Below are 49,816 nucleotides of genomic sequence, written 5' to 3' on the forward strand. Positions count from 1 at the left end.
CGGCCTGTCGAGCCGGTCAGCGCGCGCAGCCGGTCCGCGCAGCCGGATATCTCCTGGAAGGCCCGCTCCGGCGGCAGGCCGTTGATGTCGAGGTGGTTGAGGGTGTGGTTGCCCAGCTCGTGGCCGCCGTCCAGGACCCGCTTGGCCATCTGCGGCTGTTCGTCCAGCCAGGTGCCGACGGCCAGCACGGTCAGCCGGGCGCCGTGCTGCTCGGCGGTCTCCAGCAGGGCGGTGGCCAGGTCGGGATCGCCCTGGCCGTGGAAGGTCAGCGCGACCTGTGGACGGGTGCGCGGACCGTTGACCACCTGGACCGGGGTGCCCGGGGCCAGCGGGGGCTGGCTCGGCTGGCCGGCCGGCGACGGCTGCGTCGGCTGCGTCGGCTGGGAGGACGGTGACGCGGAGGGGCCGCCCGGTGCGAACGGGTGGGCTGTCGCGCCCTCGGTGGCGTGACCGGCGGGGCTCGCGCCGAAGAGCGGGTCGGCGGGGTGGCCGGCTGCCGCGGGTGCCGGGGCGGCCGGGGTGAAGGGGCGTGCGGGCACCGACGGGTCAGCGGGTATGGACTGCTGTGCCGGTGCGGCCTTCGGGCCGCAGTCGGACAACAGTCCGCCGGCCGCGGCGAGGGCGGCCAGCTGGGCGGTGGAGCGCAGAACGCTGCGCCGGTCGAGTGTCATCGCGGTCAGCTTAGGAAGGGTGGCTGGACTCGGCGATTCGGCGCGGGCCGACCGGTGGAGGTGGGGTGGGTGCCGGGCTGCGTCGGGGTTGGGCCGGCGCAGCCCGGCGAGGGCCCGGACCGCCCGTCGGGGGATCGGGCCGCTCGGACCGGCTCTGGGAGCTGCTTCATATCAGCTGCTAATCATGATATGACGTTAGCCTGGGTGAGCGACAGCCCTTTCGGGCACGATCTCGGCCGTCCGGCGTTGCTCTTCCCTCACAATCGGAAGATTCCGTACGAGAAGCCGTCGGCCCGGACCGTCCCGTCGCGCAACTCCACGCCGTGCACCGCCAGTGGCTCCGCCGCACTCCCCAACAGCCTCTTGTCGAGCCGGAGTTGCGCTCCGTCCCGGCGCGGGTTGAGCACCACCAGGTGGTCGCCGCCGCGCAGGTAGGCCAACGGGTAGCCGCTGTGCAGGACTTCGACGCCCGCGCCGGTGCCGAGGGCGGGTGTGCGGCGGCGCAGCTCGATCAGCCGCTGGACGTGCCAGAGCAGCGAGCCGGTCGCCGCGCGCTGCTCGGCCACCGTCGGGCGACCGGGATCGGGGTCGAGCGGCAGGTAGAGGCGGTCGGCGGGAGCGCCGGAGAAGCCGGCGTTGGCGCTGGAGTCCCACTGCATCGGGGTGCGCGAGCCCTGCCGCTGTTCGGTGCCGAGCTGACTGCCCTCCTTCTCCGGCAGTCCCGGCAGGAACCGCATGCCGATCTCGTCGCCGTAGTAGATCACCGGCAGGGTGGGCCAGCTGAGCAGCAGGGCGAACGCCGGGGCGACCTGGTCGCGGGTGCGCGGGCCGCAGGTCAGCCGGGAGAAGTCGTGGTTGGCGGTGGGCAGCGCGACCAGTCCGCGGCCCTGGATCGCCGCGTCGGCCTGCTGCCAGGCGGCCACGAACTCGTCCGCCGAGCCGCGCCCCTCGGGGTCGAAGTAGCAGGGTTCACCGTGCGCCCAACTACCTTGACTGCCAGTCCCGTTGTCCCAGAGCGAGCGCATCCCGCGGCCGGTGAAGTGCAGGAAGAAGTCGGCGTGCAGCCCGGCCGGGACGGAGAGCGCCGGATCGCCCCACTCGGCGAGCAGCACCCGGTCGGGGTGGTGGGTGTCCAGCCAGGACCGCATCTCCCGCCAGAGCGCGGCGGTCTCCCGGCGGCCCGGGTCGTCCTTGACCAGCGAGTGCGCCATGTCGACCCGGAAGCCGGCCACCCCGAGGTCGAACCAGTGCGCCATGACGGCCCGCAGCGCGGCCCGGTTGGCCCGCGGTCCTGGTGCGTCCACCGGTTGCCGCCAGGGCTCGGCGGGGTCGGGCCGGGCGTAGCCGTAGTTCAGCGCGGGCTGGATCGGATAGAAGTTGGCGCGGTAGAAGCCGCCACGCCGGCCCTGGTTGGGGATCCACTCGCCGACCGGGGCGGTGATCCTGTCCGACCAGATGTAGCGCTGGTCGGTCGGGTCGTGGGCGGCCTGCTGGAACCACGGGTGGCGGTGTGAGGTGTGCCCCGGCACCAGGTCGAGCAGCACCCGGATGCCGCGCGTCCGGGCGGCCTCGACCAGCGCGGCCAGGTCGTCCCGGGTGCCGTAGCGCGGGGCGATGGTCAGGTAGTCGTCCACGTCGTAGCCCGCGTCGCCGAACTCGGAGCTGAAGCACGGGCTGAGCCAGACCGCGGTGACCCCGAGCCAGGCCAGGTGGTCCAGCCGCGCGGTCAGGCCGGGCAGGTCACCGATGCCGTCGCCGTCGGAGTCCGCGTAGCTCTGCGGGTAGACCTGGTAGAGCACGGCGTCGGCGAGCCAGGCGGGCGCGGCGGACGGGTGGGTCATCGGCGGCCTCCTCCGGGAAACCGGGACACCGGGATGCCGGCGGGCCTCCCCGGCGGCCCGGGTGGTGTCCTGAGTGACCGCCAGCTTGCCACCCGACTGGTCCGACGGAGTGGAGAACCGGAGGATCCGCTCGGATTCCGTCAGATCCGCGCGTACGTGGCGATGTCGGCGGTGAACGCGTCGACCATGGCCGGGGTGACGGTCGGTCGGCACCGCTCGATCGCGACCAGGTAGTCCTCGGTGGTCGCGCCGGCCGCCTCGACCGGGCCGGGGGTCGGCCGGGCCAGGTCACGCTCGAAGGCGGTCTGGGCGGCGCCGCGGGCCGCGTACTCGATGTCCGCCGGGGTGAACAGCTCGCTCGCCACGACCAGTGCGTCGATGTCCACGCCCGCCCGGCCGGCCGCGTGCCGTCGCCACATCGCCGCGCGGGCCGCCGGGTCCGGGGTGCCGATCGGGATCAGGTAGTCGAACCGGCCCGGGCGCAGGAAGGCCGGGTCCAGCGAGCGGACCGAGTTGGTGGCGCAGACCAGCAGCCGCTCGTCCCGCTCGCGGAAACCGGGGATGATCTTCAGCAGCTCGTTGGTGATCCCGTGCGCCACGCCCTGCGGCTGCTCGCCGCGGGCCGGGGCGATCTCCTCGACCTCGTCGATGAAGACCAGCACCCGTTCCAGTTCGGCGATCCGGGCGAAGGCCTCGCGCAGCGCCGCCGCCAGGTTGCCCTGGTCGGCCAGCCGGGACGGCAGCAGCTCGACGAACGGCCAGCCGAGCCGGGAGGCGACGGCCCGGGCGAAGGTGGTCTTGCCGGTGCCGGGCGGGCCGAACAGGGCGATCGAGCGCGGCGGTCGCACGCCGTGCCGGGCGGCCAGCGCGGGCTCGGCCAGCGGGAGCACGATCCGACGCTCGATCAGCTCCTTCTCCGAGGTCATCCCGGCCACCTGCTGCCACAGGTCGCCCGGCAGCAGCCGACCGCCCAGCTCGTCCAGCACGTCCCGGGACGGGCCGCCGGCCGGTTCGGCCTTCTCGAAGTAGGCCGCCGCCGGGCGCCGGGTGTAGCCGGCGTTGCGCAGGCCCTCGCCGAGCAGTTCCTCCACCGGCAGCACGTAGGCGATCCGGCGCACCCGCAGGGTGACCAGCCGTCGCTCCAGCTCGCGCAGCAGCGCGCTGGCCAGACCGAGGCCGCGCCAGGCCGGCGCGATGGCGATCCGCATCACCCAGGCCCGCTCGCCGGCGACGCAGGCCAGCGCCGCGCCGACCGCCGCGCCCTCGTGGACCGCGACCACGGCCGGCTGTCGGGAGGTGAGCGCGTCGATGCACTCGGCCAGCGAGAAGACCGACTCCTGTCCCAGCTCGGCCGTGCTGTCGATCAGGTGGACGACGGTGGCGAGGTCGTCCTCGCGGTAGTCGTGGATCAGCCAGTTCATGGGGGACCGCCTCTCGCAGCGTGGGGCCCCGACGGTAGGCCCCGGCACACGGAACAGGCGCGTGCCGCGGCGGACAAGCCGTGGCATGCGCCTGTACGGACCGGCTCTGGTGCTCAGGGCGAGCGCAGGCCGGTGAGGTGGGCGAAGACCACCACGTTGGAGGTGTAGTCCTTCTTGCCCTTGTCGTACGAGCCGCCGCAGGTGATCAGGCGGAGCTGGGGGTCGGGAGTGTCCTTGTAGACGCGGTCGTTGGGGAAGTTGTCCTTCTTGAAGATCTCGGTGCCGTCCACCGTGAAGGTGGCGGTGACGCCGTCGCTCCGGACGATGTCGAGGGTGTTGCCCTTGGCCAGCGCGCTCAGACCCCAGAAGACGGCGGGGGAGGTCTTGGTGTCGACGTGGCCGAGCACGATGGCCGCGCCGGGGTCACCGGGGATCGCTCCGCCCTGGTACCAGCCGACCAGGTTGGTGTCGTTCGACGGGGGTGGGGCGAGTCCGCCGGCGGCGTCCAGGTCCAGCCCGGTGAACGGCGCGTTGACGCTGATCTGCGGGATGACCAGGCGGGTCGGACGGGTGCCCGGCGCGGCGAGTGCGGGGCCGGGCTGCTCCGGCTCGGCCGGGTCGGCGGCAGCCGGGTCAGGGGCGGCCGGGTCAGGGGCGGCCGGGGCGGGCAGGGGAGGCTCGGGAACGGCGGGTTCGGCCGTGCCGGGGACGCCGGAGGCGCTGGGCTCGGCCGACTGCGAGCTCTGGTCGGCCACCGCGGGCGGCCGGGGCAGCAGCGGCGCGGCGGTGCCGAGCGACTGGTGGATCATGAAGACGCCGAGCACGCTGGCCAGTATGGCGACGACCAGCGAGCACCGGCGCAGGCGGCTCATCGGCTCGTAGCGGGGCGAGGCCCCGTCGGGCCCCGCAGGCTGCTTGGGCAAGGCAGGCGCCTTTCTGTGCGGGGGATCCCGGGAGTACCGGGGTGTGAAATGGAAGCGCGCCCCGCGCGCCGAACCCCGAGGGGCACGGCGCGCGAGACGTCAGAGTTCCGCCGGACCAACGGACGGATCAGATGGCCGCGCCGTTCGACTTGCGGCGGCGGAGCGCCAGGACACCGACACCGACACCGCCGGCGAGCAGGGCACTGCCGGTGGCCAGGCTGTGGTCGCCACCGACGGCCGCGAAGCCACCACCGGTGTGGACGCCACCGTGCGGACGACGGTGGTCGCAGCGGTCGCCGCCACGGTCGCCACCGCGGTCGCCACCGCGCTCACCGCGGTCGCCCCCACGGCCGCCACGGTCGCCGCCGTGGTCGCAGCGGTCACGGTCGCCGCCGTGGTCCTCACGGCCGTGGTCGTGGCCGCCGTGCTCCTCGCGGCCCTCGCCACCCCGGCCCTCGCTGCCCCGGCCCTCGTTGCCCTTGCCCTCGTTGCCCTTGCTCTTGCCGTTGTCGTTGTCACGACCGTTGTCGTCGTCACGACCGTTGTCGTTGTCACGACCGCTGTTGTGGTCGCCGGCCTTCATATCGTCCTGGCTGTTGCTTACCTTCTGGTCGCTCTTGGCACCCGGGTCGTCGGCGAAGGCGGCCGGGGCGGCCATTCCCAGAGCGGCAGCGATCATCGTTGCGGCGGCGAGCTGACGTACACGACGCATGAGTCGAATCCTTTCGCAGCACTCCCGGGTCGGCGACGGTCGTCGGCCTGAGGGAAGTCCCGGGTGGCGCTTTGACCACCGTTAATCACGCTCGGTCGCTCCGCCACTGCGGAGCGTGCAAACGTGTGACGCTCCGTCGGAGAACGGATCGTCTGGGTCACCCGGGTGGGGGTGGGGCGAGTGGTCCCTGGCGTCTGACGCGGCGACGGCGCACGCTGGAGAGGTACCTCAGGAGGTGAACGCGATGATGCACACGCTGATCGGATGGCACATCGAGCTGGAGTTCGACGAGGTCGACAACAAGACCCGGGCCGCGGCGATGGTCCGACTGCAGGACGGGACCGAACTGCGCGCCCACGGCTACACCAGTCGTCACCCGTCCGACATGTCGCAGCCAAGGGTCGGGGAGGAGATCGCGGCGGCCAGGGCGCTGCAGGATCTCGCCAAGCAGTTGTTCGAGAAGGCGCACGGCGAGATCGACGAGGCCTCCGGACACCGCAGCTATCCGCTCATGTAGCAAGGGAGTTGGGATCGCCGCCGCGACCCGCAGGGGTCGCGGCGGCGCCGTGTTCCCCGGTGATCCGCAACGTCCTTGGGGCATTTGATAGTTGATTCCGATGGTGGCCAACTCGCCGGCCTCGGCGGGTGGGTGGCAACGGATGTTCCGAAGGGGGGTCTGACGGGTCGGTATTGACATGTCCGGGTAATGTGCAGCTCGTGATACTCCGTCGCTCACGCCTGGTGGCCGTCCTCGCCACCCTCCTGCTCGGGCTCGCAGCCTCACTGGTCGCGCCCGCCTCGGCCCACGCGAGCGCCGTCCGCGATGGCGCCAGTCAGCCCGTCTACTCCTATGCCAACGCCGTCCGGGAGACCGTCTGGGTCGACACCGGACTCGACACCGACGGCGCCGGTCACCACGATCGGGTGGCCGCCGACATCATTCGGCCCAGCGAACCCGCCAAGGCCGGCCAGAAGGTCCCGGTCATCATGGACGCCAGCCCGTACTACTCGTGCTGCGGGCGCGGCAACGAGAACCAGGTGAAGACCTACGACAGCCAGGGTCACCCGGTCCAGTTCCCGCTCTTCTACGACAACTACTTCGTGCCGCGCGGCTACGCCGTGGTGCTGGTCGACCTGGCCGGGACCAACCGCTCGAACGGCTGCGTGGACGTCGGTGGCCAGTCTGACGTCGACTCGGCCAAGGCGGTCATCGACTGGCTGAACGGCCGGGCCACCGGGTACAGCGCGCTCACCGGCGGCAGCACGGTCAAGGCGGGCTGGGCCAACGGCACGGTCGGCATGATCGGCAAGTCCTGGGACGGCACCATCGCCAACGGGGTCGCCGCGACCGGGGTGGCCGGGCTGAAGACCATCGTGCCGATCTCGGCGATCAGCTCCTGGTACGACTACTACCGCTCGCAGGGCGCGCCGCTCTACAGCGGCACCCCCGCCGACCTGGCCGGCGAGGTGGAGAGCCAGAGCGCCAGCGGCAAGTGCGGCGCCGAGCAGCGGCAGCTCGCCGCCGGCGCGCCGTACGACGGCGACTGGACCTCACTCTGGCAGCAGCGCGACTACGTGGCCGCGGCGAAGAAGGTGAAGGCCAGCGTCTTCGTGGTGCACGGCATGCAGGACCTGAACGTTCGAACCATCAACTTCGGCCAGTGGTGGAACGCGCTGGCGGCCGACGGGGTGCAGCGGAAGATCTGGCTCTCCGAGACCGGACACGTCGACCCGTTCGACTACCGGCGCGCCGACTGGGTGAACACCCTGCACAGCTGGTTTGACCACTACCTGCTGGGCGTGGACAACGGGATCCAGAACGCTCCGATGGCGGACATCGAGCGGGCGCCCGACCAGTGGAGCACCGACGCGAGCTGGCCCGCGCCGGGCACGGTCACCAGCACCCTCGCGCTCGGCCCGGGCGTGCTCGGCGCGCCGGCCGGCAGCGGCACGGTCTCCTTCACCGACGACCCCGGCAAGGGCGAGAACACCTGGGCCGCCGAGGTGGACCAGAACACGCCGGAGAAGACCGCCTTCACCACCGGGCCGCTCACCCGGGACCTGCGGATGTCCGGCACCGGCTCGGTCACCCTGACCGTCACGCCCTCCACCACCAGCGCGCACCTCAGCGCGGTGCTGGTGGACCTCGGGCCGGCCACGATCCGGAACTACCAGGGCGCCGGCGAGGGCATCAGCACGCTGACCACCCGCTCCTGCTGGGGTGAGAGCACCGCCGGCGACAGCGCCTGCTTCCTGGACACCGCGGCCGACACCACCCAGGTGGACGAGACGGTGTTCAGCCGTGGCTGGGCCGACCTGGGGCACTACGCCTCGCTGGACCACGGGGTGACGCTCACGCCCGGTCAGCCGTACACCATCACGCTGCAGCTGGCGAGTACCGACCACGTGGTGCCGGCCGGCCACCGGCTGGCGCTGATCGTGGCCGGGACCGACAACGGGCTGATCGACCCGCCGGACACCACCCCGACCGTCACTGTGGACCTGGCGAACTCGGCGCTGCACCTGCCGCTGGTCGGCGGAGCCGGCCGGCTGCCGGCGCCGGGGCGGCGGACCGGGCTGCCGGTCAGCGGGTTGACCGGCCGTCCGAACGGCTCGGTGAGCGACTTCCGCTGACCTGCCGGGGTGCGGGGCCGCCCAGGGAGAGCCCCGCACCCCGGTCACCAGGTGGGCGCGACCAGCTCCCCGGTGTCCGCCCGATGGACGGCGATCGCCTCCATCGGGCAGAGCTCGGCCGCCTCGGTGACCTCCTCGGCGGCGGTGGTGAGCTCGCGGCGGGGGTGCGCCCGGCCGTCCTCGCCGAGCGTCAGGTCGGCGGGCGCGGTGGCCGCGCACAGCCCGGTCCCCACGCAGCGCCCCCGGTCCACCCGGACCACCAGGGCCGGCTCCCGGCCCGCGCTCACCAGGCGGCCGGCAGGGTCAGCGGGCTGCGGGTGAGCAGTCCGCGCCGCCACTCGATCCGCTCGGGCGGCCCGGTCAGCCGCAGCCCGGGCAGCCGGCGGGCGAGCCGGTGCAGCGCCAGTTCCAGCTCCATCCGGGCCAGCCAGGCGCCCAGGCAGTGGTGCGGTCCGGCACCGAAGGTCAGGCTCGGGGCGGGCAGCGGCGCGAACAGATCGCCCTCGAGCCCGGTCGGGTAGACCTTCGGGTCCAGGTTGGCGGCGCCGGCGTCGGCGGCCACCACGCTGCCGGCGGGGATGGTCACCCCGCCGATCTCGACGTCCTCGTTGGCGCGCCGGAGCAGGCCGGGCGTGGTCAGCTGGTCGCCCAGTGGGATGGTCCGCAGCAGCTGCTCGGCCGCCGCCGAGGCCTCCGCCTCGCCGGCCGCCAGCCGCTGCCAGTCCGACCGGGCCTCGGTCAGCAGGTAGACCAGGGCGTTGCCGAGCGAGGTCATGGTGGTCTCGTGGCCGGCCACCACCAGACCGCAGACCAGCAGCACCAGCTGCTGCTCGGTCACCTCGCCGGTCTCGTCGGCGGCCTGGACCAAGCTGCTGACCAGGTCGTCCCCCGGCTCGGCGCGCCGCTCGGCGATCAGCGCGGTGGAGAAGGCCCCGAACTCGGCCAGCGCCTCCTGGACCGCCTCGGCGCTGTGCGCGGTGGCGGAGAGCGCGTGGTCGCTCCAGTGGCCGAGTCGCTTGAGGTCCAGCCCGTCCAGGCCCATCAGCCGGCTGATCACCGCGATCGGCAGCGGACGGGTGAAGGCGGCCACCAGGTCGGCGGGCTGCCCGGAGTCGGTGAGGTCGTTCAGCAGGTCCTCGACCACCGAGGCCACCCAGGGGCGCCAGCGGGCGATGGCGCGCGGTGTGAAGGCCCGCTGCACGGTGCGGCGCAGCCGCTGGTGCTCGGGGCCGTCCAGGTTGAGCATGCCCTCGGGGTCGTCGACCAGGTTCGGATAGGGGGTCAGGGCGGGCGCGTCGGGCGCGTAGAGCCCCGCGCGGCCGAGCCGCGGGTCGGTGAGCACCTGCCGGACGTCCGCGTGCCGCCGGGCGACCCAGACCGGCGTGCCGGTGCGCAGGGTGGCGAGGACGGGCGGGCCCGGCGGGGTCCGCCGCAGACAGTGCAGCGGCATCAACGGGGTATCGGCGGGCGCTTCGCTGTGGTCGAGGGACATCGATCCTCCTGGCGGTGAGCCGGTCCCCCCGACGGTAATCGTCTCGGCCGGGCTCAACCAGGGTGGTCTTTCAGCCACTTGATGTTCTCCGGTGTCCTCCTGTTGCGGGCGTGTGGCAGATCATCCGGCGGTCTTGACCGCTCCGCTTCGGCCCCGCAGAGTCTTCGTCATGTCCCTGTCCGGTTGTGGTCGACCGGACCGCCGTGGTCAACCGGGCCGTCCCCAAGAGGTGTTCATGAGCATGCGCAGGGTGGTGGCCGCGGCCGCCGGGTTCGTCGCACTGGTCGGGCTCGCCACGGCCTGCGGCCACGGCGGTGGCGCCGGTGCGTCCGACACCGCCTTCGACGCCGCCACCTGCCAGGGCGGGACGCTGACCGTGCTGGCGCAGAACGGGCAGGGCAAGTTCGACCCCGCCGAGCTCTACACCTCCGGCGGCGGCAAGGTGCCGACCCTGGTCTTCCGCACCCTGACCACCCGCGACCACACCACCGGCGGGCCGGAGAGCGCCCGGGTGGTGCCGGACCTCGCCACCGACACCGGCGAGCCCAGCCAGGACGCGACGGTCTGGACCTACCACCTGCGGCCGGGGCTGAAGTACGAGGACGGCACCCCGATCACCACGCAGGACATCAAGTACGGGATCGAGCGCTCCTTCTCGCCGCAACTGCCGGGCGGGCCACCGTACCTGCGGGACTGGCTGGTCGGCGGCGAGCAGTACCAGGGGCCCTACAACGGTGGTGGCGACCTGGCCTCGATCGAGACACCCGACAGCGCCACGATCGTCTTCAGACTCACCAAGCCCGAGGGCGACTTCCCGTACCTGGCCACCGCCACCCAGTTCGCCCCGGTGCCGCGCGACAAGGACACCGGGACCGACTACCAGAAGCACCCGATCTCCTCGGGCCCGTACGAGGTGGTCAGCAACGACAGTGGCAAGAACATCGTGCTGCAGCGCAACCCGTACTGGAGCCGGAGCATCGACGACCAGCGGCTGGCCTGCCCCGACAGGATCGTCTACACCTCGGGGCTCGACCCGGCGGTGATCAACCAACGGCTGGTGGCCAGTAGTGGCGACGACGCCCGCGCGGTCAGCGGCGACACCAACATCGACGCCACCGTGCTGGCCCGGCTGAACGGCGACCCCTCGCTCCGCAGGCGGGTCGCGGTGGGTGACTTCGGCGCCACCCAGTACCTGGCCTTCAACCCCAGGGTGCAGCCCTTCGACAACCCGCTGGTGCGGCAGGCGATCTCGTACGCCGTCGACCGCCAGGCGGTGATCAACGCGGTCGGCGGCAGCGCGCTGGCCAAGCCCGCCACCACCTTCCTGCCCGACCAGCCGGCCTTCGGCTACACCCCCTACGACTACTTCCCGGCCGGCCCGAGCGGAGACCCGGCCGAGGCCAAGCAGGTGCTGGCACAGGCGGGTTACCCGAACGGGCTGACCATCACGCTCACCCACTCCACCACACCGGGGGACACCGGACCGGCGGTCGCCACCGCGGTGCAGCAGGCCCTGCAGAAGGCCGGCATCACCGTCAGGCTCGACCCGCTGGACGACGACGACTACCAGACCAAGACCCAACTGCCGTCCAGCGAGCCGGGGTTCTTCATCGGAGGGTGGGGTGCCGACTGGCCCTCCGGCGGGCCCTTCCTGGCCCCGATCTTCGACGGCCGACAGATCCTCGAAGCCGGCGGCAACTTCAACTCCGCCCAGCTCGACGACCCGCAGGTGAACGCCGAGATCGACGCCGCCAACCGGCTCACCGACCCGGCCCAGGCGGCCCGGGCCTGGGGGGCACTGGACGCCCAACTCGGCAAGCAGGCCTGGACCGTGCCGCTCTACCACCCGATCTACCAGATGCTGGTCGGCAAGGACGTCGAGAACGCCTACGTCAGTGAGTGGAACGGGATGTACGACCTGTCCCGGATCTCGGTCAAGTAGGGGAGCCGGCAGGTGGGTGGGAACCATCCGGTGTGGCGGCGGCTGCGAGCCGACCGGGCGGCCATGACGGCGCTGGGCGTGGTCGCCCTGCTGGTCCTGACGGCGGCCGCCGCGCCACTGATCACCGGGCTGGAGGGGCAGAACCCGACGGCCTTCCACAACGACCTGATCGACTCGGCGACCGGCGGGGTGCCGGTCGGCCCGTTCGGCGGGGTGAGTGCCCGGCACTGGCTCGGCGTCGAGCCGGGCACCGGCCGTGACGTGCTGGCCCGGCTGGTCTACGGCGCGCAGATCTCGCTCTCCGTCGCGGTCGGCGCGACCGCGGTGCAGATGCTGCTCGGGGTGGCCTGCGGGCTCGCCGCGGGCCTCGGCAACCGGGTGGCCGACACCCTGCTCAGCCGGACCATGGACCTGGTGATCGCCTTCCCCAGCCTGGTCTTCGCGATCTCGCTGATGGCCGTGGTGCCCGGGTCGTTTCCCCGGCCGGTGCTGCTGATGCTGGTCCTCGGCGTGCTCGGCTGGGGCGGCACGGCACGGCTGGTGCGCGGCCAGGTGCTCACCCTGCGCGGGCTCGACCACGTCGCCGCGGCCCGGCTCAGCGGCGCCCGGGCCTGGCGCACCGCGCGCCGGGAGATCCTGCCCGCGCTGGCCGCGCCGGTGATCACCTACGCCGCGGTGCTGCTGCCCGGCAACGTCACGGCGGAGGCCGGGCTCTCCTTCCTCGGGGTCGGGGTGCGGCCACCGACCCCCTCCTGGGGGCAGATGCTCTCCAGTGCCACCACCTGGTACCTGGCCGACCCGACCTACGTGCTGTTGCCCTCCGTGCTGCTCTTCAGCACCGTGCTGGCCTTCACCCTGCTCGGCGAGGGCCTTCGCACCGCCTTCGACCCGCGTGCCAAGTCCCGACTGCGCCGGGCGCGTTCACGGGAGCGGGTGGCGGTGTGATCCGCTTCGTGGTGCGCCGGGCGGTCAGCACGCTGGTCGTCATGCTGGTCCTCTCCGCGGTGGTCTACCTGGTCTTCTTCGCGGCCCCGCACGATCCCGCGCTGCTGGTCTGCGGCAAGGGCTGCGACGGCGCCCGGCTGGCCGTGGTCCGCCACCAGCTCGGCACCGACCGGCCGCTCTGGCAGCAGTACACCACGTTCCTGCACGGCCTGCTGGCCGGCCGCGACTTCGACGCGGGCACCGGCGTCACGCACTGCGCGGCGCCCTGCTTCGGCTGGTCCTTCCAGACCGACCAGCCGGTGCTCGGCATGATCACCCAACGGCTGCCGCTGGACGCCTCGTTGGCGATCGGCGGCGCGGTGATCTGGCTGCTGCTGGGCCTGGGCACCGGGGTGTTGTCGGCGCTGCGCCGCGGCGCCTTCGTCGAGCGGGCGCTCACCGGGCTCACCCTGGCGGGGATGTCGATGCCGGTCTTCCTGGTCGGGCTGCTGCTGATGATGCTCTGCTGCGCCTACCTGCAGTGGCTGCCGTTCCCCAGCTACGTGCCGCTCACCCAGGACCCGGTGGCCTGGGCCGGCAACCTGGTGCTGCCCTGGCTCTCGCTGGCGCTGGTCTCGGCGGCGAGCTACGCCCGGATGACCCGTAGCTCGCTGCTGGAGACGCTGGCCGAGGACCACATCCGCACCGGGCGCGCCTACGGGCTGACCGAACGCCGGATCGTGGTCCGGCACGCGCTGCGCGCGGCCTTCACACCAGTGCTCACGATGCTCGCGATGGACCTCGGCGGACTGCTCGGCGGGGCCCAACTGACCGAGGCCGTCTTCGGGTTCGACGGGATCGGCCGGCTGCTGGTGGACTCGGTGGACAAGGTCGACCTGCCGGTGGTGGTCGGGATCACGCTGGTCGCCGGCTTCTTCATCGTGATCGCCAACGCCCTCGCGGACGTGCTCTACGCGGTGGCCGACCCCCGGGTGGTGCTGCGGTGACGGAGCTGTTGGTGGTGGACGGGCTGACGGTCCGGTTCGGCGGGCCGACGCCGGTGACCGCGGTGGACGACCTCTCCTTCCGGTTGGCCGGGGGCGAGGCGCTCGGGCTGGTCGGCGAGTCCGGGTCGGGCAAGTCCACGGTGGCCTCCGCGCTGCTCGGCCTGCACCGGGCGACCGGGGCCGAGGTGCGCGGCTCGATCCGGCTGGACGGCACCGACGTACTGACCGCCGGCGAGGCCGAGCTGCGGGCGCTGCGGGGGGCCCGGGCCGCGATGGTCTTCCAGGATCCGCTCTCCGCGCTCGACCCGTACTGGTCGATCGGCGACCAGATCGCCGAGGTGTACCGGGTGCACACCGGCGCCGGCCGACGGGCGGCCCGGGAACGGGCGGTGCGGGTGCTGGACCGGGTCGGGATCCCGGACCCGGCCCGGCGGGCCCGGGCGCACCCGCACGAGTTCTCCGGCGGGATGCGCCAGCGGGCGCTGATCGCCATGGCGCTGGCCTGCGAGCCCAAGCTGCTGATCGCGGACGAGCCGACCACCGCGCTGGACGTCACCGTCCAGGCGCAGATCCTGGACCTGCTGCACGAGCTGCGCACCGAGCGGGGCATGGCGCTGCTACTGGTCACCCACGACCTGGGGGTGGTGGCGGGCAGCACCGACCGGGTGCTGGTGCTGCGGGACGGGCGGGCGGTGGAGGAGGGGGCGGTGACCGGGCTGCTGGGCGCGCCGCGTGAGCCGTACACCCGCGAACTGGTCGCCGCCGTACCGAGGTTGGACGCGGTCCGGGAGCGAGTGGCGGTGCCCGAAGGTCGGGAGGTGCTGCTCGGCGTCGAGGGGCTGCGCAAGGAGTACCCCGGGGCCGCCCGTGGCCCGCTCGGCCGGCGCGAACGGCTGGTCGCCCTGGACGGCATCGACCTCACGCTGCGCCGCGGCGAGGCGCTCGGCGTGGTGGGGGAGAGCGGCAGCGGCAAGACGACGCTCGGCCGGCTGCTGGTCCGGCTGCTGGAGCCCACCGCTGGCCGGATCACCTTCGCCGGCCGCGACCTGGCACACCGGAGCGAGCGGCAACTACGGCCGATCCGGCGGGAGTTGCAGATGGTCTTCCAGGACCCGCTCTCCTCGCTCAACCCCCGGCGGTCCATCGGTGACGCGGTGGCCGACCCGCTCCGGGTGCAGCGGCGGGTCGGCGAGCGGGAGGCCCGGCAGACGGTTGGCGAGCTGCTGGAACGGGTCGGCCTGGACCCGGCCTGGTACGACCGCTACCCGCACGAGCTCTCCGGCGGCCAGCGCCAACGGGTCGGGATCGCCCGGGCGTTGGTGCTGCGGCCGCGAGTGCTGGTGTGCGACGAGCCGGTCTCCTCGCTGGACGTCTCCACCCAGGCCCAGGTGGTGCGGCTACTGGCCGAACTACAGGCCGAGTTCGGGCTGACCCTGGTCTTCATCGCGCACGACCTGGCGGTGGTCCGGCAGGTGAGCGACCGGATCGCGGTGCTGCACCGCGGCCGGCTGGTCGAGCTGGGGGACGCCGACACCCTCTACGCGTCCCCCCAGCACCCCTACACCCAGCGCCTGTTGGCCGCCGTTCCGGTGCCCGACCCGGCGGCCGAACAGCTGCGCCGCACCGCCCGGGCGGCGGCTCCGGCTTAGGGCCTGTCCTAGGGCCTGCCGAGTGCCGCGCGCAGTTGCTCCTCGGTCACCAGGCCGACGGCGTGGCCGTCGTGGAGCACCACGGCGGTCGCGTCCGGTGCCGACCGCAGCGTGGCCAGCGCCTGCTCGGCGCTCTCGCCGCCGCCGAACTGCGGCAGCGGCGCGCCGAGTTGCTCGTCGAGCGACTGGTCCGGCCCGACCCGGCCCGCCGCCACGGCCTCGTCCAGCTCCACCAGCCGTACCGCGCCGACCAGTTCGGGCGCCGTCGGCCGGCGGCTCGGGCCGACCGGAGCCGGTCCGGCCGGCAGCACCGGCTCCGCGCCGGCCGCCTCCCGGGCCCGCAGCTCCGCCAGCGCCTCGCCGACCGTGCGGTGCCGGTGCAGGTACGGCAGCGGCCGGGCGCGTTCGCCGTCCGTCAGCGCGTCGGCGACCCGGACGGTGGCCGGGTCGCCGTCCAGGAAGCCCAGCCGCAGCAGCCAGCCGTCGTCGAAGTACTTGCTGAGGTACTGCTTTCCGGAGTCCGGCAGCACCGCCACCACCAGGTCGTCCGGACCCAGCCCGGCCGCCACCCGGCGGGCCGCCGCCAGCGCCGTCCCGGCCGAACCGCCGACCAGCAGGCCGGACTCACGGGCGGTCCGACGGATCGTCATGATCGACTCGCGGTCGGTCACCGGCAGGATCTCGTCCACCACCTCCTGGTGGAACGAGGCCGGCCAGCAGTCCTCCGGGGTCTCCGGGTGACGCCACCGCCCGGCCGCCTCCACGAAGTACGGCCGGCCGTCCCCGCCGGAGTACACCGAGGAGTCCGGGTCCGCGCCGATCACCCGGACCCCACCGCCGCTCACCTCCTTGAGGTAGCGCCCGGTGCCGCTGATCGTGCCGCCGGTGCCCACGCAGCAGACCAGGTGGGTGATCCGGCCCTCGGTCTGTTGCCAGATCTCCGGCCCGGTGGTGGCGTAGTGCGCCTCGGGGTTGGCCGGGTTGTCGTACTGCGCGGCCATCCAGCCGCCCGGGATCTCGGCGGCGAGCCGGGTGGCGGTGTTGACCACCTGGTCGGGGTGGTCGATCGGCAGCATCCCCGGTCGCACCACCACCTCGGCGCCCAGCGCCCGCAGGGTGGCCGCCTTCTCGGCGCTGGTCTTGTCCGGGATCACTATCACCGCCCGGTAGCCCTTGGCGGCGGCGACCAGCGCGAGCCCGACCCCGGTGTTGCCGGAAGAGGCCTCGACCACCGTGCCGCCGGGCTTCAGCAGCCCGCGCCGCTCGGCGTCCTCGATCATCCGCAGCGCGATCCGGTCCTTGACGCTGCCGCCGACGCTCAGGTACTCCAACTTCGCGTAGAGCCGGGCCGAATGGTCGTCACCAGGGGTGCGCAGCCGGACCAGCGGGGTGTCACCGATCAGTTCGAGCAAAGACTCATGGACATCCACCGACCCAGGTTAGCGGTGGTCGGCCCGGCGGATCGAGGGCGCCGGTTGCCCGCTCCGCCGGGGCGGAGGATCGTGGAGGGTGATGTGCGGACCGGTCGCCCGCGCGGGACGGCCCGGTCCGGGGAGCGAGGTGTCCGGTGGCCGCAGAGCAGCGGGCCGTGCCCCGCGGTGCGCCGCCGGACGCCGAGCCGGTGATCCGGACCGCCGGGCTCACCAAGGTCTACCCGAAGGCCGCCGTGCCCGCGGTGGACCGGCTCGACCTCGCGGTGCGCCAGGGCGAGCTGTTCGGCCTGCTCGGCCCCAACGGCGCGGGCAAGACCACCACGGTCGGCATGCTCACCACCCGGGTGATCCCGACCGCCGGTTCGGCCTGGATCGGCGGCATCGACGTGGTGGCCCGGCCCACCCTGGTCAAGCAGGTCATCGCGGTGGTCTCGCAGCAGAACACCCTGGACCGCGCGCTGACCGTGCGGGAGAACCTCTACTTCCACGGCCTGCTCTTCGGGATGCCGGGCCGCCAGGCCCGGCGCACCGCCGACGAGCTGCTGGACCGCTTCCACCTGGCCAAGTGGGCCGACGCCTCGGTCTACGCGCTCTCCGGCGGGATGGCCCAGCGGCTGATGGTGGCGCGGGCGATCTTCCACCGGCCGGCCGTGCTCTTCCTGGACGAGCCGACCGCGGGCCTGGACCCGCAGAGCCGACTGGCGCTCTGGGAGATCCTCGGCGTGCTGATCGCCGAGGGCCAGACCATCCTGCTCACCACCCACAACATGGAGGAGGCCGACCAGCTCTGCGACCGGGTCGCGATCATCGACCACGGGCGGGTGCTGGCGCTGGACACCCCAGCCGCGCTCAAGCAGGCGGTCGAGGCGGACACCGTGATCACCGTGCGGGCCAGCGGCGAGCCGGCCGCACTGGCCGAGCGGCTGGCCCGCGAGGTGGCCGGGGTGCATCGGACCCGGCTGCTGGACGGCGGTGTGGAGCTCCAGGTCAAGAGCGGCGGACCGGACCGGTTGCTGCCGCGGGTGTTGCACACGGCCGAGTCCGGCGGCTTCGAGGTCGCCGACCTCTCACTGACCGAGGCGACCCTGGAGACCGTCTTCATCACCCTCACCGGGAAGGAGCTGCGGGACTGATGTCCGCCACCTCCACCGCCGCCGCCTCCGCCGCGATCACCGTGCGGCCGACCCGGTCGGCCTTCGCGGCGAGCCGGACCGCGCTCGGCGCGCTGATCAGACGCGACCTGCTGGTGCTGCGCAAGAACTTCGGCGAGTTCGTCGGCCGGACCGTCATGCAGCCGCTGCTGCTGGTCTTCGTCTTCCTCTACGTCTTCCCGACCATCGGCCAGGGCATCGGCGGGGGCGGCGGCCGGGCCGGCGAGTCCGCCTTCGCGACCGTGCTGGTGCCCGGGGTGGTCGCGATCACCATCATGTTCCAGGGCATCCAGTCGGTGGCCATCCAGCTCTCCCAGGAGTTCGGCTACACCCGGGAGATCGAGGACCGGGTGCAGGCGCCCTGCCCGCTCTGGCTGGTCGCGGTGGCCCGGGTGCTGTCGGGCGCGGCCCAGGGGCTCATCTCGGCGGTCATCGTCTTCCCGATCGCCGCGGTGGTGCACGCACCGGGGGTGGAGGCGCACCTGCGGGTGCACTGGTGGGTGGTGCTCACCCTGATCCCGCTGGCCTGCCTCGCGATGACCTCGCTCGGACTCGTGCTGGGCACCACCTTCCAGCCGCGCAACATCGGGCTGATGTTCGGCTTCGTGGTGCTGCCGCTGACCTTCCTGGGCGGCACGTACTACCAGTGGGTCAAGCTCGCCAGCGTGCAGGTCGACGGGTTCCCCTGGTTGCAGACCCTGGTGCTGGTCAACCCGCTGATCTACATCGCGGAGGGGATGCGGGCCGGGCTCACCGCGGCCTCGCACATGCACCTGTACGTCGTCTACCCGGTGCTCTTCGGCTTCTGCGTGCTCTTCCTGAGCCTGGGCCTGCGCAACTTCCGCCGCCGGGTGCTCTCCTGACGGCTACCGGAGGGACGCGGCCACCGTCTCACGCAGCGCGGCGTCCAGGTCGTCGGGGGCCAGCCCGAACGCGCCGGTGTCCAGGTAGAGCTCGCTGGTGAGCAGCCCGGCCAGCCGGCCCGGGGCCAGGCCGGCCTCCAGCCCGCGCAGCCGGTGCAGGGCGCCGGTGGCGCACAGGGTGCCGTGCAGCAGACCGGGTGGCAGCCGGTGCACCCGGACCGGTCCGCGGCGGCCGGCCGCCCGGGCGAACCGGGCGAGCAGCTCGGCCCAGCGGAGGTTCTGGTCGGCCAGCGGGTGGTCCCCGCCGCTCGCCCGCTCCAGCGCCTCGGCGGTGGCCCGGGCGACCGTCCGTACGGTTACCGCGGCGGTGCCGCCGGGCGGCGCGAACAGCGGGCCGGGCGAGCGCAGCCAGGGCACCAGAGGCGCCCAGAGTGGCCGTCGGCCGGGGGTGGCACCGAAGACGAACGGGATCTCCAGCACCGCCACCGGCAGCTCCGGCCCGGCCGCCGCCCGGGCCGCCCTGGCCTGCGCCAGCCGGCTGCGGACGTACGGGTGGTACCGGTCCAGCGCCTGCTCCGGGCGCTGCCGGGCGATCGCGGTGAAGTACGAGCCGTGCAGCACCGCCGTGCGGCAGCCGGCCCGCCGGGCGCCGGCCAGCAGCCGGCGCACCGGCACCACGTTGGCGGCGTCGAAGTAGGCCGCGGCGGGCGCCCTGGGGACCGTCCGGTCGTCCGCGCCGGCCGCGAAGACCACGCCGTCCCGACCGTGCAGCAGCCCGGCCCAGTCGTCCTCGGTGAGCCGCTGGGCGTCGCCGGTCAGGGCCTCGCCGGCCGGCGCGTCCGGGCGACGGGAGAGCACGGCGACCTGGTGGCCGCGCCCGGCCAGCTCGGCCACCACGTGCCGACCGAGGAAGCCGGTCCCGCCGACCACCAGTAACCGCATGCCAGCCCCCCGCTCGTGTCACTCGGCGCCGAAGCGCTCCCGCCAGGCCGCCAGGTCCTCGTCGGTGATCTTGGCGAAGAGCACCGGCGGGACGGTGAACCGCGTGCCGGCCGCGACGAAGTCCAGCGCGGTGGCCTGCTCCTCGCTCACCCAGGCGGGCTCGGCGGAGTCCGCCGAGGCGAAGACCGCGCGCATGGCGGCGCTGGTGGCCGGGATGAACGGCGCCGAGACCACCCCGTACAGGTGGATCAGGTTCATCGCGGTGCGCAGGGTGAGCGCGGCGGCCGCCTCGTCGGTCTTGATCTCCAGCCAGGGGGCCTTGGTCTCCAGGTAGGAGTTGCCGGCGCTCCACAGCGCGCGCAGCGCCTGCGCGGCCTTGCGGAACTGCAGCGCGTCCAGGTGGCGCTGGTACTCGGCCAGCAGGCCGGCGACCTCCTCGCCCAGCCGCTGCTCGGCCTCGCCGGCCGCGGCGCCGGCCGGGACGGTGTCGCCGAACCGCTTGAGGCTGAACGAGAGCACCCGGTTGACGAAGTTGCCCAGGGTGTCGGCCAGGTCCTTGTTGACCGTGGAGGCGAAGATCTCCCAGCTGAAGCTGGTGTCGTCGGACTCCGGCGCGTTGGCCATCAGGAAGTAGCGCCAGTAGTCGGCGGGCAGCAGCTCCAGCGCGGCGTTGGTGAAGATGCCGTGCTGCTGGCTGGTGGAGAACTTGCCGCCGTAGTAGTTCAGCCAGTTGAAGGCCTTGACGTAGTCGACCTTCTTCCACGGCGCCCTGGTCCCGATGATGGTGGCCGGGAACATCACGGTGTGGAACGGGACGTTGTCCTTGGCCATGAACTCGGTGTAGCGGACGTCGTCGGCCTGGTACCACCAGGACTTCCAGTCCCGCTCGGCCGGGGCCCGGTCGGCCCACTCCCGGGTGGCGCCGATGTACTCGATCGGGGCGTCGAACCAGACGTAGAAGACCTTGCCCTCGGCGGCCAGCTCGGGCCAGACGTCGGCCGGGACCGGCACCCCCCAGTCCAGGTCACGGGTGATGGCGCGGTCGTTGAGGCCCTCGGTCAGCCACTTGCGGGCGATCGAGGAGGCCAGCGTGGGCCAGTCCTTGCCGTGCTCGTCGATCCAGGCCTCGACCTCGTCGGCCAGCTTGGACTGCAGCAGGAAGAGGTGGGTGGTCTCGCGGACCTCCAGCGCGGTGCCGCCGCTGACCGCCGAGCGCGGGTTGATCAGGTCGGTCGGGTCCAGCAGCCGGGTGCAGTTCTCGCACTGGTCGCCACGGGCCTTGTCGTAGCCGCAGTGCGGGCAGGTGCCCTCGATGTAGCGGTCGGGCAGGAAGCGGCCGTCGTCCAGCGAGTAGACCTGGCGGATCGAGCGCTCCTCGATGAAGCCGTTGGCCTTCAGCTCGCGGGCGAACTCCTGGGTGATCTCGCGGTTCTGCGGCGAGGAGCTGCGGCCGAAGTAGTCGAAGGAGAGCTGGAAGCCGTCGTAGATGGCCTTCTGCGCGTCGTGCTGCTGGGCGCAGAACTCGCTCACCGGCAGGCCGGCGGCCTTGGCGGCCAGCTCGGCGGGGGTGCCGTGCTCGTCGGTGGCGCAGATGTAGAGCACCTCGTGGCCGCGCTGGCGCAGGTAGCGGGAGTAGACGTCCGCCGGGAGCATGGACCCGACCATGTTCCCCAGGTGCTTGATCCCGTTGATGTAGGGAAGCGCGCTGGTGATCAGGTGTCGAGCCATCCTGGGATGCTCCCATTCATGTCGGTGGCGCCGGTCCTCCGCGGAGCACCGGGCGCTGGTCTGCGGCCGTCGCCGTGGATGCGGCGGGCTCGGGGGCCACCGCACCTGACGGTGGGGCGGCCTGCGGGCTGACCTCATTCTATCGGCCGGGCCGGGGCGGCCCGTACCGGATTGTTCGCCGGTACGGGCCGCCCCGGCCCGCCGTTCCGCGGCCGGTGGCGGAGGCGCCCCGGCCGCCGCTCACCGCGCGGCGAGCCAGCGGTCCTCCGCCTCGTGGTCGAAGGCGTACGGGCCGAGCGCCCGGGTGAGGATCGGGAACGGCTCCTGCCACGGCCGCTCCGCGGTGACCCGGGCCAGCCACTCGACGGTCCCCGGCGGCGACTCCGGGTAGCCGGTCACCGCCAGGTAGCGCAGTTCCCGCTCGGCCCGGCCCGGGCCAACGCCCGCGCAGTTCGCCCGGAGCGAGCGGGAGTTGGGCCGGGCGACGGCCGCGCCGCGCCGTACCGCGATCGCCCGGTTACGGTGGAAGCGGGGAGCGGAAGGCAGGGGGCGGAAACGGCGAGGCGGACGGCCTGGACGACGGCTGGCGGTGGGTTTGGTGATCCGCGGGATCCACCTGGAGTCGCAGTGGCGCAGGGAGGCACTGCGGACCAACCTGTGGGTGGTGCCCACCGGGGAGGTGGTCCTCGCGCTGGCGCTGTTCTACGGCACCTGGGCGCTGGACCGGGCCGCGTACCGGGGCGCGCTGCTGCTGCCCTCCTGGGTGATCAGCGGGACGGCCGACGCCGCCCGGCAGATCCTCGCGGCGATCGCGGCGGCGCTGATCACCGTCATCGGCGTGGTGTTCTCGATCATGATCGTGACCCTGACGCTGGCCTCCACCCAGTTCGGACCCCGGATGCTGCGCACCTTCATCCGCGACCGCACCACCCAGCTGACCCTGGGCACCTTCGTCGCCACCTTCGTGTACGCGGTCCTCGCCCTGATCTCGATCGGTCCGGGCCCGCGCGGCGACTTCGTGCCGCACCTGTCGATCACCGTGTGCATGGTGCTGGTGCTGGCCGACCTGGCGGTGCTGATCTACTTCATCCACCACATCGCCACCTCGATCCAGCTGCCGCACGTGATCGCGGGCATCGCCGCCGAGCTCTCCGAGGCGATCGAGGCCGGCGCGGGCGAGCCGGAGTGGGCGGGCGGCACCGAACGCGGGCCGTCGGCGGCCGAGCTGCACGGCCGGCTGGACGCCGCGGGCGGCACGGTCCCGGCGCCGGCCAGCGGATACCTGCAGTTCGTCCGGCACCGGACGCTGGTGCGGATCGCCCGGGACCTCGACGCGGTGATCCGGTTGGACCACCGTCCCGGGCACTTCCTGGTGCGGGGCCACCAGCTGGCCACGGTGTGGCCCGCGGGGGTGGCGCCCGAGGTGGCCCGCAGCTTCGCCCGGGCGCACGTCACCGGCCCGTCCCGGACGCTGGCCCAGGACATCGCCTTCGCGGTCGACCAACTGGTCGAGATCGCCATCCGCGCCCTGTCCACCGCCGTGAACGACACCTTCACCGCGCTGACCTGCATCGACTGGCTGGGTGAGGGGCTGTGTCGGATCGCGACCAGCTGGCAGCCCAACCCGGTCCACCGGGACGAGGAGGGCTACATCCGGGTGCTGGCGGTGCCGGTGCGCTACGAGCGGCTGGTCCAGCGCTCGTTCGAGAAGATCCGGCAGGCCGGGCACGGCATGCCCGCGGTCCTGATCCGGCAGCTGGACGCGCTCGCCGAGATCATGACGGAGACCCGCACGGCGGAGCAGCGGCAGGTGCTGCTCGCCCAGGCGGAGATGATCGAGCGGGCCGGCGCCGAGTCGGTGATCGAACCGGCGGACCAGGACGACGTGCACCGCCGCTACCTGGCCGTGCTGGCGGCCCACGCGAGGCTCGCCGGCGAGGCGGCCTGACGCACGTGGTTCGGCGGACCGTCCGGGGACGGCCCGCCGGACCACGCGGGAGCGGCGCGGGTCAGTCCGTGCCGGTGGGGTTGAGGACGGTGAACCGCCAGGTGCCGTCGGGGTCCCGGCGCGCGACGTTGGCGGTGGTGCCGGTCGCGGTGATCCGGCTGCCGTCGGGGGCCGTCAGTCGCAGCTCCCAGTCGACGACGACCAGGGCGGTCCCGCCGCCGACGAGGACGTGGCGGATGGTGTTGGCGATGCGGGGTTCGGCGGCGAGGGTCTGCTCGACCTCGTGCCGCAGCGCGGCGGCGCCGGTGATCACCTCGCCGGTGACCGTGCGCATGGTGGCGTCCGCGGTGTACAGCGCCAGGACGCGGTCGGCATCGTGGGAGTTCATCGCCTCCTGGAAGGCGACGGGCAGCAGGGCGGGGTCGGTGGGCCGTGCGGGCATGGGCGCTCCGGGGAGGGGCGGATGCGGGATCAGGGGGAGTGGGGCGGTGGTGGATTCCGGCCCGGGTCCCGACGCCGCCGAGGGGGACGGGAACGGGTCCTCCGCGCCCGGGTCAGGCATGGTGTCGCAGGAAGTCGGTCAACGGACCGTTGACCCTGTCGGGGTGGGTGAGGTTCGGAGTGTGTCCCGCGTCCGGCACCACGACCAGGTCCACGGCTCCCGGCAGGCGGTCGCGCAGCATCTGGCCCAGCGGGAGCGGGACGGGCTGGTCGGCCTCGCCGTGCACGATCAGAGCCGGCTGGGTGATCTCGCCGAGACGGGTGGAGACGTCGTCGACGCCCATCAGTACGGCGACCGCGTCCGCCAGCCGCTGCTGGGGCTGCTCCTGCCAGCTGCCCAGCCAGTCCGGGTGGATCTCCGGCTTCCCCAGCAGGATGTCGAGCAGGACCGGAGCCACCGCGGCCGGTCCCCCGGTCCGGAAGCCGTCGCTGATGCCGCCCATCTGGGCCAGGGCCTCCCGCGGCCAGGCCACCGCCGCGGTGTCGATCAGGACCAGGGCCTTGACCCGGTCGGGGGCGCGCAGTGCCGCGCGGAGCGACAGGAACCCACCCTGTGAGTGCCCGACCAGGGTGGCCCGCTCGACGCCGAGGTGGTCGAGCAGGCCCAGCAGGTCGGCGGCGGAATCCCAGTAGGTGTGGAGAGCGCCGTCGTCCTCGGTGCGGCCGTGCAGGCGCTCGTCCCACACCACACAACGGAACCCACCGCGCAGCGCTTCGACCTGCGGCGCCCACATCTGACGGGTCATCAGGTTGCCGTGGCTGAACACGACCACGGGACCGTCACCCCCGCCGTCCTCGCAGTACAGGTGCTGACCGTTGACTGGCGCGAAAGGCATCGGGTGTCTCCTCACGAGGCGGTTGGTGGGCTCGGCGTCCCACTCCGACGGGCCGGCCCGTCGAACGCGTCCAAGATGCCCGGCACGACCGGGACCGGCTTGGCGTGGCGCGCACGCGCCCTTGTCGGGACGCGCACGGGAATCCGCCGGCGGCCGGCGGCGTTGCGGCTCCACGCGGCGTCCGGAAGCAACGTCCGGAAGCAACACCGGAACAGCCCCGTGCGGTGGGCACGGGAGAGAGGGCGGGTCGTGACCGTTCTGCTGCGGACGCAGGACCACGCCGAGGCGGAGCGGCGCGCCTTCTGGCAGGACGTCGTCTGCGACAGCTTCGTACCCGTTCACGTCGAGCCGCTCCAGGACGAGCCGTTCCGGGGGCTGATCAAGGCCGATCGCCTCGGAGCCGTCCTGGTGTCCGAGGTGTCGGCCGACGCGAACCGGGTCGACCGCACGGCACGGCTGATCGCCCGCTCGGAGGGCGAGTACCTCCTCGTGGGCGTGGTCGAACGCGGCAGCGTGGTCGTCAGGCAGGACGGCCGCGAGACGGTGCTGTCCCCCGGGGACATCGCCTGTTACGACACCACCCGTCCCTACACACTCGTGTGCCGCGAGGGCTTCGCGATGCTCGAGTTCATGCTGCCGCACCGACTGGCCCACCTGGACAGTGGCGAGACCGGCGAGTTGACCGCGACGAGGTTCTCCGCCACCGAAGGGCTGGGGGCGCTGGTCTCGCCGTTCCTCAGCCGACTGGCCAGGCACGCGGCCGACTACACCGACAGCGCCGAAAGCCTCTCCCGGACCACGGGGGACCTGCTCGCCACCATGCTCGCCGAACGGCGGACCCGCCCGGACGAGGCTCCGCGGGCGGCTCGTCGCACCACGCTCCTGCGCGTGCGGGCCTACATCGACCAGAACCTGGCCGACCCCGAGCTCTCCCCGGAGCGGATCGCCGCCGCACACCACGTTTCGCTGCGCTACCTGCAGAAGCTCTTCTCCGAGGAGGAGACGACGATCACGGCCTGGATCAGGCGGCGCCGACTGGACGGCTGCCGACGCGATCTGGCCGGTCCGTACGCCGGCAACCGCACCGTCGCCTCGATCGGCGCTCGCTGGGGCTTCCTGGACCCCGCCCACTTCAGCCGTGTCTTCAAGGCGGCCCACGGCCTGAGCCCCAGCGACTACCGGGCCGCCCACCGCCGACGGTGAGGGGCAGGCCGGTGCGGCGTGGACGAGGCGGTGCGACGGTGGATCGGGGGTTGTCGTCCCGTCGCCCGGACGGCAAGCTGGTCGCCGTGACCGCGACCGACTTCGAGCTGCGAGCGCTCGCCCCCGACGACTGGCCCGACTGGCGCGAGCTTCGCCTCGCGGCGCTCGCCGAGGCGCCCTACGCCTTCGGGAGCACCCTGGCGCAGTGGCAGGGCGAGGGCGACCAGGCCGGGCGGTGGCGGGCGCGGTTGGAGATCCCCGGCTCGCACAACCTGATCGCCCTGCTGGACGGCCGTCCGGTCGGCATGGCCAGCGGCGTCCCGGGCGAGCGGCCGGGCGCGGTCGAGCTGATCTCGTTCTGGGTCAGCCCGTCGGGCCGTGGCCGCGCGGTCGGCGACCGCCTGATCGGCGAGGTCGAGCGCTGGGCCGTCGAGCGGGGGGCCGAGGTCCTGGTGCTCGCCGTCAAGGCGGACAACACCCACGCCGTCGCCCTCTACGAGCGCAACGGCTTCGTCGACGTCGGCCCGAGCGAGGACGCCGTCGCGGAGGGCGAGCTGCCCGAGCGCCTGATGTCGAAGCGATTGCTTCAGCGATACTGAAGGATTCCCTGAAGGGATCAGCGCTGGTGCTGAACACTCGTCACCGCTGATCCTTGTCGCATGAGCTACCTGATCGGAACGAACGCGGTCCTCGGCGTCTCGGCGGTGTCGCTCGGCATGGTGCTCACGCCCGGGCCCAACATGATGTACCTGGTCTCGCGGAGCATCACCCAGGGCCGGCGGGCCGGCGCGATCTCGCTGGCCGGCGTCGCCGTCGGCTTCCTGGTCTACCTCGGCGCCGCCAACCTCGGCCTGTCGCTGGTCCTCCTGGCCGTTCCCGCGCTCTACCTGACGGTGAAGCTCGCCGGCGCGGCTTACCTCGGCTGGCTCGCCTGGCGGGCTCTCAGGCCGGGCGGGGCGTCGGTCTTCGCGCCGGGCGAGCTGGCCCCAGACTCGCCCCGCCGCCTGTTCGTCATGGGCCTGCTCACCAACCTGCTGAACCCCAAGATCGCTGTCATGTACCTCTCGCTCATCCCGCAGTTCATCGACGTGCGGGCCGGGCACGTCCTCCCGCAGGGTTTCGTCCTCGGCGGCATCCAGATCGCCGTCAGCCTGACCGTCAACCTCGCGGTCGTCCTGGCCGCCGGCACCATCGCCACCTTCCTCGCCCGCCGTCCTGGCTGGCTCCGCGTCCAGCGCTACCTGATGGGCACGGTCCTCGGTGTCCTGGCCGTCAAGCTGGCGACCGACAGGGCGCCGGCGGCAGTCGCCTGAACGTGCGGTCCGCCGGCCGCGGGTCGGCGGCGCTGTCGAGCCGCCGCTGGTTCCCTCTCCTCGCCTGATCCCCAGCCGCTTCGCTGGTCAGCGCCGTCGGCCCGGCCCCCTACGATGTCGTGCATGACTACTGGGGGGCCGGATCCGCGGCTCATCGACGGCCGCTTCGAACTGCTGCAACGCCTCGGCGGCGGGGGCATGGGCCTGGTCTGGCGGGCACGTGACCACGCGCTGCAGCGCGAGGTCGCGCTCAAGGAGGTCCGCCCGGCCGATCCCGCGACGGCGGCGGCCGATCCGGCGTTGGCCCGGGAGACCCGCGAACGGGTGCTGCGCGAGGCACGGGCGCTGGCCAGGCTGCAGCACCCGAACGTGGCGGTCATCCACCACATCGTGGACGGCACCGAGTCCGAACACCCTTGGCTGGTCATGGAGTTGGTGGCCGGGGGCAGCCTGGCCGACCGGCTGGGCCAGGGACCGCTCAGCGTGCCGGAGGCGGTGCGGATAGGCCGCGGCGTGCTCGGCGCCCTGCGCGCCGCGCACGCCGCCGGCATCCAGCACCGGGACGTCAAGCCCGGCAACGTGCTGCTCCGCCCGGACGGCACCCCGGTGCTCACCGACTTCGGCATCGCCGCGGTGTTCGGCGCCACCGTGCTGACCAGCACCGGAGCGCTGATCGGTTCGCCCGAGTACATGGCCCCCGAGCGGATCCGCGGGGAGGAGGGCAACCCGTCCTCCGATCTGTGGTCGCTCGGCATGATGCTGTACGTCGCCGTCGAGGGGCGCCACCCGCTGCGCCGGAGCACGGTGATCGCCACGCTCGCCGCGATGCTCGACGAACCACTGCCGCCCGCCCGGCACGCCGGCCCGCTCGGACCGCTGCTCGAGACCCTGCTGGCCAAGGACCCGGCGGTGCGCCCGAACGCCGAGCAGCTCGACCGGGCGCTCGCCCAGGCGGGGTACGAGGCCCAGTACGGTGCGCCGGTGGCCCCGCCGGCCTCGCAGCCGACGCCCACCGCCGTCGCCACGCCTGCCCCCACCGCCCCCGTCGCACCCGCACCCGCTGCGACCGCGCAGGTGCCCGCCGACGTGATCCCGCCCGGCAGGAGCCCGCGCGACCCGCGGTACCTGCGGCGCCGGCGGACCGGACTGACCGTCTTCTCCGTCACGGTGATCGCCCTGGTCGGCACCTACGGCTTCATGATGAGACCCGGCGGGTTCGACACCGCCACACAGTCCGACCCCACGGCGACGCCGGCGGCTGCCACACCGACGGCGCCGGTTGCCACGCCGACGACGCCGGCAGCCACGGCCCCCGGTGCGGCCGACCCGCAGGACATGACCACCCCGGACGGTGTACGCGCCACCATCGCGGCGATGCGCTCGACCATGGGCGGTACCCAGGTCTACGAGCTGGACATCCACCAGACCAGCGCGGACGCCCGGGTCCCCGTGGCCGGCAGCACGACGGAGTACGACGACGTCACGTACGTCGACGGCCTGGCGACCCGCCGGCCCGGCAGCGAGGTGACCGACCTCGACAAGCTGGTGGACCTGCAGGACTTCGACTGGGACGCCCTCCCGGCGCTGTGGCAGAAGGCCCAGGAAACCCTGAACGTGCCCAACCCGACGGACCGCTACCTGGTGATCGGCCCCGACCTGATGGACGGCACACCGAGCATCCGCCTCTACCTCGAGAACGCCTACGGCGGCGGGTACCTGGCGGCCGACGAGAAGGGTGATGTGACCAGGACCTATCCGCTGGGGTCCTGACGAGGACGTCGGTCCCGCGACGGTGTGGCCGGACGACGACGCGCCGACGGTGGGGTCGGCGCGCCCGCGGCCGGCCGGGGGAGTGGTGTCGGCCCGGCGTCCGCCGGATCGACGGACTCCGCAACCGGCCCGAACCGCCACCCCGTTGGCCGAATCCCGTCACAACTCGCACAGTGGTGGGCGGGGTTGCCGAGTGCTTCGCCCGTCCGGCGGTACCCGCGTATAACGGTCTGTCATCTTCCGTTCGTCGCAGGGGCTTGACGGGTAAGGATGGCGGTCCGGTGCGAGGAACAGGATGGTGCCCCGAGTGTCCAGCGACAGCGGTCCAGGCCCGGCAGCGCTGCTCCGGCTGCGCGCGGTGAACAAGCACTTCGGGCAGCTGCACGTGCTGCGCGACATCGACCTCGACGTGCACGCGGGCGAGGTGGTCGTGCTGCTCGGCGCCTCCGGCTCCGGCAAGTCGACGCTCTGCCGCTGCGTCAACCGGCTGGAGACCATCGACTCGGGGGAGATCACCCTGGACGGTGTCCCGCTGCCCGCCGAGGGCCGCGAGCTGGCCCGGCTGCGGGCCCAGGTCGGCATGGTCTTCCAGTCCTTCAACCTGTTCGGTCACAAGACGGTGCTGGAGAACATCACCCTCGCGCCGACGAGGGTGCGCGGCGTCCCCAGGGCGGAGGCCGCCGACCGGGCGGTTGAGCTGCTGCGCCGGGTCGGGCTGGCCGACAAGGCCTCCGCCCACCCGGCCCAGCTCTCCGGCGGGCAGCAGCAACGGGTCGCCATCGCCCGGGCGTTGGCGATGGACCCGCGGCTGCTGCTGTTCGACGAGCCGACCTCGGCGCTCGACCCGGAGATGATCACCGAGGTGCTGGAGGTGATGACCGAGCTCGCCGCCGAGGGGATGACCATGCTGGTGGTCACCCATGAGATGGGCTTCGCCCGGCGGGCCGCGGACCGGGTGGTCTTCATGGACCAGGGCGCGATCCTGGAGACCGCGCCGCCCGACGTCTTCTTCGACCGCCCGGGCACCGACCGGGCCCGCGACTTCCTCTCCCGGATCCTGCACCACTGAGGCCGTAGCCACCAGCCACCCCTCGTACCCGAAGGAGTCCTCAGCATGAGCTCGAACCCGACCGCCCGATCCCGCGCCCTCCCGGTCGCGCTGCTCACCGCGGTGCTGCTCACCGGCCTGGCCGCGTGCGGGAGTTCGGCCGAACTGCCGGCCGCCGGCGGCGGCTCGGCCGGCTCGGGCGACGCCTTCCAACAGGTGGTGGACGCCGCCCCGGTGGCCCCCGCCTCGGCGATCCCGCCCGGCAGTTTGATGGCGAGGATCAGGGCCCGCGGCACGCTGAACGTCGGCTCCACCGACGCCGCCGCGCTCTTCTCGCTCAAGGACCCGGTCACCGGCAAGGTCACCGGCTTCGACGCCGGGCTGGCCGACATGCTGGCGACCTACATCATCGGCAAGCCCAGCGTGAACCGGGTCCAGGTCGACGTCACCACCCGCGAAGTGCTGCTGCAGAACGGCACGGTGGACACCGTCATCGCCACCTACACCATCACCCCCGAGCGGGCCAAGAAGGTCGCCTTCGCCGGGCCCTACTACTCCTCGGGCGACGCCATCCTGGTCAAGGCGGACAACACCGGCATCACCAAGGCGGCCGACCTGAACGGCAAGAACGTCTGCACCGAGTCGAGCTCGACCGCCGCGAACGACATCAAGCAGTTCGCGCCGAGCGCCCGGATCATGCTCTTCCAGACCAACGCGGAGTGCCAGCAGGCCGTCGAGCAGGGCCGCGCCGACGCCTACGTGCTGGACCAGGCACTGCTCTTGGGCGACGCCGCGCAGGACAAGAACGTGAAGGTGGTCGGCCAGCCGTTCACCAACGAGCCCTACGGCATCGGGCTGCCGCTGGCCGACCCGCAGTTCAAGAGTTTCGTCAACGACTGGCTGAAGCTGATCGAGACCAACGGCGACTGGGCCAAGCTGTGGAAGGCGACCATCGGCACCGCGCTGTCCGGTGCGGCGCCGACGCCGCCCGCGATCGGCTCGGCCGCGGGGAGCTGACACCGGTGCCGACCGAAACCGGGCCGATGCTGGGCCAACTCGGCCATGGCCTGTTGCTCACCCTGGCGATGACCGGCCTCGCGTTCGCCGGTGCGGTGCTGCTCGGCCTGCTGCTGGCGATCTGCCGGATCAGCCCGGTGCCGCCGCTGCGGCTGGCCGGCGCCGGGTACGTCACGGCGTTCCGCAACATCCCGCTGCTGGTCCTGCTGGTGCTGTTCGTCTTCGGCCTGCCCGAAGTCGGGCTGCTGTACTCGCTGTTCACCACCGTCACGCTGACCATGGCGCTGTACTGGGCGGCCTTCGTCTGCGAGGTGCTGCGGGCCGGCGTGCGGACCGTGCCCCGCGGGCAGATCGAGGCGGCCCGCGCGCTCGGGCTGACCTTCGCCCAGTCGCTGCGGCATGTCATCATCCCGCAGGCACTGCGCTCGATGGTGCAGCCGCTCGGCAACATCTTCATCGGGCTGGCGCTCAGCACCTCGCTGGCCGCCGCCGTGGGGGTGCCCGAACTGACCGGCCAGTCCGAGCTGGTGACGCTGAAGTACGACAACCCGCTGACCAGTTTCGCGGTCACCACCGCGATCTACGTGCTGATCACCCTGTCCACCGGGCTGATCACCGGGCGGATCGAGCGAAGGGTGGCGATCCGACGGTGAACGAGGAGACCCACCTGCTGTTCGACGCGCCCGGCCCGCGCGGCCGCCGGCGGATCCGGATCGCCACACTGCTGTCGCTGCTGCTCCTCGCCGGGCTACTCGCCCTGGCCGTGCGGCAGTTCGCCGTGCACGGGCAGCTCGCGGCCAGTGAGTGGCGGATGTTCACCCAGTGGCCGATCGTCAACTTCCTGCTGGGCGGGATCGGACAGACCCTGATGGTCACGGCGGTCGCCGCGGCGATCGCCTTCCCGGTCGGCGCGCTGGTCGCGTTGGCCCGGCTCAGCCGCAACCGGCCGCTGCGCTGGGTGGCCCGCGGGTACGTCGAGCTGTTCCGCGCCGTGCCGCTGCTGTTGCTGCTCTACGTCTTCCTGTTCGGGCTGCCCCGGGCCGGGCTGACCCTGCCGGTCTTCTGGCAGCTGGTGGTCCCGATCGTGCTGAGCAACGCCGCGGTGCTGGCGGAGCTGTTCCGGGCCGGCGTGCTGGCACTGGACCGCGGCCAGTCGGAGGCCGCGCACAGCCTGGGCATGACCTACTGGCAGGCGATGACCTGGGTGGTGATCCCGCAGGCGGTCCGGCGGCTGGTCCCGGTGCTGGTCAGCCAGCTGGTCCGGCTGCTCAAGGACTCCACCCTGGGCTATGTCGTGAGCTATCTCGAACTGCTCCACAAGGCCCAGGTGCTGGGCGAGTACTACCACAGCGTGCTGCCCACCTACCTGGTGGCGGCGGGCTGCTACGTGGCGATCAACGTGTCGCTCTCCGCCGTCGCGGGGTGGTTGGAGCGACGCCAGGGTCGCCGGGTGGCGCGGGCCGCGCGGGTGCGGCCCGCGCGGCCGCGGTGAGGCGGGGTGGAGTCAGACCCGCGCGGGCAGCGGGTTCGGGCCGTACTTGTTGCTGCCCGGCTGGCTCTCGCCGACCGAGAAGACCAGCAGCGTGATGAAGCCGACCAGCGGGATCACGCCGATCAGGACCCACCAGCCGGTGCGGCTGACGTCGTGCAGCCGGCGGATCAGCACGGCGAGCGAGGGGAGCAGGACCAGCAGGGTGTAGACGCCCTCCAGGGCGAAGCCGACGTTCAGCAGGTTGCCGAGGATCGCCAGCACGGCGTCGATGATGAGGTTGAAGAGGAAGAACATCCAGTACTCCTTGCGGCGCGCCCGGCCGCGGAATCCCACATAGTTCCTCAGGACCGCCAGATACCAGTTCACTGCTGCCCCCATTTGTCCGTTGCCGAGCCCAGTGAACGTATGACCCGGTCAACGGCGGGTCAAGCCAGTGATGTTGACCTGATGCGCGACTGTGATTGTCGGGTGGGCGGCTTCGAGTGGTTTGTGCGGATCCGGGCGGCCCGCTACCCGCCGTTCCAGGAGTAGAGGTGCTCGGGCCGGCCGGCCGCGCCGTAGCGCAGCTCCACCCGGACCGTGCCGTCGGCCGCCAGGTCCGCCAGATAGCGCTGGGCGGTGGGCCGGGAGACGCCGAGCCGGGTGGCGAGTTCGCTCGCGGTGACGGTGCCGGCCGCGCCACGGACGGCGTCCGCGACCAGCTCCCCGGTCGGCGTGGCGCGCGGGCGGCGCGGTCGGCCGCCGCGGTCCGTGCCGTGCAGGGCGCGCAGCGCGCGGTCCACCTGCTCCTGGTCCAGGGTGCGGTCGGCCGCGAGCTGGGCGCGGAACCGGGCGTAGCCGGCCAGCCGGTCGGTCAGCGCGGCGGCGTCGAAGGGCTTGATCAGGTAGCCGACCGCGCCGCCGCCGAGCGCCGCGCGCACCTGTGCGGCGTCCGCGGCGGCCGTCACCATCAGCACGTCACCGGTCAGTCGGGGCAGCAGCTCACTGCCCGGCCGGTCCGGCAGGTACTGGTCGAGCAGCACCAGGTCGGGCCGGAGCGCGCGGTCCAACTCCAGCGCCTGGGCGGCCGATCGTGCGGTGCCCACCACCTCGAAGCCGTCCGCCGCGGCCACGTAGCGCGCGTGCAACTCGGCGACGCGATAGTCGTCGTCCACCACCAGGACCCGGATCACCGCTCTCCTCCCAGGGGTTCGCCGGCCCCGACCGGGGCAGCGGCCTCGGCCGGATGGTCGGCGTCGAGGGGACCGTCGGGGGCCGGCCGCTCCAGCACGCCGGGGATCCGGGCCACGAAGACCGCGCCGTGCCCGTCCCCGCCGGTGCGCTCCAGCCGCAGCTCCCCACCGTGCTTGCCGACCAGCTGGCGGGCCAGGGTGAGGCCGATGCCGTGGCCGTCCCGCTCCTCGGCGGCCCGGGTGGTGAAGCCGCTGCGGAACAGTCGCTCGGCGTCCTGCCCGGCCACCCCGTCCCCGCTGTCGAGCACCGCCACGTGCAGCGTGTCGCCCTCGGTCAGCACGCTCAACTCCACCCACGCGGGCCGCCGTTGGCCGCTCTCGGCGGCCTTGACCGCGTTGTCCAGCAGGTTGCCCAGCACGCTCACCACGTCCAGCGGATCGGTCAGCCGGCGTGGCAGGTGGGAGTCCTCGTCCAGCCGCAGCGCCACGCCGTGCTCCGAGGCGGTCGCGGCCTTCGCAGCCAGCAGCCCGCGCAGGTAGGGATCGGCGAGCCGGGCACCGTCCCGGCCCTCGGTGGCAAGCGGTGCGGCGGCCAACTCCCTCAGGTACGAGCGGGCTTCGGTGGTGGCACCGGTGTCCAGCAGTCCGGCGAGGGTGTGCAGCCGGTTGGTGTACTCGTGTGCCTGGGCGCGCAGCGCGTCCGACAGCGCTCGGAGCGCCGAGCGCTCGCGCGCCAGCTCGTCCAGCTCGGTGCGGTCCCGCAGGGTGAGCACGTGACCGAGGTGCCGCTCGCCGCGCCGGACCGGCTGCGCGGTCACCACCAGGACCCGATCGCCGACCAGCAGTACGCTCTGCCAGAGCTCCTGACGGTCAGTCAGGACGCGTGCCAGGGTGGGTGGCAGGCCCGCGTCGGCCAGCCGGGTGCCCGGTGGCAGCGGGCCGCCGAGCAGTCGGGCCGCCTCCTCGTTGCAGACCGTCACCCGATCGTCCGGGTCCACCGCCAGCACACCGTCGCCCACCCCGTGCAGCACGGCCTGCTGCTCGCGCAGCAGATCGGCCAGCTCGACCGGCTCCAGGCCGAGCGTCTGCCGCTTCAGCCGCCGGGTGAGCAACGCCGCCGCCCCGGCCCCGACCAGCAGCGCCCCGCCCGCGAAGGCGCCCTCCTGGCGGATCAGCGGTCCGGCGGCCCGCAGCGCGGTGCTCAGCCGCACGCCCGTGCTGACCTCACCGATCACCCGCCCGTCCGGGCCGCGCAGCGGCACCTTGGCCCGCGCCGAGTCGCCCAGCGTGCCGCGCTGGATGGACACCGACTCCTGGCCGTCCAGCGCGGTCGGCGCGGTGCTGACCTCCTTGCCCAGCAGCGCCGGGTCGGGGTGCGAGTAGCGGATCCCGTGGCTGTCGGTGACCACCACGAAGAGCATCCCGGTACGCCGCATCACGGCCTCCGCCGCCTGCTGCACCTCGCCCCGCGGGTCGGTGCCGGCCGCGATCCGGTCCACCACCACCGGGTTCTCCGCGGTGGACCGCGCCACCGCGAGCGCCCGCTGCTCGTAGCTCCGCTCGGACGAGGTCCGCAGCAGGTCGGCGGTGAGCGCGAAGCCGCCGCCCAGCACCACGCAGAGCACCGCGACCTGGGCGAGCAGGGTCTGGGTGGCGAGACGGGGACGGCGGCGGAACATGCCGCCCAGGGTACCGCCGTGCACAGAACGCACAGAACGAGCGGAAAGATTTCCGATGACCGCAATCAACGCAATTGCCGGCGCTCTGGCGACGGGCCGCGGCGGACACATACGGTGCCCGGCAGCAGTAAACGGCACGGAGAAAAGGAATACGCATGATGGCAGCGTCGGCATCATCGTCAACACTGGCCGCGCAGGCCGCGAGCAGAGCCGCCACGGCGGCCTGGACCGGCCACGACACGTGGCTGCTGGCCGTGGTCGGGATATCGATCGCGGTGGTCGTGGTGCTGATCAGCTGGTTGAGGGTGCACGCCTTCCTGGCCCTCATGGTCGGTTCCTTCGCCGTTTCGCTGCTCTCCGGAGAGGCCGTCGGAAAGGTCGCGGATTCCTTTGCCACCGGACTCGGGAACATCACCGGAAAAGTCGGCATACTGATCATTCTCGGTGCGGTGCTGGGCCGGCTGATGGCGGATTCCGGGGGCATCGACCAGATCGTGGCCACGCTCACCGGAGCCGTCGGACCCAGGCGGCTGCCGTGGGCGGTGACCCTGGTCGCCTGTCTGGTCGGGCTGTCGATGTTCTTCGAGGTCGGCTTCGTGCTGCTGGTCCCGCTGGTGCTGCAGATCGCCAAGCGGGCCGACTACCCGGTGCTGCGGGTCGGCATCCCGGCGATGGCCGGGCTGGCCACCGTGCACGCGCTGGTGCCGCCGCACCCCGGCGTGCTGGTGGCGATCACCGCGGTGCACGCCCAGATCGGCCTCACCCTGGTCTACGGGCTGATCGTGGCCGTGCCGTGCGCCATCGTGGTCGGGCCGCTCTTCACCGCGTACGCCTGGCCGCGGGTCGCGGCCACCATCCCGGAGTCCGCGCTGGCCGCCTTCACCACGTCGACCACGGCGGGTGACGAGGCCCCGCGCCGGCTGCCGCGCTTCTCGGTGACGCTCGCCACCGTGCTGCTGCCGATCGTCCTGATGATGCTCAAGGCCGGCTGCGACACCTTCGACCTGGTGCACGGCACGCCCTACACCGTCCTGGAGTTCCTCGGCACACCGGTGGTCGCGCTGCTGGTGGCGGTGCTGGTCGCGCTGGGCACCTTCGGCTACGGCCTGGGCTTCTCGCGCGAACGGGTGCGGGAGTCGCTCTCCCGCTCGTTCCCGCCGATCGCCGGGGTGCTGGTGATCGTCGGCGCCGGTGGCGGCTACTCGCAGGCACTGACCGACTCGGGGGTCAACTCCGCGATCGGCCGGGCCGCGGGCCACCTGCACATCCCGCTGCTGCTGCTCGCCTGGCTGGTCGCGGCGCTGATGCGGACGGCGACCGGCTCCGGCACGGTGGCCACCGTCGCGGCGGCCGGCATCGTCGGCCCGCTGGCGCACGGCCTGGGTTCCACCCAGGCGGCCCTGCTGGCGCTCTCCCTCGGTTCCGGTGCGGCGTTCCTCGGCCACGTCAACGACGCCGCGTTCTGGATGTTCAAGGAGTACTTCGGGCTCTCCGTCGGCGGCACCCTGCGGACCTGGACGGTGGCGCACACCCTGCTCTCGTTGACCTCGCTCGCGGGGGTGCTGGCGCTCAACGCGGTGCTGGTCGGTTAGGGCCTAACCGGCGGTCCGCGCCGCGGCCCGCATCCGCTGCCGGTAGCCCCGCGTCCACAGCACCAGCGCACCGACCACGGTGGCCTCGACGGCGGTCGACAGCCCGCTCACCGCCGAGATCGGCAGGGTGAACACCAGCACCAGCCGCACGGCGGCCTCGGCCAGCAGGGCGACCCCCCAGACGGCGGTCAGCTGCCGCCGCGCGCGGCGCACCGCCGGAGTGTCCGGGACCGGGCCGGACGGCAGCCGCCGGGCCAGATAAGCGAGGGCCGGGGTGCGGGTGGCACAGCTGGCCAGGAACACCAGGCCGGCCAACGCGCTGGTGGCCGGGTCGCGGACCAGCAGCAGCCGCTCGTCGTGCGCCAGCAGCGCGATGGTCAGCCCCAGCGCGTACGTGGCGAGCATCAGCCCGGCCACCGCGTCCAGCCGCCGGTTGCGGGTCACGGTCCAGAGCAGCCGGACGACGGCCACGGCGGTGGCGGCCAGCAGCGAGGTGGTCACCGAGCAGCCGATGGCCTGGCTCCCGTAGAAGGTGGCGGGTGACAGTCCGATGTCGCAGGCGAGGCCGATCCTGCTGGCTCGCGCTGCCCGTCCGGCGTCGGTGGTGGCGGTCGCGTCCACCTTCGCCGGAACCGCGTGGACGTTCTGGTGAGAGGTCATGCCACGACGCTACGAATCCGCCGCTCCGGCGGGATCCACCCGGGGACGGAGCGGCGAGCGGAGATTCCGGCGGTGCGCTCTCCACCCGTGGCTGGAGAGCGTCTCCACCTGGCGGCTCAGCATCAAATCCTAATATTCATAAGCCTGTTGCCCGTTCCCGGCACTGCTCGCCGACTGGCGAAAGCGTGTAGCTTCGGCGTCATGACGAGTGTGATCACGGTGTCCGGCCTGGTGAAGACCTTCGGAGCGACCCGCGCCCTGGACGGCCTGGACCTCACCGTCACCCAGGGTGAGGTACACGGCTTCCTGGGCCCCAACGGCTCGGGCAAGTCCACCACCATCCGGGTGCTGCTCGGCCTGCTGCGCGCCGACTCCGGCAGCGCCCGGCTGCTCGGCGGCGACCCGTGGCGGGACGCCGTCGCCCTGCACCGCCGGCTGGCCTACGTCCCCGGCGACGTCACGCTCTGGCGCAACCTCTCCGGCGGCGAGGCGATCGACCTGCTCGGCCGGCTCCGCGGCGGCCTCGACCAGCGCCGACGGGCCGAGTTACTGGACCTCTTCGAGCTGGACCCCACCAAGAAGGGCCGCAGCTACTCCAAGGGCAACCGGCAGAAGGTCGCCCTGGTCGCCGCCCTCGCCTCGGACGTCGAGCTGCTGATCATGGACGAGCCGACCGCGGGCCTCGACCCGGTGATGGAGGACGTCTTCCGGGACTGCATCGAGCAGGAGCGCCGCCGCGGCCGGACCGTGCTGCTCTCCAGCCACCTGCTCGCCGAGGTCGAGGCGCTCTGCGACCGGGTGAGCATCATCCGCAGCGGCCGCACGGTGGAGAGCGGCACCCTCACCGAGCTGCGCCACCTCACCCGCACCTCGGTCGAGGCGGACCTGGCCGCGCCCCCCGACGGCCTGACCGGGCTGCCCGGCCTGCACCACCTGGAGATCCGCGGCAGCCGGGTGCGCTGCCAGGTCGACGCCGACCAACTCACCGATCTGCTGCGCGAGCTCGCCAGGATCGGGGTGCGCAGTCTGGCCAGTCGCCCGCCGACCCTGGAGGAGCTGTTCCTGCGCCACTACCAGGACGCCCCGGCATCGGAGGCCCGGTGAACGGGCTCGCCGGGACCGCCACCCTGTTCCGGCTCGCGCTGCGCCGCGACCGGGTGATGCTGCCGGCGTGGGTCGCCTTCCTCACCGCCGCGGTGGCCTCCACGGCCTACTCCTTCCACCGGCTCTACCCGAACCCGGCCGCCCGCGAGCAGCTGGCCGCCAGCCTGGTCAGCAACAGCTCGCTGCGCGCGCTGTACGGCCCGCTGAACGACCCCAGCACCATCGGCGGCATCACCGCCTGGCGGATGGGCGTCTTCGGACCCGCGCTGGCCGGTCTGATGAGCATCCTGCTGGTGGTCCGGCACACCCGCGCCGAGGAGGAGGACGGCCGGCTGGAGCTGGTCGGCGCCGGCGCGGTCGGCCGCGGGGCCGCGCTCACCGCGGCGTTGCTGACCGCGCTGGGCGCCAACCTGCTGCTCGCCCCGCTGGTCACCGCGGTCCTGCTGGCCTACGGACAGCACTGGGCCGGTTCGCTGGCGTTCGGCGTCGCGATCGCCGCCTGCGGCGTCGTGCTGGCCGCCGTCGCCGCCGTCACCGCGCAGCTCACCGAGACCGGCCGGGCGGCGACCGGCTGGGCCACCACGCTGCTCGGGCTGGCGTACGTGTTGCGCGCGGGTGGCGACTCCGGCCCGCAGTGGCTGAGCCGGCTCTCGCCGATCGGCTGGAGTGAGTGGATCGCGCCGTTCGCCGCCGACCGCTGGTGGGTGCTGGCCGTCCCGCTGACCTGCGCGGCCGTGCTGACCTGCGGCGCGTACCTGCTGGTCGCCCACCGCGACCTGGGCGCCGGCCTGCTCCCGCAGCGGGCCGGCCGGGCCGTCGCCCTCCCCGCGCTGCGCACCCCGCTGGCGCTGGCCTGGCGACTGCAGCGCGGCTCCCTGTACGGCTGGTGCGTCGGCCTCGCGGTGGTCGGCACGGTGATCGGCAGCACCTCCAAGGGCGTGCTCCAACTGATCGAGCACAACCCCGAGCTGGCACGCATCCTGAGCACCACCGACGGCCAGCAGACGATCGTGGACACCTACCTCTCGACCGCGATGGGGCTGATCGGCATGGTCTGCGCGGGCTACGCGGTGCACGCCGTGCTGCGACTGCGCGGCGAGGAGACCGGCGGACGCGCGGAGCCGGTGCTCGCCACCGCCGTCTCCCGGCTGCGCTGGGCGGTCGGCCACCTGCTCTACCCGCTGCTGGGCAGCGCCCTGCTGCTCGCGGTGAGCGGTCTGGCGGCGGGCCTGGCCAAGGGCGTGGTGCTGCGCAACGGAGCCGGCTCGCACGGTTCGGTGCGCGAGGTGGTCGCCGGCGCGCTGGTCCAGCTGCCCGCCGTCTGGCTGACGGCCGCCGCGGCCACCGCCCTGCTCGGCCTGCTGCCGCGCTGGAGCACCCTCGGCTGGGGCGTGCTGGCCTTCTTCGTCCTGGTCGGTTGGCTGGGCCCGGCCCTGCAACTCGGCCAGTGGCTGCTCGACCTGTCGCCCTTCACCCACCTCCCGCGCCTCCCCGGCGGCCCCTTCAAGGCCCAACCCCTGCTCTGGCAGTCCCTGCTGTCCGCCCTCCTCACCGCGGCCGGCCTGCTCGGCCTCCGCCACCGCGACCTGGGCTGAGGCCACGCTCGTGACGGCACCCACCGCGGATCCGGGTCGCACCGGCTGCTACCCGTCCTGTGCGCACCAACCGGTCCAGCGGGTGACGGTGATCGCCACGACCGGGCCCGTGGGGGGCCGGTCGCCGTACTGCCGGCGGTACTTCGCCACGAGCGGGGACACCAGGGCGGCCGAGGCCGGCGACTCGGCGGCGGGCGGCAGGATCCGGGCGCTGCCGTCGGCGCGGGACCACCACAGGCGGGTCCAGTCCTCGTCGTAGTGGTCCGCGAGGAGGGCGACCGCTGGATTGGCCGCGATGTTGGCCAGCCGCCTGAGGTGCTGCGATCGCTTCGGCTTGTGGTCGACCGCGAAGACCACGGTGTCGCCGCGCACGGCGAAGACCACCGGCACCAGGTGCGGGTGGCCCGCCGGGTCCGCCGTCGCGAGTCGGGCCACCCGTTCCCGGGTGAACCGCTCCCTTGCCTGATGTTCCGTCAGATCCGGCACTGGATTGGCCGGTTCAGCGGAAGCGGGCCGCGACCTCGGCCAGCCCGTCCAGGCGCTCCAGGGTCTCCTTCTCGGGGCGGGTCGGCAGGTGGAAGAGCAGCCGCTCGACGTCGAGTGCCGCGTACCGCTCGATCACCTCGGCCTGGTGCGACGCCGTCGTCACGGTGACCGGCACCGCGCGGCCGGCCACTTCGCGCAACCGCTCGATCTGCGGGCCCAGTTCCCGCGGTGGCACGACGCTGGCCAGCCAGGCGTCACCGAACTCCGCGACCCGCTCGAACGCACCCCGACCGCCGCCCACGTAGATCGGCGGGTGCGGGCGCCGTACCGGCTTCGGCCAGCAGAAGACCGGGTCGAAGTCGACGAACTCCCCGTGGAACTCGGCCTGTTCCTCGGTCCACAACGCCCTGATCGCGCGCAGCCGTTCGTTGGCGAGCCGGCCCCGGGTGGTGGGGTCGGTGCCGTGGTTCGCCATCTCCTCGCGGTTCCAGCCGATCCCGACACCGAACACGGCCCGACCGCCGCTGATCAGGTCGAGCGAGGCCACCTCCTTCGCCGTGACGATCGGATCCCGCTGTGCCACCAGTGCGATGCCGGTGCCGAGCAGCAGCCGTTCGGTCACCACGGCGGCCGCGGTGAGCGTGACGAAGGGGTCGAGCGTGCGGTAGTAGACGTCCGGCAGTTCGCCGCCGGCGGGGTAGGGCGTGCGGCGCTCCACCGGGATGTGGGTGTGCTCGGCGACGAACAGCGAGTCGAACGCCCGCTCCTCCAGCGCTCGGGCGAGTGCGGTCGGCGCGATGCCCTGGTCGGTGACGAAGGTGGCGATCCCGAATTCCACGACGGCTCTCCTCCAGATGACGGGCGCTCCGAAGGGCGTCCACGAAGGGCGATCACAGCGGTGGCGGCCAGGCTCTCACACCGACCCCGGATCCCCGGCGTCCGACGCGGCGGACCTCGATGGGTCACCGCACGGCGCGGCCCGCCGCGTGCTGACGACATGTCAGCCGTTGCCGTCAATCGTGCCCGGCAGGATGGCCCGGCGCAACGGGGCGGCGCCGGGGGGTCGCGAAGGGCCGCACCGGCCCCGTGCTCAGGGCGACGCCGTGGCGCGGGCGGCCCGTTCGAGCTCGGCCGCCGGGAACGGCGTCCGCTTGCTCTCGCCGATCAGGCGGCGGCGGAAGCCGTCCAGGATCACGGTGGCCCGGGCGTGCCGCTCGATGATCGCCGCCAACTCGCCCGGCACACCGCCGGGTTGCCGGCCGTCGAGCCACGCGCGCAGGAACGCCGTGGGCTCCGCCCCGCCGCGCAGGCCGTCGAGCAGGTGGTGGCGGAGCAGGTGGCTCGCGGTGTGGTAGCGGTCGTAGGCGCGGTGCTGCGCGAGGAACTCCGTTTCGGCTGTGGAGAGTTCGAAGTCGGAGCTGAGCGCGAGTCCGAAGTCCGCGAAGTAGAGCAGTCGACCGTCGGTCAGGACATTGCGGAAGTGGGTGTCGAAGTGGACGAACCCGCGCCTGGCCATGAAGGCGGTCCCGCGCTCCAGGGCCTGCGCCACCCAAGGGTAGGGCGAAGGATCTCGTTGGTCGTGCAGCCAGTCGGCGAGCGTCTGCGGCACGTGCTCCAGGAAGAGCGCCAGGCTGGCCGTGGACTCCCCGATGGCCTCCAGCCGCTCGCGCACGGCCGGCGAGCCGTCCCAGTACGCGACGGCCCTGGCGACGCTCCCGAACGCGTCGACGAATCCCTCGGGCGGCTGGTCGGGCAGTACCCGCCAGTGGTACATCAGCGGGAAGTTCGGGGACTCCCGGCCGAGGACCCAGTCGGTGGTCATGGTGTGCGCGGCGAGCTCGCGCCAGGCCCCGAACCCGGCCGAGCCCACCCCGTACTGGTAGAACAGCGGCAACCCGAACAGGTTCGCCGTGGACCGCAGGTGCTCCGGCCGCAGCTCCAGGTCCGTCAACGGCACCCGCTTGACGAAGACCCGGGTCCCGCCGACCTCCAGCTCCGCCGACCGGCCGCCGATGCCCGAGCCGAGCGGGACGGCCGCCGCCAACGCCTCGCCGAGCCGGCGATCGCTCAGCAGGGCCAGCCGGGTGGCCACCGCCCGGTAGGTGGCGAACCGCGCTCCGTACCGGGGGTCTGGATCGGGCATCAACGCTCCTCGGTGCCCCGGCCGGGGCGTCGGCGACCGCGCGACAGGGATCCGACCCTATCCGCCGTCCGCACACGGGCGGAAGCCGCTGTCGTGGCCGCCCTCTCGTCCCCCGTGGGGACGCGCGCGGCGAAGCGGATCCTGACTGTCCCGTCAGTATCTTGAGGGCGTCGCTGTGCCTGGCGGAATCCGGCCGCAGAGCCGCACTGTCAGGCGGCGGGCTGGTCGTGGGTGGAGCAGTGGATGCCGCCGCCGCCGGAGGCGATGGTGTCGATCCGGATCGGGACGATCTCGCGGTTCGGGAAGTGGCCCTTCAGGATCTCCCGCGCGCGCTCGTCGGCCTGCTGGTCGCCGAAGAGCGGTAGGTAGACGCCCTTGTCGCCGATGTAGAAGTTCAGGTACGACGAGACGAAGGCATCGCCACGGCCGGTGATCTTGTCGGGGTCGGGCTGCGGGATCTCGACGACCGTCAGCTTCTTGCCGGTCGCGTCGGTGGCGTTCGCCAGGACGGACCGGGCCTGGTCGGCCGAGCGCGACCAGACGTCCGCCGGCAGGCCGGGGAAGGCCTGGTCCAGGAAGACCACGCCGGGGGCGGCGAACCGGGCGAGGCAGTCCACGTGCGCGTCGGTGATGTCCCTGCCGCGCACGCCGGCCAGCCAGATCACCCTGGTCACGCCCAGGGCCCTCTTGAGCTCCTCCTCGACCTGGTCGCGGCTCCTGCCGGGGTTGCGGTTGTCGTTGACGACCGAGCTCTCGGTGACCAGCAGGGTCCCCTGGCCGTCGGTCTCGAAGGAGCCGCCCTCGGCGACGATCGGGGTCCCGATCCGCTCGAAGCCGTACCTGGCCAGTACCGCGCGGGCGATGCCGGCGTCGTTCGCGTGCTGTTGCTTGCCGCCCCAGCCACTGAAGTTGAAGTCGACGCCCTTGACCTTCCCGGCCTCCTCGACGAACACCGGCACGGTGTCGCGCGCCCACAGGTCGTCCACCGGGGTCGAGAGGATCTCGACGTCCGAGCCGCAGGCGTTCTGGGCCGAGGCCTCCTGGCCGGGACTGACGAGCAGGACCACCGGCTCCCGGCCGCCGATCGCCCGCGCGACACTCGTGATGTCCGTGCGGACGGCGTCGAGTTGCCCGCCCCAGATGTCCTGCGACGCGGGCCACGCCATGAACGTGCGCGCGTGCTTCTCCCACTCGGCACCGAGCCTGCGTCCGGGCGCCGCGCCGGTCGGACCACCGGACTGGGCGGACCCGCCGGAGGCCGGTGCGCCGGGGTCGGCCGTGTCGTCGGGGGCGGCGCAGGCCGCGGCGCCGAGCGCGACGACGCCGGCACCGGCGAGGGAGCGCAGCACGGTGCGGCGGGAAAGGGCGGACAGGGCCACGTGGTTCTCCGGGGGTGACGGGTGGAACTGGTACGGGAAGGGGCGGGCCCCGGCGCCACAGGTCGTCGAGGCGTGCGGTCGCACCGCTGTGGTCGGGTGCTGCTACGGGAGCGGTTCCTGCATCGTCGAGCAGTGGATGCCGCCACCGCCCGCCATCAGGCGGTCGACATCGAGCTGGACGACGTCCCGGCCGGGGAAGGCCGCTTCCAGGGTCCGCTTGGCGGCCGCGTCCTTGTAGCCGTCGCCGAACTGGGCGGCGATGACGGCCCCGTTGACGACATGGAAGTTGAGGTACGAGTCGACGAAGTCGGAGCGTCGCGAGCGGACGGTGTCCGGTCCGTCGACGCGGATGACCTCCAGCCGGCGTCCGCGCGCGTCGCTCTCCGCGGTCAGGACGGCGAACTGCTCGCGCGCGTCCCGTGCCCAGACGTCGTTGCGGCCCTCCGGCGGCAGTTGGACCAGCACCAGGCCCGGGCGGACGAAGCGCGAGGTGACGTCGATGTGGTCGTCGGTGACGTCCTTGCCCCTGATGCCGGGCACCCAGATCATCTTGTCCGCGCCGTACGCGTCGAGCACGGCGGCCTCGACATCGTCGCGGCTCCACCCGCGGTTGCGGTTCTTGTTGACCAGGCTGCTCTCGGTCGCCATGACCGTGCCGTCACCGTCGGTCTCGATGCCTCCGCCCTCACCGACGAAGTCGGCGCGGACGAAGGGCAGGCCGTTCAGGTGGGCGAGGTTCTCGGCGACGTGGGCGTCGTCGGTGTGGACCTGCTTCCTGCCCCAGCCGTTGAAGTTCAGCCCGACGGCCTGGAGCCCGCCGCGACCGTCGCGCCGGAAGACCGGCGCGATGTCGCGCATCCACAGGTCGTCCGTCGGGATCGAGCCGATCACGGACACGTCGGGACCGCAGGCGCGACCGGCCTGCGAGACCGAGTACTCGTCCGGTGCGCACATGACCACCGGCTCGTAGCACGCGATCGTGCGGGCGATCAGTGCGATGTCCTCCTGCACGCCGCGCAACCGGCGTCCCCAGACCGACTTGCGCGACGGCCAGGACATCCACGTCCGGGCGTGCGGGACGTCGTCCATGGGCACCCGGGGGCGCGGTGCGGTGCCGAAGAGGCGGTCACCGAGCGAGGGGCGCGGGTGCGGGTCACTCATGGGGATCTCCGGATCGAGTATGGCTCGGCCCACGGACGCTGGCGAACGCCCGGTCAACGGGGAACCGGTCGGCGGATCGGACACGTCCGCAGGGCTGGGTACGGGCGTGCGTGGTCTGCGCGCTCGTGCGCGCTTGACGCGGTAGTGCCGCCCCGGTGAGCCGGGCGGTGCTCTGGACCTGCCTGGCCTGACCGTCGTGCCTCACTGTGACACTGACTGAAAAGTCAGTCAAGTTTCGAGTCGGACGTCGGGGCGGCGGGCCCGTGGCCGGGGCGCCTACGGGCGCAGTCGCGCGACCTCGACGTCGATGGCGGCGGCCATCAGCGCTCGGGCGTGGTCCAGGGGCAGGCCGCCGCTGAGCCAGCGCACGCTCAGCCCCTCCAGCAGGGCGGTGAGCCGCTCGGCCGCGCCGGCCAGTGCCACCGCCGATCCCATGGGCTGAACCCGCCCGAGGATCTCGGCGATCTCCTGCACCCAGACGAGGGTGGCCCGCGCCAGGTCCTCGCGCAGCTCGGGCTCGAAGACCGCGCTGGCGCGCAGCTCCCCCCAGGCCGTGCTGTTCTCCCGCACCTCGGGGGTGTCCTGGAGCTCCAGCAGCAGAGCCTGTTCCAACTCCTCGCGGGCGCTGGGGGGTTCGCCGCCCGCCGCCTGCTGCCTGGTGTAGCGCTCGGCGCGGTCGCTGATGAACTCGAGCGTCTGGCGGAGGATTCCCGTGCGGTCCTTGAAGTGGTAGTAGATCAGCGCGGTGGACACGCCGGCCTCGGCCGCGAGTTCCTCCACGCGAAGACCGCGGACGCCGCGCCGTGCGATCACGCGCGCGGCGGCCTCCATGATTGCTGTTCTACGACCGGCCATGGTCCGATACCCTACGCGACCGCCGGGTGGCCCACTGACTGGATTGCCAGGAGGCGAGGGCCGCTGGCGCGCCGTGCCGACCACCGGCTCCTTCGGGGGTGTCGGCGCTGTCGCGGGGGAGCGGGGTTCAGTCGGAACCCCGCTCGGCGTGGATGCCGCCTTCGAGCAGGTGCCGGGTGTGGTCCAGCGACAGGAAGCCACTGAGCCAGCGGACGCCGAGGCCCTCGATGAGGGCCGTCAGGCGTTCGGCGGCGGCCGCGTGCGCGGGGGCCGTGCCCAGCGGCTCGGCCCGTCCCTGGCGGCCGCTCCGCATTTTGTGCGCCCATTCGGGTGATTTCAGCGGTTCGCGCATTCCCTGGTGATTACGATCCACTCCTGTGACGAAAAGTCAGAAGCACGGAACGGCCCGGGACAAGGCTGACGTGGTCATCCTCGGTGCCGGGCCGGCCGGGCTCGTCCTCGGGAACCTCCTGCACGGCAGCGGGATCGACTGCGTCATCCTGGAGCGCGCCAGCCGTGCGCACGTCCAGACCCGGGCACGCGCCGGCTTCCTCGCCGCGAACACCGCACGGGTCCTGGAACGGCACGGGCTGGCCGAGGGCCTGCGCCGGCGCGGCCAGGAGCACAGCGTCTGCGAGTTCCGCACCGAGGACGGCCGCTTCCGCCTGGACTACAGCCTCCTCGGCCGGGGCGAGCGGCACACCGTCTACCCGCAGCAGGATCTGGTCACGGATCTGCTGACGCGGTTCCTGGACGCCGGTGGGCGGATCCGGTTCGGGACCGAAGCGGTGGCCGTGCTCGGTGCGGACAGCGCGCGGCCCTCGGCAGCGGTACGCGAGGCGGACGGTCACCCCAGGCGGTGGCAGGCCAGGTACGTCGCCGGCTGCGACGGCCGGCGCGGCGCGGCGCGGCGCTCGCTTCCCCCCGGTGCGGTCCACCGCCACCACCGCGACCACGGCGTGTCCTGGCTCGGCCTGCTCGCCGAGGCGCCACCGAGCCTCGACGCCGTGGGGTACGCGGTACACCCCCGGGGTTTCGCCGGGCACATGGCGCGCTCCCCGGAGGTCACGCGCTACTACCTGCAGTGCGAGCGCGGCAGCTCGGCCAACGCGTGGTCCCAGGACCGGATCTGGGACGAACTCGCGTTGCGGATGCGCGCGACGGACCACGGTCCCCTGCGTCGGGGCCGCATCGTCCAGCGGAGCGTCGTCGACCTGGAGTCCGACGTGCTCGAACCCCTGCGCCACGGCTCGCTCTTCCTGGTGGGCGACGCCGCGAGTGTGATCAGCCCCTCGGCCGCGAAGGGCGCGAACCTCGCGGTCCTGGAGGCGGAGATCCTCGCCCGTGCCCTGATCGACGACCTCGTGCGCGGCGATCCCGAACCGCTCGACCGCTACTCGGCGCAGTGCCTGACGCACATCTGGCGTGCGCAGGAGTTCTCGCACTGGATGATCCGGCTGCTGCACGACACACCCGGCCCGGACGGCGACCGGTCGTTCCAGGCCGCCCTGCGCCGCTCCCGCCTCGAGTCGTTGCGCACCTCGCGCACCCACCAGGACTGGTTCGCCGAGAACTACGTCGGCGTATGAAGCCCGTTCCGCCATTCCACCCGATCACCGCAACGAACTGGAATTGAGGATGTCCTCGCGATGACGACGACGACTCTCCTCGGCGACACGGCCCGCCTGCGCGCGACGGCCGACTTCGTCAGGGAGCACGACACCACCACGCTGCTCCCGCTCCTGCTGCCGGGCCTCGACGGCCTCGAACTGCGGGCGCTGGCGGACCGCTGCCGCTTCGCGCACGCCGCACTGCTCGTCTTCCCGCCGGACCATCAGGCGCTGCGCGCGGAGCTGACCGCGTGCGGGCTGGCCGCCGACACGGTGCCGCAGCCGAGCGTCGTGGTCCGGGAGCGGTTGGCCTCACGGCACGGCCGCGACGTGGCTGAGCTCGATGTGAGGATTCTGCGCCCCGAGGTGCACGGCCCCGACGGCGAGCGCCGGATGGTCGAGGTGTTCACGCTGACCGTCCCGCCGGACTCGGAGCTGGCCGAGATCGCCGCGCACGAGCGCACCGAGGACCACGAGGCGCACCTGGCCTTCGAGGTCGGGCAGCCGGATCCGCTGGTGCTGCGCGGCCTGTGCGCGATCCTCGAGCGGCACGGAGCCGTCGCCGACGGCGGTGGGTACAACCCGAACGAGGACGGCACGGTGTTCTACTTCACCGTCCCCGCCGTCTCGAAGGTCGGATACCGGCGGGTGGAACTCTACGCGGGCGGCGATCACCGGGACGTGCTCGCCGCCCACCTGGAGGAGCACCGTGCGCGGCAGCCGGCCGAAACGCTTCTGCGCCTGCTGACCGGTGCCTGGACGACCCAGGCCCTGGCGACGAGCGCGCAGCTGCGGCTGCCCGACGCCATGGACACCCGAACCGGCATCGGTGCCGAGGTGTTGGCACGGGCCGTCGGCGCCCACCCGGACAGCGTCGCGAGGCTGCTGCGCTACCTCGCGATGCTCGGTGCGGTGGCAGAGGACCGGGACGGCTTCCGGCTGACCGGACTCGGAACGCTGCTGCGCGCCGACGCCCCCGGCTCGATGCGGTCGCTGGCCCTGATGTACGGCGGCCCGTTCTACCACTCCTTCGCACTCCTCCCGCACGCCGTGCGAACCGGGGAGACCGCCTTCGAGCAGCTCTTCGGTGAGAACCACTTCGACTACTTCGCCCGTCACCCCGAACTCGCCGACCGGTTCGACCAGTCCATGGCCGCGAGCTCACGCATGTTCGAACCGCTCCCCGCGCACCCGGTCCTCACGGCGGCGGGGGCGGCGACCGGCCCCAGGACCGTCGTCGACATCGCGGGCGGGAACGGGGCACTGCTCGGCCGCATCCTGACCGCGCACCCGAACCTCCACGGCACCCTGCTCGAACGCCCACACGTTCTCGAGGCCGCGCGCCGCTCGCTCGACGCGACCGGCGCCGGCGAACGCTGCACCTACCACCCGGGCGACTTCGCCGACGTACCAGCGGGCGCGGACGTCTACATCCTCTCCCGCGTCCTGCACGACTGGGACGACGACCGTTGCCTGGAGATCCTGCGCCACTGCGCCCGCGCCATGCCCGCGCACGCGGACCTGCTCGTCATCGAACGCCTGCTGCCCACCGACGGCTCGACCTCACTGGCGACCTCCTGGGACCTCCACATGATGTGCAACGTCGGCGGCCGCGAACGCCACGCCGACCACTACGCCCAGTTGTTCGACCGCGCCGGACTCCACCTCGTGGGTCACTCCCCGCTGCCACTGGACGCCACCGTGATGCACGCCCGCAAGCCCGCCGTCCCGGCCCCCGCACAGCGGCGCGGTGAGATCGAGCGGGGCGGCCCGGGCGAGGGGTGACCGTCGGGTCGTCGATCACCTGGGAGGGGCCGGCCAAGCCGCTTGGGTTCTAGGAGTTGTTGCAACACCCCAGTTCAGGGGATGCATTGGACTTCGAGATCCGTGAGGACCGGACGCCTCAGGGCCCGCGGAAG

46 protein-coding genes (1 of these 46 only partly in view) are annotated in these 49,816 nt (G+C 72.9%); 22 read left to right on the top strand and 24 right to left on the bottom strand.

Annotated features, from left to right (window positions below; translation table 11 throughout):
* The 5 genes from ACIGXM_RS26610 to ACIGXM_RS26630 form a co-directional block, all read right to left on the bottom strand.
* Nucleotides 1–671: the 5' portion of a polysaccharide deacetylase family protein gene (locus tag ACIGXM_RS26610; RefSeq protein WP_396565052.1), read on the bottom strand. 283 nt of this gene lie to the left of the window's left edge; only the first 671 of its 954 coding nucleotides appear in the window; its start codon is at nucleotides 669–671; the stop codon falls past the left edge of the window.
* A gap of 257 nt (nucleotides 672–928) precedes the next feature.
* On the bottom strand, nucleotides 929–2,512 hold the full coding sequence (locus tag ACIGXM_RS26615; RefSeq protein WP_396565054.1) for an alpha-amylase family glycosyl hydrolase: 1,584 nt from the start codon (nucleotides 2,510–2,512) through the stop codon (nucleotides 929–931).
* 140 nt (nucleotides 2,513–2,652) lie between these two features.
* Nucleotides 2,653–3,933 carry an ATP-binding protein gene (locus tag ACIGXM_RS26620; RefSeq protein WP_396565056.1) on the bottom strand — a complete coding sequence of 427 codons (1,281 nt, stop codon included), beginning with the start codon at nucleotides 3,931–3,933 and terminating at the stop codon, nucleotides 2,653–2,655.
* A 113-nt stretch (nucleotides 3,934–4,046) separates the two neighbouring features.
* Nucleotides 4,047–4,856 carry a class F sortase gene (locus tag ACIGXM_RS26625; protein ID WP_396565057.1) on the bottom strand — a complete coding sequence of 270 codons (810 nt, stop codon included), beginning with the start codon at nucleotides 4,854–4,856 and terminating at the stop codon, nucleotides 4,047–4,049.
* 127 nt (nucleotides 4,857–4,983) lie between these two features.
* Nucleotides 4,984–5,568, bottom strand: a complete 585-nt coding sequence (locus tag ACIGXM_RS26630) for a hypothetical protein (RefSeq protein ID WP_396565059.1) — start codon at nucleotides 5,566–5,568, stop codon at nucleotides 4,984–4,986.
* A 244-nt stretch (nucleotides 5,569–5,812) separates the two neighbouring features.
* On the opposite strand from ACIGXM_RS26630, the gene ACIGXM_RS26635 reads away from it, so the two are divergent.
* Together ACIGXM_RS26635 and ACIGXM_RS26640 are read left to right on the top strand one after the other, a co-directional pair.
* A complete protein-coding gene (locus ACIGXM_RS26635) occupies nucleotides 5,813–6,085 on the top strand; it encodes a DUF1876 domain-containing protein (RefSeq protein WP_396565061.1) in 273 nt (90 codons plus the stop codon).
* A 200-nt stretch (nucleotides 6,086–6,285) separates the two neighbouring features.
* Nucleotides 6,286–8,202 carry a Xaa-Pro dipeptidyl-peptidase gene (locus ACIGXM_RS26640; RefSeq protein ID WP_396565063.1) on the top strand — a complete coding sequence of 639 codons (1,917 nt, stop codon included), beginning with the start codon at nucleotides 6,286–6,288 and terminating at the stop codon, nucleotides 8,200–8,202.
* Between the two features lie 44 nt (nucleotides 8,203–8,246).
* Here the strand turns inward: ACIGXM_RS26640 and ACIGXM_RS26645 are convergent, their stop codons facing one another.
* Together ACIGXM_RS26645 and ACIGXM_RS26650 are read right to left on the bottom strand one after the other, a co-directional pair.
* Entirely contained in the window at nucleotides 8,247–8,489 is a 243-nt protein-coding gene (locus tag ACIGXM_RS26645) for a ferredoxin (protein ID WP_396565065.1), read from the bottom strand.
* The gene (locus ACIGXM_RS26650) at nucleotides 8,486–9,694 is read right to left on the bottom strand and encodes a cytochrome P450 (protein WP_396565067.1); all 1,209 of its coding nucleotides are present in this window, start codon (nucleotides 9,692–9,694) and stop codon (nucleotides 8,486–8,488) included. Before ACIGXM_RS26650 ends, ACIGXM_RS26645 begins: the two co-directional genes overlap by 4 nt.
* A 235-nt stretch (nucleotides 9,695–9,929) precedes the next feature.
* On the opposite strand from ACIGXM_RS26650, the gene ACIGXM_RS26655 reads away from it, so the two are divergent.
* Genes ACIGXM_RS26655 through ACIGXM_RS26670 form a run of 4 tightly spaced genes read left to right on the top strand, consistent with a single transcriptional unit; the run spans nucleotide 9,930 to nucleotide 15,216 of the window.
* Complete coding sequence (locus tag ACIGXM_RS26655) at nucleotides 9,930–11,636, top strand: ABC transporter substrate-binding protein (protein WP_396565069.1); 1,707 nt, start codon at nucleotides 9,930–9,932, stop codon at nucleotides 11,634–11,636.
* Nucleotides 11,637–11,648: 12 nt separating this feature from the next.
* On the top strand, nucleotides 11,649–12,581 hold the full coding sequence (locus ACIGXM_RS26660; RefSeq protein WP_396565071.1) for an ABC transporter permease: 933 nt from the start codon (nucleotides 11,649–11,651) through the stop codon (nucleotides 12,579–12,581).
* Nucleotides 12,578–13,567 (top strand): ABC transporter permease, encoded by a 990-nt coding sequence (locus ACIGXM_RS26665; RefSeq protein WP_396565073.1) that lies wholly within the window; start codon nucleotides 12,578–12,580, stop codon nucleotides 13,565–13,567. Before ACIGXM_RS26660 ends, ACIGXM_RS26665 begins: the two co-directional genes overlap by 4 nt.
* Nucleotides 13,564–15,216: an ABC transporter ATP-binding protein gene (locus ACIGXM_RS26670; protein WP_396565075.1), complete on the top strand. Its 1,653-nt coding sequence runs from the start codon at nucleotides 13,564–13,566 to the stop codon at nucleotides 15,214–15,216. Before ACIGXM_RS26665 ends, ACIGXM_RS26670 begins: the two co-directional genes overlap by 4 nt.
* Nucleotides 15,217–15,224: 8 nt before the next feature.
* Here ACIGXM_RS26670 and ACIGXM_RS26675 read toward each other — a convergent pair whose 3' ends face one another.
* Nucleotides 15,225–16,646, bottom strand: a complete 1,422-nt coding sequence (locus tag ACIGXM_RS26675) for a pyridoxal-phosphate dependent enzyme (RefSeq protein ID WP_396565076.1) — start codon at nucleotides 16,644–16,646, stop codon at nucleotides 15,225–15,227.
* A gap of 137 nt (nucleotides 16,647–16,783) precedes the next feature.
* On the opposite strand from ACIGXM_RS26675, the gene ACIGXM_RS26680 reads away from it, so the two are divergent.
* Nucleotides 16,784–17,782 (top strand): ABC transporter ATP-binding protein, encoded by a 999-nt coding sequence (locus tag ACIGXM_RS26680; protein WP_396565078.1) that lies wholly within the window; start codon nucleotides 16,784–16,786, stop codon nucleotides 17,780–17,782.
* Nucleotides 17,782–18,663, top strand: a complete 882-nt coding sequence (locus ACIGXM_RS26685; RefSeq protein WP_396565080.1) for an ABC transporter permease — start codon at nucleotides 17,782–17,784, stop codon at nucleotides 18,661–18,663. The genes ACIGXM_RS26680 and ACIGXM_RS26685 overlap by 1 nt, the downstream gene beginning before the upstream one ends.
* Before the next feature lie 3 nt (nucleotides 18,664–18,666).
* Here the strand turns inward: ACIGXM_RS26685 and ACIGXM_RS26690 are convergent, their stop codons facing one another.
* The 3 genes from ACIGXM_RS26690 to ACIGXM_RS26700 all read right to left on the bottom strand — a co-directional run bounded on the left by ACIGXM_RS26690 (nucleotide 18,667) and on the right by ACIGXM_RS26700 (nucleotide 21,732).
* On the bottom strand, nucleotides 18,667–19,605 hold the full coding sequence (locus tag ACIGXM_RS26690; RefSeq protein WP_396565082.1) for an NAD-dependent epimerase/dehydratase family protein: 939 nt from the start codon (nucleotides 19,603–19,605) through the stop codon (nucleotides 18,667–18,669).
* Nucleotides 19,606–19,623: 18 nt separating this feature from the next.
* Nucleotides 19,624–21,333 (bottom strand): methionine--tRNA ligase, encoded by a 1,710-nt coding sequence (metG, locus tag ACIGXM_RS26695; RefSeq protein ID WP_396565084.1) that lies wholly within the window; start codon nucleotides 21,331–21,333, stop codon nucleotides 19,624–19,626.
* A 240-nt stretch (nucleotides 21,334–21,573) separates the two neighbouring features.
* On the bottom strand, nucleotides 21,574–21,732 hold the full coding sequence (locus ACIGXM_RS26700; protein ID WP_396565086.1) for a hypothetical protein: 159 nt from the start codon (nucleotides 21,730–21,732) through the stop codon (nucleotides 21,574–21,576).
* A 199-nt stretch (nucleotides 21,733–21,931) separates the two neighbouring features.
* On the opposite strand from ACIGXM_RS26700, the gene ACIGXM_RS26705 reads away from it, so the two are divergent.
* Nucleotides 21,932–23,281: a DUF2254 domain-containing protein gene (locus tag ACIGXM_RS26705; RefSeq protein ID WP_396565088.1), complete on the top strand. Its 1,350-nt coding sequence runs from the start codon at nucleotides 21,932–21,934 to the stop codon at nucleotides 23,279–23,281.
* A 61-nt stretch (nucleotides 23,282–23,342) separates the two neighbouring features.
* On the opposite strand, the gene ACIGXM_RS26710 is transcribed toward ACIGXM_RS26705, so the two are convergent.
* Together ACIGXM_RS26710 and ACIGXM_RS26715 are read right to left on the bottom strand one after the other, a co-directional pair.
* Nucleotides 23,343–23,723, bottom strand: a complete 381-nt coding sequence (locus tag ACIGXM_RS26710) for a YybH family protein (RefSeq protein WP_396565090.1) — start codon at nucleotides 23,721–23,723, stop codon at nucleotides 23,343–23,345.
* 112 nt (nucleotides 23,724–23,835) lie between these two features.
* Entirely contained in the window at nucleotides 23,836–24,618 is a 783-nt protein-coding gene (locus ACIGXM_RS26715) for an alpha/beta fold hydrolase (protein WP_396565092.1), read from the bottom strand.
* Between the two features lie 249 nt (nucleotides 24,619–24,867).
* On the opposite strand from ACIGXM_RS26715, the gene ACIGXM_RS26720 reads away from it, so the two are divergent.
* From ACIGXM_RS26720 to ACIGXM_RS26755, 8 genes are all read left to right on the top strand, one after another.
* Nucleotides 24,868–25,821: a helix-turn-helix domain-containing protein gene (locus ACIGXM_RS26720; protein WP_396565094.1), complete on the top strand. Its 954-nt coding sequence runs from the start codon at nucleotides 24,868–24,870 to the stop codon at nucleotides 25,819–25,821.
* A gap of 50 nt (nucleotides 25,822–25,871) precedes the next feature.
* A complete protein-coding gene (locus tag ACIGXM_RS26725; protein WP_396565096.1) occupies nucleotides 25,872–26,420 on the top strand; it encodes a GNAT family N-acetyltransferase in 549 nt (182 codons plus the stop codon).
* 60 nt (nucleotides 26,421–26,480) lie between these two features.
* Nucleotides 26,481–27,134, top strand: coding sequence for a LysE family translocator (locus ACIGXM_RS26730; RefSeq protein WP_396565098.1), 654 nt, complete (start codon nucleotides 26,481–26,483; stop codon nucleotides 27,132–27,134).
* A 123-nt stretch (nucleotides 27,135–27,257) separates the two neighbouring features.
* Nucleotides 27,258–28,904, top strand: coding sequence for a serine/threonine-protein kinase (locus tag ACIGXM_RS26735; RefSeq protein ID WP_396565100.1), 1,647 nt, complete (start codon nucleotides 27,258–27,260; stop codon nucleotides 28,902–28,904).
* 295 nt (nucleotides 28,905–29,199) lie between these two features.
* Nucleotides 29,200–29,973 (top strand): amino acid ABC transporter ATP-binding protein, encoded by a 774-nt coding sequence (locus tag ACIGXM_RS26740; protein WP_396565102.1) that lies wholly within the window; start codon nucleotides 29,200–29,202, stop codon nucleotides 29,971–29,973.
* A 45-nt stretch (nucleotides 29,974–30,018) separates the two neighbouring features.
* On the top strand, nucleotides 30,019–30,969 hold the full coding sequence (locus ACIGXM_RS26745; RefSeq protein ID WP_396565103.1) for a glutamate ABC transporter substrate-binding protein: 951 nt from the start codon (nucleotides 30,019–30,021) through the stop codon (nucleotides 30,967–30,969).
* Nucleotides 30,970–30,974: 5 nt separating this feature from the next.
* Entirely contained in the window at nucleotides 30,975–31,622 is a 648-nt protein-coding gene (locus ACIGXM_RS26750) for an amino acid ABC transporter permease (protein ID WP_396565105.1), read from the top strand.
* Nucleotides 31,619–32,461, top strand: a complete 843-nt coding sequence (locus tag ACIGXM_RS26755; protein ID WP_396565107.1) for an amino acid ABC transporter permease — start codon at nucleotides 31,619–31,621, stop codon at nucleotides 32,459–32,461. Before ACIGXM_RS26750 ends, ACIGXM_RS26755 begins: the two co-directional genes overlap by 4 nt.
* A gap of 12 nt (nucleotides 32,462–32,473) precedes the next feature.
* On the opposite strand, the gene ACIGXM_RS26760 is transcribed toward ACIGXM_RS26755, so the two are convergent.
* The 3 genes from ACIGXM_RS26760 to ACIGXM_RS26770 form a co-directional block, all read right to left on the bottom strand.
* A complete protein-coding gene (locus ACIGXM_RS26760) occupies nucleotides 32,474–32,827 on the bottom strand; it encodes a DUF805 domain-containing protein (RefSeq protein ID WP_396565109.1) in 354 nt (117 codons plus the stop codon).
* A gap of 143 nt (nucleotides 32,828–32,970) precedes the next feature.
* Nucleotides 32,971–33,633 carry a response regulator gene (locus ACIGXM_RS26765; RefSeq protein ID WP_396565111.1) on the bottom strand — a complete coding sequence of 221 codons (663 nt, stop codon included), beginning with the start codon at nucleotides 33,631–33,633 and terminating at the stop codon, nucleotides 32,971–32,973.
* Nucleotides 33,630–35,312, bottom strand: coding sequence for an ATP-binding protein (locus ACIGXM_RS26770; protein WP_396565113.1), 1,683 nt, complete (start codon nucleotides 35,310–35,312; stop codon nucleotides 33,630–33,632). Before ACIGXM_RS26770 ends, ACIGXM_RS26765 begins: the two co-directional genes overlap by 4 nt.
* A 155-nt stretch (nucleotides 35,313–35,467) precedes the next feature.
* On the opposite strand from ACIGXM_RS26770, the gene ACIGXM_RS26775 reads away from it, so the two are divergent.
* On the top strand, nucleotides 35,468–36,904 hold the full coding sequence (locus ACIGXM_RS26775; protein ID WP_396565115.1) for a gluconate:H+ symporter: 1,437 nt from the start codon (nucleotides 35,468–35,470) through the stop codon (nucleotides 36,902–36,904).
* Nucleotides 36,905–36,907: 3 nt separating this feature from the next.
* Here ACIGXM_RS26775 and ACIGXM_RS26780 read toward each other — a convergent pair whose 3' ends face one another.
* On the bottom strand, nucleotides 36,908–37,564 hold the full coding sequence (locus ACIGXM_RS26780) for a VC0807 family protein (RefSeq protein ID WP_396565117.1): 657 nt from the start codon (nucleotides 37,562–37,564) through the stop codon (nucleotides 36,908–36,910).
* A gap of 201 nt (nucleotides 37,565–37,765) precedes the next feature.
* Here ACIGXM_RS26780 and ACIGXM_RS26785 point away from each other — a divergent pair, with 201 nt between their 5' ends.
* Entirely contained in the window at nucleotides 37,766–38,668 is a 903-nt protein-coding gene (locus ACIGXM_RS26785) for an ATP-binding cassette domain-containing protein (protein WP_396565119.1), read from the top strand.
* Nucleotides 38,665–40,263: an ABC transporter permease gene (locus tag ACIGXM_RS26790; RefSeq protein ID WP_396565121.1), complete on the top strand. Its 1,599-nt coding sequence runs from the start codon at nucleotides 38,665–38,667 to the stop codon at nucleotides 40,261–40,263. Before ACIGXM_RS26785 ends, ACIGXM_RS26790 begins: the two co-directional genes overlap by 4 nt.
* Nucleotides 40,264–40,311: 48 nt before the next feature.
* Here the strand turns inward: ACIGXM_RS26790 and ACIGXM_RS26795 are convergent, their stop codons facing one another.
* The 7 genes from ACIGXM_RS26795 to ACIGXM_RS26825 all read right to left on the bottom strand — a co-directional run bounded on the left by ACIGXM_RS26795 (nucleotide 40,312) and on the right by ACIGXM_RS26825 (nucleotide 46,639).
* The gene (locus ACIGXM_RS26795) at nucleotides 40,312–40,749 is read right to left on the bottom strand and encodes a TIGR03668 family PPOX class F420-dependent oxidoreductase (protein ID WP_396565123.1); all 438 of its coding nucleotides are present in this window, start codon (nucleotides 40,747–40,749) and stop codon (nucleotides 40,312–40,314) included.
* 13 nt (nucleotides 40,750–40,762) lie between these two features.
* Complete coding sequence (locus ACIGXM_RS26800) at nucleotides 40,763–41,587, bottom strand: LLM class F420-dependent oxidoreductase (protein ID WP_396565125.1); 825 nt, start codon at nucleotides 41,585–41,587, stop codon at nucleotides 40,763–40,765.
* A 252-nt stretch (nucleotides 41,588–41,839) separates the two neighbouring features.
* Nucleotides 41,840–42,892: a protein kinase family protein gene (locus ACIGXM_RS26805; protein ID WP_396565127.1), complete on the bottom strand. Its 1,053-nt coding sequence runs from the start codon at nucleotides 42,890–42,892 to the stop codon at nucleotides 41,840–41,842.
* Between the two features lie 209 nt (nucleotides 42,893–43,101).
* On the bottom strand, nucleotides 43,102–44,265 hold the full coding sequence (locus ACIGXM_RS26810; RefSeq protein WP_396565151.1) for an agmatine/peptidylarginine deiminase: 1,164 nt from the start codon (nucleotides 44,263–44,265) through the stop codon (nucleotides 43,102–43,104).
* A 108-nt stretch (nucleotides 44,266–44,373) separates the two neighbouring features.
* The gene (locus ACIGXM_RS26815) at nucleotides 44,374–45,432 is read right to left on the bottom strand and encodes an agmatine/peptidylarginine deiminase (protein WP_396565129.1); all 1,059 of its coding nucleotides are present in this window, start codon (nucleotides 45,430–45,432) and stop codon (nucleotides 44,374–44,376) included.
* Between the two features lie 276 nt (nucleotides 45,433–45,708).
* The gene (locus ACIGXM_RS26820; RefSeq protein WP_396565131.1) at nucleotides 45,709–46,287 is read right to left on the bottom strand and encodes a TetR/AcrR family transcriptional regulator; all 579 of its coding nucleotides are present in this window, start codon (nucleotides 46,285–46,287) and stop codon (nucleotides 45,709–45,711) included.
* Nucleotides 46,288–46,414: 127 nt separating this feature from the next.
* Nucleotides 46,415–46,639, bottom strand: a complete 225-nt coding sequence (locus ACIGXM_RS26825; protein WP_396565133.1) for a hypothetical protein — start codon at nucleotides 46,637–46,639, stop codon at nucleotides 46,415–46,417.
* Nucleotides 46,640–46,709: 70 nt separating this feature from the next.
* On the opposite strand from ACIGXM_RS26825, the gene ACIGXM_RS26830 reads away from it, so the two are divergent.
* A complete protein-coding gene (locus ACIGXM_RS26830) occupies nucleotides 46,710–47,876 on the top strand; it encodes a 4-hydroxybenzoate 3-monooxygenase (protein WP_396565153.1) in 1,167 nt (388 codons plus the stop codon).
* A 60-nt stretch (nucleotides 47,877–47,936) separates the two neighbouring features.
* Nucleotides 47,937–49,682 carry a methyltransferase gene (locus ACIGXM_RS26835; protein WP_396565135.1) on the top strand — a complete coding sequence of 582 codons (1,746 nt, stop codon included), beginning with the start codon at nucleotides 47,937–47,939 and terminating at the stop codon, nucleotides 49,680–49,682.
* The last annotated feature ends 134 nt before the right edge of the window (nucleotides 49,683–49,816 follow it).

The organism is Kitasatospora sp. NPDC052896 (assembly GCF_044547075.1).
Lineage (GTDB): Bacteria > Actinomycetota > Actinomycetes > Streptomycetales > Streptomycetaceae > Kitasatospora.

Coding starts and splice junctions, on each gene's coding strand:
- ACIGXM_RS26655 (WP_396565069.1), top strand. CDS start 9,930: ATGAGCATGCGCAGGGTGGTGGCCGCGGCCGCCGGGTTCGTCGCACTG.
- ACIGXM_RS26820 (WP_396565131.1), bottom strand. CDS start 46,287: ATGGCCGGTCGTAGAACAGCAATCATGGAGGCCGCCGCGCGCGTGATC.
- ACIGXM_RS26825 (WP_396565133.1), bottom strand. CDS start 46,639: ATGCGCGAACCGCTGAAATCACCCGAATGGGCGCACAAAATGCGGAGC.
- ACIGXM_RS26690 (WP_396565082.1), bottom strand. CDS start 19,605: ATGCGGTTACTGGTGGTCGGCGGGACCGGCTTCCTCGGTCGGCACGTG.
- ACIGXM_RS26785 (WP_396565119.1), top strand. CDS start 37,766: ATGACGAGTGTGATCACGGTGTCCGGCCTGGTGAAGACCTTCGGAGCG.
- ACIGXM_RS26815 (WP_396565129.1), bottom strand. CDS start 45,432: ATGAGTGACCCGCACCCGCGCCCCTCGCTCGGTGACCGCCTCTTCGGC.
- ACIGXM_RS26630 (WP_396565059.1), bottom strand. CDS start 5,568: ATGCGTCGTGTACGTCAGCTCGCCGCCGCAACGATGATCGCTGCCGCT.
- ACIGXM_RS26635 (WP_396565061.1), top strand. CDS start 5,813: ATGATGCACACGCTGATCGGATGGCACATCGAGCTGGAGTTCGACGAG.
- ACIGXM_RS26835 (WP_396565135.1), top strand. CDS start 47,937: ATGACGACGACGACTCTCCTCGGCGACACGGCCCGCCTGCGCGCGACG.
- ACIGXM_RS26710 (WP_396565090.1), bottom strand. CDS start 23,723: ATGCCCGCACGGCCCACCGACCCCGCCCTGCTGCCCGTCGCCTTCCAG.
- ACIGXM_RS26740 (WP_396565102.1), top strand. CDS start 29,200: ATGGTGCCCCGAGTGTCCAGCGACAGCGGTCCAGGCCCGGCAGCGCTG.
- ACIGXM_RS26620 (WP_396565056.1), bottom strand. CDS start 3,933: ATGAACTGGCTGATCCACGACTACCGCGAGGACGACCTCGCCACCGTC.
- ACIGXM_RS26775 (WP_396565115.1), top strand. CDS start 35,468: ATGATGGCAGCGTCGGCATCATCGTCAACACTGGCCGCGCAGGCCGCG.
- ACIGXM_RS26805 (WP_396565127.1), bottom strand. CDS start 42,892: ATGCCCGATCCAGACCCCCGGTACGGAGCGCGGTTCGCCACCTACCGG.
- ACIGXM_RS26715 (WP_396565092.1), bottom strand. CDS start 24,618: ATGCCTTTCGCGCCAGTCAACGGTCAGCACCTGTACTGCGAGGACGGC.
- ACIGXM_RS26685 (WP_396565080.1), top strand. CDS start 17,782: ATGTCCGCCACCTCCACCGCCGCCGCCTCCGCCGCGATCACCGTGCGG.
- ACIGXM_RS26770 (WP_396565113.1), bottom strand. CDS start 35,312: ATGTTCCGCCGCCGTCCCCGTCTCGCCACCCAGACCCTGCTCGCCCAG.
- ACIGXM_RS26745 (WP_396565103.1), top strand. CDS start 30,019: ATGAGCTCGAACCCGACCGCCCGATCCCGCGCCCTCCCGGTCGCGCTG.
- metG (WP_396565084.1), bottom strand. CDS start 21,333: ATGGCTCGACACCTGATCACCAGCGCGCTTCCCTACATCAACGGGATC.
- ACIGXM_RS26735 (WP_396565100.1), top strand. CDS start 27,258: ATGACTACTGGGGGGCCGGATCCGCGGCTCATCGACGGCCGCTTCGAA.
- ACIGXM_RS26650 (WP_396565067.1), bottom strand. CDS start 9,694: ATGTCCCTCGACCACAGCGAAGCGCCCGCCGATACCCCGTTGATGCCG.
- ACIGXM_RS26730 (WP_396565098.1), top strand. CDS start 26,481: ATGAGCTACCTGATCGGAACGAACGCGGTCCTCGGCGTCTCGGCGGTG.
- ACIGXM_RS26780 (WP_396565117.1), bottom strand. CDS start 37,564: ATGACCTCTCACCAGAACGTCCACGCGGTTCCGGCGAAGGTGGACGCG.
- ACIGXM_RS26615 (WP_396565054.1), bottom strand. CDS start 2,512: ATGACCCACCCGTCCGCCGCGCCCGCCTGGCTCGCCGACGCCGTGCTC.